General features: G+C 73.9%; 51 protein-coding genes (2 of these 51 only partly in view). 20 read left to right on the top strand and 31 right to left on the bottom strand.

What is annotated here, in order from left to right:
* Window positions 1–768, bottom strand: the beginning of a protein-coding gene (locus ABEB06_RS10145; RefSeq protein ID WP_345701795.1) for an MMPL family transporter. It extends 1,440 nt beyond the left edge of the window; 768 of the gene's 2,208 nt are visible here — the first part of the coding sequence; the start codon lies at window positions 766–768; the stop codon falls past the left edge of the window.
* A gap of 440 nt (window positions 769–1,208) precedes the next feature.
* On the opposite strand from ABEB06_RS10145, the gene ABEB06_RS10140 reads away from it, so the two are divergent.
* The 3 genes from ABEB06_RS10140 to ABEB06_RS10130 all read left to right on the top strand — a co-directional run bounded on the left by ABEB06_RS10140 (window position 1,209) and on the right by ABEB06_RS10130 (window position 5,825).
* Complete coding sequence (locus ABEB06_RS10140; RefSeq protein ID WP_345696491.1) at window positions 1,209–3,377, top strand: MMPL family transporter; 2,169 nt, start codon at window positions 1,209–1,211, stop codon at window positions 3,375–3,377.
* Window positions 3,378–3,671: 294 nt separating this feature from the next.
* Window positions 3,672–3,875, top strand: a complete 204-nt coding sequence (locus ABEB06_RS10135; protein WP_345696490.1) for a cold-shock protein — start codon at window positions 3,672–3,674, stop codon at window positions 3,873–3,875.
* A gap of 213 nt (window positions 3,876–4,088) precedes the next feature.
* Window positions 4,089–5,825 (top strand): DEAD/DEAH box helicase, encoded by a 1,737-nt coding sequence (locus ABEB06_RS10130; RefSeq protein WP_345696489.1) that lies wholly within the window; start codon window positions 4,089–4,091, stop codon window positions 5,823–5,825.
* A gap of 64 nt (window positions 5,826–5,889) precedes the next feature.
* On the opposite strand, the gene ABEB06_RS10125 is transcribed toward ABEB06_RS10130, so the two are convergent.
* Window positions 5,890–6,780, bottom strand: a complete 891-nt coding sequence (locus ABEB06_RS10125) for a helix-turn-helix domain-containing protein (protein ID WP_345696488.1) — start codon at window positions 6,778–6,780, stop codon at window positions 5,890–5,892.
* A gap of 143 nt (window positions 6,781–6,923) precedes the next feature.
* Between ABEB06_RS10125 and ABEB06_RS10120 the strand changes: the two genes are divergently transcribed.
* Window positions 6,924–7,976 carry a hypothetical protein gene (locus ABEB06_RS10120; protein WP_345696487.1) on the top strand — a complete coding sequence of 351 codons (1,053 nt, stop codon included), beginning with the start codon at window positions 6,924–6,926 and terminating at the stop codon, window positions 7,974–7,976.
* Window positions 7,977–8,037: 61 nt separating this feature from the next.
* Here ABEB06_RS10120 and ABEB06_RS10115 read toward each other — a convergent pair whose 3' ends face one another.
* Window positions 8,038–8,859 (bottom strand): aldo/keto reductase, encoded by an 822-nt coding sequence (locus ABEB06_RS10115; protein ID WP_345696486.1) that lies wholly within the window; start codon window positions 8,857–8,859, stop codon window positions 8,038–8,040.
* Window positions 8,860–9,041: 182 nt separating this feature from the next.
* Window positions 9,042–10,235, bottom strand: coding sequence for an MFS transporter (locus ABEB06_RS10110; RefSeq protein ID WP_345696485.1), 1,194 nt, complete (start codon window positions 10,233–10,235; stop codon window positions 9,042–9,044).
* 147 nt (window positions 10,236–10,382) lie between these two features.
* Here ABEB06_RS10110 and ABEB06_RS10105 point away from each other — a divergent pair, with 147 nt between their 5' ends.
* The 3 genes from ABEB06_RS10105 to ABEB06_RS10095 all read left to right on the top strand — a co-directional run bounded on the left by ABEB06_RS10105 (window position 10,383) and on the right by ABEB06_RS10095 (window position 11,923).
* Entirely contained in the window at window positions 10,383–10,835 is a 453-nt protein-coding gene (locus ABEB06_RS10105) for a MarR family winged helix-turn-helix transcriptional regulator (protein WP_345696484.1), read from the top strand.
* Window position 10,836: 1 nt separating this feature from the next.
* Window positions 10,837–11,238, top strand: coding sequence for a hypothetical protein (locus ABEB06_RS10100; protein WP_345696483.1), 402 nt, complete (start codon window positions 10,837–10,839; stop codon window positions 11,236–11,238).
* 103 nt (window positions 11,239–11,341) lie between these two features.
* Window positions 11,342–11,923: a Uma2 family endonuclease gene (locus tag ABEB06_RS10095; protein WP_345696482.1), complete on the top strand. Its 582-nt coding sequence runs from the start codon at window positions 11,342–11,344 to the stop codon at window positions 11,921–11,923.
* A gap of 7 nt (window positions 11,924–11,930) precedes the next feature.
* On the opposite strand, the gene ABEB06_RS10090 is transcribed toward ABEB06_RS10095, so the two are convergent.
* The 11 genes from ABEB06_RS10090 to ABEB06_RS10040 form a co-directional block, all read right to left on the bottom strand.
* Window positions 11,931–12,683 (bottom strand): sirohydrochlorin chelatase, encoded by a 753-nt coding sequence (locus tag ABEB06_RS10090; protein WP_345696481.1) that lies wholly within the window; start codon window positions 12,681–12,683, stop codon window positions 11,931–11,933.
* Window positions 12,680–13,594 (bottom strand): ABC transporter permease, encoded by a 915-nt coding sequence (locus tag ABEB06_RS10085; RefSeq protein ID WP_345696480.1) that lies wholly within the window; start codon window positions 13,592–13,594, stop codon window positions 12,680–12,682. The genes ABEB06_RS10090 and ABEB06_RS10085 overlap by 4 nt, the downstream gene beginning before the upstream one ends.
* Window positions 13,578–14,384 carry an ABC transporter ATP-binding protein gene (locus ABEB06_RS10080; RefSeq protein ID WP_345696479.1) on the bottom strand — a complete coding sequence of 269 codons (807 nt, stop codon included), beginning with the start codon at window positions 14,382–14,384 and terminating at the stop codon, window positions 13,578–13,580. The genes ABEB06_RS10085 and ABEB06_RS10080 overlap by 17 nt, the downstream gene beginning before the upstream one ends.
* A gap of 129 nt (window positions 14,385–14,513) precedes the next feature.
* Window positions 14,514–15,662, bottom strand: a complete 1,149-nt coding sequence (locus ABEB06_RS10075; protein WP_345696478.1) for an aliphatic sulfonate ABC transporter substrate-binding protein — start codon at window positions 15,660–15,662, stop codon at window positions 14,514–14,516.
* Window positions 15,663–15,878: 216 nt separating this feature from the next.
* Window positions 15,879–17,198, bottom strand: coding sequence for a sulfate adenylyltransferase subunit 1 (locus ABEB06_RS10070; protein ID WP_345696477.1), 1,320 nt, complete (start codon window positions 17,196–17,198; stop codon window positions 15,879–15,881).
* 2 nt (window positions 17,199–17,200) lie between these two features.
* Window positions 17,201–18,139: a sulfate adenylyltransferase subunit CysD gene (gene cysD, locus ABEB06_RS10065; protein ID WP_345696476.1), complete on the bottom strand. Its 939-nt coding sequence runs from the start codon at window positions 18,137–18,139 to the stop codon at window positions 17,201–17,203.
* Complete coding sequence (gene cysC, locus ABEB06_RS10060) at window positions 18,136–18,735, bottom strand: adenylyl-sulfate kinase (protein ID WP_345696475.1); 600 nt, start codon at window positions 18,733–18,735, stop codon at window positions 18,136–18,138. The genes cysD and cysC overlap by 4 nt, the downstream gene beginning before the upstream one ends.
* A 32-nt stretch (window positions 18,736–18,767) precedes the next feature.
* A complete protein-coding gene (locus tag ABEB06_RS10055; RefSeq protein ID WP_345696474.1) occupies window positions 18,768–19,457 on the bottom strand; it encodes a phosphoadenylyl-sulfate reductase in 690 nt (229 codons plus the stop codon).
* Window positions 19,450–19,617, bottom strand: coding sequence for a hypothetical protein (locus ABEB06_RS10050; RefSeq protein WP_345696473.1), 168 nt, complete (start codon window positions 19,615–19,617; stop codon window positions 19,450–19,452). The genes ABEB06_RS10055 and ABEB06_RS10050 overlap by 8 nt, the downstream gene beginning before the upstream one ends.
* Window positions 19,618–19,690: 73 nt before the next feature.
* Window positions 19,691–21,412, bottom strand: a complete 1,722-nt coding sequence (locus ABEB06_RS10045) for a nitrite/sulfite reductase (protein WP_345696472.1) — start codon at window positions 21,410–21,412, stop codon at window positions 19,691–19,693.
* Window positions 21,413–21,598: 186 nt separating this feature from the next.
* Entirely contained in the window at window positions 21,599–21,682 is an 84-nt protein-coding gene (locus ABEB06_RS10040) for a putative leader peptide (RefSeq protein WP_310593185.1), read from the bottom strand.
* A 172-nt stretch (window positions 21,683–21,854) separates the two neighbouring features.
* Between ABEB06_RS10040 and ABEB06_RS10035 the strand changes: the two genes are divergently transcribed.
* Both ABEB06_RS10035 and rsgA read left to right on the top strand, forming a co-directional pair.
* A complete protein-coding gene (locus tag ABEB06_RS10035) occupies window positions 21,855–23,087 on the top strand; it encodes a YihY/virulence factor BrkB family protein (protein WP_345696471.1) in 1,233 nt (410 codons plus the stop codon).
* Window positions 23,088–23,369: 282 nt separating this feature from the next.
* Window positions 23,370–24,452, top strand: coding sequence for a ribosome small subunit-dependent GTPase A (rsgA, locus tag ABEB06_RS10030; protein ID WP_345696470.1), 1,083 nt, complete (start codon window positions 23,370–23,372; stop codon window positions 24,450–24,452).
* 67 nt (window positions 24,453–24,519) lie between these two features.
* Here rsgA and ABEB06_RS10025 read toward each other — a convergent pair whose 3' ends face one another.
* The 4 genes from ABEB06_RS10025 to ABEB06_RS10010 form a co-directional block, all read right to left on the bottom strand.
* Window positions 24,520–25,938: a GH1 family beta-glucosidase gene (locus tag ABEB06_RS10025; RefSeq protein WP_345696469.1), complete on the bottom strand. Its 1,419-nt coding sequence runs from the start codon at window positions 25,936–25,938 to the stop codon at window positions 24,520–24,522.
* A 38-nt stretch (window positions 25,939–25,976) separates the two neighbouring features.
* Window positions 25,977–26,813, bottom strand: coding sequence for a carbohydrate ABC transporter permease (locus ABEB06_RS10020; RefSeq protein ID WP_345701794.1), 837 nt, complete (start codon window positions 26,811–26,813; stop codon window positions 25,977–25,979).
* Between the two features lie 5 nt (window positions 26,814–26,818).
* Entirely contained in the window at window positions 26,819–27,760 is a 942-nt protein-coding gene (locus tag ABEB06_RS10015; RefSeq protein ID WP_345696468.1) for a carbohydrate ABC transporter permease, read from the bottom strand.
* A 66-nt stretch (window positions 27,761–27,826) separates the two neighbouring features.
* On the bottom strand, window positions 27,827–29,128 hold the full coding sequence (locus ABEB06_RS10010) for an ABC transporter substrate-binding protein (protein WP_345696467.1): 1,302 nt from the start codon (window positions 29,126–29,128) through the stop codon (window positions 27,827–27,829).
* A 265-nt stretch (window positions 29,129–29,393) separates the two neighbouring features.
* Here ABEB06_RS10010 and ABEB06_RS10005 point away from each other — a divergent pair, with 265 nt between their 5' ends.
* Complete coding sequence (locus ABEB06_RS10005; protein ID WP_345696466.1) at window positions 29,394–32,279, top strand: glycosyl hydrolase; 2,886 nt, start codon at window positions 29,394–29,396, stop codon at window positions 32,277–32,279.
* A 61-nt stretch (window positions 32,280–32,340) separates the two neighbouring features.
* Here the strand turns inward: ABEB06_RS10005 and ABEB06_RS10000 are convergent, their stop codons facing one another.
* Both ABEB06_RS10000 and ABEB06_RS09995 read right to left on the bottom strand, forming a co-directional pair.
* Window positions 32,341–33,714: an outer membrane protein assembly factor BamB family protein gene (locus ABEB06_RS10000; RefSeq protein WP_345696465.1), complete on the bottom strand. Its 1,374-nt coding sequence runs from the start codon at window positions 33,712–33,714 to the stop codon at window positions 32,341–32,343.
* Between the two features lie 18 nt (window positions 33,715–33,732).
* Complete coding sequence (locus ABEB06_RS09995) at window positions 33,733–33,897, bottom strand: hypothetical protein (RefSeq protein WP_345696464.1); 165 nt, start codon at window positions 33,895–33,897, stop codon at window positions 33,733–33,735.
* 619 nt (window positions 33,898–34,516) lie between these two features.
* Here ABEB06_RS09995 and ABEB06_RS09990 point away from each other — a divergent pair.
* A complete protein-coding gene (locus tag ABEB06_RS09990) occupies window positions 34,517–36,691 on the top strand; it encodes a TerD family protein (protein WP_345696463.1) in 2,175 nt (724 codons plus the stop codon).
* Window positions 36,692–36,824: 133 nt separating this feature from the next.
* Here ABEB06_RS09990 and ABEB06_RS09985 read toward each other — a convergent pair whose 3' ends face one another.
* Window positions 36,825–37,868, bottom strand: coding sequence for a LacI family DNA-binding transcriptional regulator (locus tag ABEB06_RS09985; RefSeq protein ID WP_345696462.1), 1,044 nt, complete (start codon window positions 37,866–37,868; stop codon window positions 36,825–36,827).
* 146 nt (window positions 37,869–38,014) lie between these two features.
* Here ABEB06_RS09985 and ABEB06_RS09980 point away from each other — a divergent pair, with 146 nt between their 5' ends.
* Window positions 38,015–39,592, top strand: a complete 1,578-nt coding sequence (locus ABEB06_RS09980; protein ID WP_425559601.1) for an AlkA N-terminal domain-containing protein — start codon at window positions 38,015–38,017, stop codon at window positions 39,590–39,592.
* The gene (locus tag ABEB06_RS09975; RefSeq protein ID WP_345696460.1) at window positions 39,589–40,092 is read left to right on the top strand and encodes a methylated-DNA--[protein]-cysteine S-methyltransferase; all 504 of its coding nucleotides are present in this window, start codon (window positions 39,589–39,591) and stop codon (window positions 40,090–40,092) included. The genes ABEB06_RS09980 and ABEB06_RS09975 overlap by 4 nt, the downstream gene beginning before the upstream one ends.
* A 4-nt stretch (window positions 40,093–40,096) precedes the next feature.
* On the opposite strand, the gene ABEB06_RS09970 is transcribed toward ABEB06_RS09975, so the two are convergent.
* Together ABEB06_RS09970 and ABEB06_RS09965 are read right to left on the bottom strand one after the other, a co-directional pair.
* Window positions 40,097–41,410 carry a cytochrome P450 gene (locus tag ABEB06_RS09970; RefSeq protein ID WP_345696459.1) on the bottom strand — a complete coding sequence of 438 codons (1,314 nt, stop codon included), beginning with the start codon at window positions 41,408–41,410 and terminating at the stop codon, window positions 40,097–40,099.
* Window positions 41,411–41,496: 86 nt separating this feature from the next.
* Complete coding sequence (locus ABEB06_RS09965) at window positions 41,497–41,994, bottom strand: MarR family winged helix-turn-helix transcriptional regulator (RefSeq protein ID WP_345696458.1); 498 nt, start codon at window positions 41,992–41,994, stop codon at window positions 41,497–41,499.
* A gap of 121 nt (window positions 41,995–42,115) precedes the next feature.
* On the opposite strand from ABEB06_RS09965, the gene ABEB06_RS09960 reads away from it, so the two are divergent.
* Window positions 42,116–43,579, top strand: a complete 1,464-nt coding sequence (locus ABEB06_RS09960) for an MFS transporter (protein WP_345696457.1) — start codon at window positions 42,116–42,118, stop codon at window positions 43,577–43,579.
* 105 nt (window positions 43,580–43,684) lie between these two features.
* Here the strand turns inward: ABEB06_RS09960 and ABEB06_RS09955 are convergent, their stop codons facing one another.
* The 3 genes from ABEB06_RS09955 to ABEB06_RS09945 all read right to left on the bottom strand — a co-directional run bounded on the left by ABEB06_RS09955 (window position 43,685) and on the right by ABEB06_RS09945 (window position 45,636).
* Window positions 43,685–44,374 carry a DUF305 domain-containing protein gene (locus ABEB06_RS09955; protein ID WP_345696456.1) on the bottom strand — a complete coding sequence of 230 codons (690 nt, stop codon included), beginning with the start codon at window positions 44,372–44,374 and terminating at the stop codon, window positions 43,685–43,687.
* Window positions 44,356–45,054, bottom strand: coding sequence for a thioredoxin-like domain-containing protein (locus ABEB06_RS09950; RefSeq protein ID WP_345696455.1), 699 nt, complete (start codon window positions 45,052–45,054; stop codon window positions 44,356–44,358). The genes ABEB06_RS09955 and ABEB06_RS09950 overlap by 19 nt, the downstream gene beginning before the upstream one ends.
* A gap of 105 nt (window positions 45,055–45,159) precedes the next feature.
* On the bottom strand, window positions 45,160–45,636 hold the full coding sequence (locus ABEB06_RS09945; protein WP_345696454.1) for a hypothetical protein: 477 nt from the start codon (window positions 45,634–45,636) through the stop codon (window positions 45,160–45,162).
* Between the two features lie 298 nt (window positions 45,637–45,934).
* Between ABEB06_RS09945 and ABEB06_RS09940 the strand changes: the two genes are divergently transcribed.
* The gene (locus tag ABEB06_RS09940) at window positions 45,935–47,536 is read left to right on the top strand and encodes a hypothetical protein (protein ID WP_345696453.1); all 1,602 of its coding nucleotides are present in this window, start codon (window positions 45,935–45,937) and stop codon (window positions 47,534–47,536) included.
* A gap of 27 nt (window positions 47,537–47,563) precedes the next feature.
* Here ABEB06_RS09940 and ABEB06_RS09935 read toward each other — a convergent pair whose 3' ends face one another.
* From ABEB06_RS09935 to ABEB06_RS09920, 4 genes are all read right to left on the bottom strand, one after another.
* A complete protein-coding gene (locus ABEB06_RS09935) occupies window positions 47,564–48,178 on the bottom strand; it encodes a TetR family transcriptional regulator C-terminal domain-containing protein (protein ID WP_345696452.1) in 615 nt (204 codons plus the stop codon).
* 101 nt (window positions 48,179–48,279) lie between these two features.
* Window positions 48,280–48,441 carry a hypothetical protein gene (locus ABEB06_RS09930; RefSeq protein WP_345696451.1) on the bottom strand — a complete coding sequence of 54 codons (162 nt, stop codon included), beginning with the start codon at window positions 48,439–48,441 and terminating at the stop codon, window positions 48,280–48,282.
* Window positions 48,442–48,480: 39 nt separating this feature from the next.
* Window positions 48,481–49,290 (bottom strand): ABC transporter permease, encoded by an 810-nt coding sequence (locus tag ABEB06_RS09925; RefSeq protein ID WP_345696450.1) that lies wholly within the window; start codon window positions 49,288–49,290, stop codon window positions 48,481–48,483.
* The gene (locus tag ABEB06_RS09920) at window positions 49,287–50,276 is read right to left on the bottom strand and encodes an ABC transporter ATP-binding protein (protein WP_345696449.1); all 990 of its coding nucleotides are present in this window, start codon (window positions 50,274–50,276) and stop codon (window positions 49,287–49,289) included. The genes ABEB06_RS09925 and ABEB06_RS09920 overlap by 4 nt, the downstream gene beginning before the upstream one ends.
* A 261-nt stretch (window positions 50,277–50,537) precedes the next feature.
* Between ABEB06_RS09920 and ABEB06_RS09915 the strand changes: the two genes are divergently transcribed.
* The 5 genes from ABEB06_RS09915 to ABEB06_RS09895 form a co-directional block, all read left to right on the top strand.
* The gene (locus tag ABEB06_RS09915) at window positions 50,538–50,702 is read left to right on the top strand and encodes a hypothetical protein (protein ID WP_345696448.1); all 165 of its coding nucleotides are present in this window, start codon (window positions 50,538–50,540) and stop codon (window positions 50,700–50,702) included.
* Between the two features lie 117 nt (window positions 50,703–50,819).
* A complete protein-coding gene (locus ABEB06_RS09910) occupies window positions 50,820–52,058 on the top strand; it encodes a cytochrome P450 (RefSeq protein WP_345696447.1) in 1,239 nt (412 codons plus the stop codon).
* A complete protein-coding gene (locus ABEB06_RS09905) occupies window positions 52,055–53,029 on the top strand; it encodes a hypothetical protein (protein ID WP_345696446.1) in 975 nt (324 codons plus the stop codon). Before ABEB06_RS09910 ends, ABEB06_RS09905 begins: the two co-directional genes overlap by 4 nt.
* On the top strand, window positions 53,026–55,590 hold the full coding sequence (locus tag ABEB06_RS09900) for an ATP-binding cassette domain-containing protein (RefSeq protein WP_345696445.1): 2,565 nt from the start codon (window positions 53,026–53,028) through the stop codon (window positions 55,588–55,590). Before ABEB06_RS09905 ends, ABEB06_RS09900 begins: the two co-directional genes overlap by 4 nt.
* Window positions 55,587–55,653, top strand: partial view of an ATP-binding cassette domain-containing protein gene (locus ABEB06_RS09895; protein WP_345696444.1) — the start only. Its footprint extends 2,162 nt past the window's final position; the window shows 67 of its 2,229 coding nt (coding positions 1–67); it begins with the start codon at window positions 55,587–55,589; its stop codon lies beyond the right edge, outside the window. The genes ABEB06_RS09900 and ABEB06_RS09895 overlap by 4 nt, the downstream gene beginning before the upstream one ends.

Raw genomic sequence — 55,653 nt, 5'->3', positions numbered from 1 at the left:
GGCCCGCTCCTCCCGCTCGCGGCGCAGGTAGAACAGGCAGTAGTCGACGCCGACCGCGAGGCCGACCAGCAGCATCACCGAGCTGGCGTCGTCACTGGTGTGCAGGAAGGTGCTGGACAGGGCGACCAGGCCGCCGGCCGCGACGAACGCGGTGACCGCGAGGACCACCGGCAGCACCGCTGCGACCAGCGCGCCGAAGGCGATCAGCAGGATGCCGAGGGCGAGCGGCACGGCCGTCCACTCGGCGCGGGCGAAGTCGTCCTGGAACTGGTCCTGGAACCACTTGCCGGCACTGGCCTCGCCGAACTCCTCGACCACCAGGTCCTTGTGCGCGGCCTGCACGCCGGCCACCGCGTCGACCACGGCGGGCACGTTGGCGACGGCCTTCTCCCGGTCCTCCCCGGTGATGGTGAACTGGAGCAGCGCGGAGTGCCGGTCGGCGGAGATCGCCTGCGTGTCGTACGGGCTGCGCAGGTCGGCCGTCCGCCCGGTGGCGCCGACGGCGGCGGCGACCTGGTCGACCACGGCGCGGAACGCCTGGTCGTCGGCGGTCAGGGTGGAGCTCTGGACGAGCACGGTCTCGGCGGCCGGGGACTTGATCCCGGCCTCGTCGAGGATCTTGGCGGCCCGGGCGACCTCGCCGGGCATCGACTCGGAGTCGGTCACCTTGTTGCTGCCGTGCACACCGCCGAGGTAGGCGGCGAGGACGACGAAGAGCAGCCAGCCGAAGACCGCTGTCTTGCGGTGGCGGGCGCTCCACGCGCCCATGGTGGCGGCGAGTCCTGCTTTCACGGAAGTTGTCCCCACGGAGAAGCGGCGGCCACCCCCGGCCGCCGGAGCCTTGCGCCGGCTGCGGTCCGGCTGCGCAACAGACGCTACGGAAGCGCGAGCTGACGGAACATCCGGCTGGGCACCGAGTTGTCCCTGGGCTTTCCCCCACCTCCGATGGTGGGGTTACCCCTAGGTGCCGAGCCTGCCCTCTCCTCCTTGAGGGCGGCCAGAAGTCCACCTTGAGGGGGAGAGGACTCCACCCGGAGCACGAGGTGGGCGGGGGTGGGCCCGGGTGACGATGGTGCGGGGCCCGGTTCGCCGTCCCCGGGGGGCGCCCCGTCGCGGAGTCAACAACTTGCCGGGCGGCAGGTAAATGACCGTACGATACGCACGCACATACTTACCTGCCGACCGGCTAAGGGGTTAGGGACTCGACCATGTTCCACCGAATCGGACAATTCGTCGTCAAGAGGGCCTGGTGGGTGATCGCCGCCTGGGTGGTCGGCATGATCGCCATCGCCGTCTCCGCGCCGAAGATCACCGCACAGACGGACGAGGCCGCGTTCCTCCCGAAGCACTACGAATCGATCCAGGCCGCGACCCTCCAGGAGAAGGCCTTCCCGTCCAGCTTCACGCCCTCCGCGCTCGCCCTGTTCGAGCGCAACGACGGCGCACCGCTGACCGCGGCGGACAAGGCCGACCTGGCCAAGATCGTCCAGGGCCTCACCGACAAGAAGATCGAGGCCGTCCAGCAGATCATCCCGGTCGGCGAGCAGACCACGTCCAAGGACGGCAAGTACGCGCTCGCCCCGATCGCCATCGACAAGGCCAAGCAGCAGGACCCGGCCGCTTACGGCGAGGTCGCCAAGCACCTGCGCGAGGAGGGCAAGGCCCTCACCGCCGGTACCGACGTCAAGTTCCAGCTCGGCGGTGCCGCCGCGCAGTCGCTGGACCAGCAGGAGGCCTCCGGCTCGGCCGACGCGCTGATCGCGCTGAGCACCGTCCTCCTGGTCGCCGTCATCGTCGGCATCATCTTCCGGTCGGTCCTGGCCGGCGTGCTGCCGCTGCTGGTCTCGCTGGTGTTCGCGATGCCGACCGCCAACGGCCTGATCGCGTTCGCCACCAAGGCCTTCGACCTGGAGTCCACCCCGGTCCTGTCGGCGATCCTGATCGTCGTCGTGCTCGGCGTCGGCACCGACTACTTCCTCTTCCTCGCCTTCCGCTACCGCGAGCGGCTGCGAGCGGGCGACGACCGCAAAGAGGCCGTGGTCAACGCGGTCGGCCGGGTCGGTGAGGCGATCGCCTCCGCCGCCGGCGCGGTCACCGTGGCCTTCGCGGTGCTGATCCTCTCCAGCCTCGGCATGTTCAAGGCGCTCGGTCCGGGCCTGGCCATCGCCGTCGTCGTCACCGCGTTCGCCTCGCTCACCCTGGCCCCGGCGCTGCTCGCCGTCATTCCGGCGCGCGGCGTGTTCTGGCCCGGCAAGAAGTGGATGAACGAGCCCGGCAACGCCCGGTTCACCGCGCTCGGCCGGATCCTGGAGAAGCGCCCTGCCGCAGTCGCCCTGGCTTCCGGCGGTGTGCTGCTGGCCCTGTCGGCCGGCATGCTCAACTACAACGGCATCTTCGACCTTGCGGGCAGCTCCATGCCCAAGGAGAAGGAGTCGATGGTCGTCCAGGACAAGATGGCGCGCGGCTTCTCCGCGGGCGCCGCCGACCCGACCCACGTCTACCTCGCCGGTCTGAACGGCGCCAAGCTCGACCCGGCGTCCTTCGACAGCTACGCCGCCAAGCTCGGCGCCGTCCCCGGGGTGGCCCAGGCCGCGCCGAAGCCGCAGGTCAGCGAGGACGGCACGACCGCCGACTTCACCGTCATGCTGAAGGACAAGCCCGACAGCAACGCGGCGATCGACACCGTCACCGAGCTGCGGGACGTCGCGCACGGCCAGGCCCCGTCCGGCACCGAGGCGAAGGTCGGCGGCCTCAGCGCGATCTACAAGGACATCAACCTGGCGATGACCCACGACTACCAGCTGGTCTTCCCGATCGCGGGTCTGCTGATCCTGCTGATCCTGGGCCTGCAGCTGCGCAGCGTGGTCGCCCCCTGGTACCTGATGGCCTCGGTCGGCCTGGGCTTCACCGCCACCCTCGGTGCGGCGACCCTGCTCTTCCAGAACCTCAAGGGCGAGCCGGGCATGATGTTCATGCTGCCGATCCTGATCTACCTCTTCGTGGTGGCGATCGGCACCGACTACAACATCCTGATCATCGCCCGGCTGCGCGAGGAGGCCCGTGAGGGCCGCAGCCCGCGGGAGGCGGCCCGCGAGGCGCTGCGCCACGCCGGCCCGACCGTGGCGGCGGCCGGCTTCATCCTGGCCGCGTCCTTCGCGACCTTCATGCTGGCGGGCAACGTCTTCATGCTGGAGTTCGGCTTCGCGATGGCCTTCGGCATCTTCCTGGCGGCCTTCGTGATGGCGATGTTCTTCACGCCGTCGCTGACCGCCCTGGTGGGCAAGGCCGCGTGGTGGCCCGGGCACGGCGCGATGCCGAGCCACGAGGCGTCCGTTCGGCTCGACGAGCGCGAGCCGGAGGCGGCCGGCCGGCACTGACGGCCGGGGCGGGCTCCCGAGCGGAGGGGGCAGGCGGTGGATCCCACTGCCTGCCCCCCTTCCGTGCCCGGCAAACGCGGTGTGACCAGGGGAACTTTTCCCGTCGCATCCACCGGTCGTCGTGCTAGAGTCGAAGCAGTTGCAGTATTGGTTCCCATGAACGTATGTGTGCGCCTGCTGGTTCCAACCAACAGGCGCATTTGTTTTGTCCGGTGTTCTCTCCGGATGGGGATCGCGGCTACTTGGGGTCCACGAAGTGTGGGCCCTGACGCCCCAGTGAAAGTGGAGACGGTTATGGCTACCGGCACCGTGAAGTGGTTCAACAGCGAAAAGGGCTACGGCTTCATCGAGCAGGATGGTGGCGGCGCCGACGTGTTCGCCCACTACTCGAACATCCAGGCCAACGGCTTCCGTGAGCTCGTCGAGGGCCAGAAGGTCGAGTTCGACGTCACGCAGGGCCAGAAGGGCCCGCAGGCCGAGAACATCCGCGCCATCTGAGACTCGCTCTTCGAGCAGACTCAACAGTCGCGCAGCGAGGGCCCGCAACCTGCAGGGTGCGGGCCCTCGCCCATGCCGCCGGACGGCCGGGGCGGCGCCCGCGCGACTTTCCACTCCTGATACGGCCGACTTCATCGCCACCGGTACCGCACCGTGCATCCCGCACCGTCCGTGCCGCACCGTGGCCCACGGCCCACCAGGACTTGGAGCAGCATGACCGACCAGGCACGCCCGCCGCGCAACCGATCCGCCCGCCCGCCCCGCAACGGCTCCGCGCCGCGCGGCGCCTCGGGGGCCCGTCCGGCGAACCGGACGCGTGGCCCGCGTACCGTCCAGGTCCGACCGGCCGAGGACTTCACGCCCGTCGAGGGCACTCCGGCGCGTCCGCCGGCGGCGTCGTTCGCCGAGCTCGAGCTGCCGAAGGGCCTGCTCTCCGCGCTCGCCGCGCAGGGCGTCACCGAGCCCTTCCCGATCCAGGCCGCCACCCTGCCGGACTCGCTGGCCGGCCGGGACGTCCTCGGCCGCGGGCGCACCGGCTCGGGCAAGACCCTCGCCTTCGGCATTCCGCTGCTGGTCCGCACCGCGGGCCGCCGCGCCGACGCGCGCCGCCCGCTGGCCCTGGTGCTGGTGCCCACCCGCGAGCTGGCGCAGCAGGTGACCGAGGCGCTCACCCCGTTCGCGACCGCGCTCAACCTGCGGATCGCCACCGTGGTCGGCGGCATGTCGATCACCCGGCAGGCCAACCAGGTCCGGCGCGGCACCGAGGTGCTGGTCGCCACCCCCGGCCGGCTGGACGACCTGATCGGCCGCGGCGACGTGTACCTCGACGACGTCGCCATCACGGTGCTCGACGAGGCCGACCAGATGGCCGACATGGGCTTCCTGCCGCAGGTCGTCAAGCTGCTGGAGCAGGTCGCCGAGGGCGGGCAGCGGATGCTGTTCTCCGCCACCCTGGACCGCAACGTCGACCGGCTGGTCAACCGCTTCCTGGCCGACCCGGTCACCCACTCGGTCGACCCGTCGGCGGGCGCGGTCACCACCATGGACCACCACGTGCTCCAGCTGGAGCCGGCCGACAAGGCCGAGGCGACCGCCCGGATCGCCGCCCGCGAGGGCCGGGTGATCATGTTCGTCCACACCAAGCACGGTGCCGACCGGCTCGCCAAGCAGCTGCGGGCGAACGGCGTGATGGCCGCGGCGCTGCACGGCGGCAAGTCGCAGCCGCAGCGCAACCGGGTCCTCGACCAGTTCCGCGACGGTCACGTCACCGCGCTGATCGCGACCAACGTCGCCGCGCGCGGCATCCACATCGACGGCCTGGACCTGGTCGTCAACGTGGACCCGCCGATCGACCACAAGGACTACCTGCACCGCGGCGGCCGCACCGCGCGCGCCGGCGAGTCCGGCACCGTGGTCACCCTGGTGCTGCCCGAGCAGCGCCGCGAGGTCAACCGGCTGATGACGGTCGCCGGGATCCGGCCGACGGTCACCAAGGTGCGCCCGGCCGACACCGAGCTGAACCGGATCACCGGCGCGCGCACCCCCACTGGCGTCCCGGTCGCGCTGCCCGTCCCGGGGGCGAACCAGCCGGCGGCGGCACCGGCGGCGCAGGCCGCCCCGGCCGGCGAGCAGGGCGGTCGTGGTCGCGGCCGCGGCGAGCGGGCCCGGCGGGTCGAGCGCGCGGAGCAGACCGAGCGCACCGAGCAGACCGCGCGCACCGAGGGCCAGGCGCGGCGCCGTCCGCCGGCGAAGCGCTCCGGGCTGCCCAAGGACGTGGACGCCAGCGGCAACCCGCGCCGTCCCCGCCCCAAGCAGCGTCCTGGCGCCGGCTCCGGCGGGCACATGGCGGCCGGCTTCATCGGCAAGTCCTCGGGCCGGGCGAAGCCGGGCTCGGGGTCGAAGAGCGGCTCCAACTACGGCACGGGTCGTCAGCGCCGCAAGGCCGACTGACCGCCGCCGCTCAGCAGCGCCGACGGGCCGTCGGGACGTTCGCGTCCCGGCGGCCCGCCGCCGTTCAGCGGACCGGCCCGGCGGTGGTTCCGGTCCGGGCCGCAGCCCCGGTGTCGGCGGTGGCCGGGACGAGGGCGCGCAGCCGCTCGGCGGTCTCCCGGTCGCGCGGGGAGACCACCACCAGCTGGAGGCCGTCCGCGGCGCGCAGCACCACCTGGTCCAGGTTCAGCCGGCCGACCGTCTCGTGGTCCAACTCCTTCTCGGTGCCCGCGCGTTCGCTCACCCGGTGCTCGTCCAGCCAGCGGTCCGCCTCCGGGAAGGCGGCCCGCAGGCGGCGGATCAGCGCCGCCAGCGGCTCCGCCTCCGGGGCGCCGTCGCCGCCGCGCTCGCCGTACGCCGCCCGCAGCTCGGCCAGGGTGCGGCGGGCGTGGCGCTCCCAGTCGACGGTCCGGGCGCGGCTGCGCTCGTTGGCGAAGATCACCCAGGCCAGGTTCCGGTCGGCGGGGGCGAAGCGGGAGAACTCCAGCAGTGCCTCGGCGGCCGGGTTCCACGCCCGCACGTCCCAGTCGGCGTCCATCACGAACGCCGGGGCCGGCGCCTGCGCCTGCACCATCCGCAGCAGCGCGGCCGGCACCTGCGGGATCCGGTCCGGCGGGGCCGGACGCGGTGCGCTGCCGGCCAGCCGGAACAGGTAGTCGGTCTCGGCGCGGTCCAGCCGCAACGTCCGCGCCAGTGAACTCAGCACCTCCGGCGAGGGGTTGATCTCCCGGCCCTGCTCCAGCCAGGTGTACCAGGTCACCCCGACCCCGGCCAGCAGCGCCAGTTCCTCCCGGCGCAGCCCCGGCGTCCGCCGCCGCACCCCGGGTGCCAGGCCCACCTGTTCCGGCGTCACCGCCGCGCGCCGCGCCCGCAGGAAGCTCGACAGCGCCTGCCGCCGGAACTCCTCGTCACTCATGCGACCCCCCTCTCGGTCCGACCACCAGTATCCGCCCGGTGCCTGTCACTCCGACTACCAGCATCGACACGCACTGCCGCCCGTCGCGGCCCGCCGGAAGAGTGGTGGACGTCAGCGAGGAACGCACGGAGGAGCAGGGGCGGATGACGACGAGGACGTGGACGGTTCGGGCGGCACTGGTCGCGGCGGCGGTGGCGGTCGTGCTGGGCACGGGCGCGGCGCCGGCCGGGGCGGCGGGGCAGCCGGCGTCACCGGCAGTGGCACAGACAGCGGCGCAGACCGGGCGCTACCCGGCGGTGCTGGTGGGACACGGGGACTCGCTGCACCCCGAGGGGGCGGGCTGGGACCCGGTGCACCGCCGGTTCCTGGTCGGCTCGATGCGGCACGGAACGGTGGCCGCCGTCCGGCCGGACGGGTCGACGGCGGTGCTGGTGGACGACCCGGCGCTGGTCACCGTGGTCGGGGTGCACGTGGACGCCGAGCGCGGCCGGATCCTGGTCGCCAACGGCGACACCGGGGCGGGCCTGCGGTCGACCGCGGCCACCACCCGCCGGGTGGCCGGGATCGGCGCGTACGACCTGGCGACCGGGCGCCGGCTGTTCTACACCGACCTGGCCGCGGTGGCCGCCGACGGCGGCGAGCACCTGGCCAACGACCTGGTGGTCGGCCCGGACGGGACGGTGTACGTCACCGACTCCTTCGCGCCGGTCGTCTACCGGGTGGCGCCCGGCGGGACGGCGTCCGTCCTGGTCCGGGACGACCGGCTGGCCCCGCAGCCGGGTGCCTTCGGGCTGAACGGCATCGTCCGCAGCGGCGGGACGCTGGTGATCGGCAAGTACGACGACGGCACGCTCTGGCGGGTGCCGATCGCCCGCCCCGAGCGGCTGTCGCGGATCCCCGTGGCCGGGGACGGCGACCGGCTGCTCGGCCTGGACGGGCTGCTCTCCCGGCCGGACGGCACGCTGCTGGGCATCACCAACCACCTGGGCGGCAGCGGCGCCGAGTCCCGGGTCGAGCTGCGCTCCGCCGACGGCTGGCGGACCGCCAGGCTGACCGCCGTCCGGCCGACGCCGGACGCGGCGACCACCGTGCTCACCCCCGGCCCCGGCGGCAGCGTGTACCAGCTGTCCGGGCGGCTCGACCTGCTGTTCGCGGGCACCCCGGTGGACGAGTTCACGCTCCGCCGGGTGGGCTGAGACAAGTGCTGAAGGGGCCGCACCCGGTGGGTGCGGCCCCTTCACCGGCTCGGAGCGGGGGTCAGTCGAACAGGTCCGGGTGCGGGCCGGTGCGCAGCTCGCGGTCGTCGGCGGCGATCGCCGCCAGGTCCTGTTCGGTCAGCCGGAAGTCGAAGACGTCCAGGTTCTGCCGGATCCGGGCCGGGGTGACGGACTTCGGGATCACGACGGTGCCGAGCTCCAGGTGCCAGCGCAGGACCACCTGGGCGGGCGACTTGCCGGTGCGGGCGGCGATCGCGGTGATCGCCGGGTCGGCGAGGACGGCGCCCTGGGCGAGCGGGCTCCACGCCTCGGTGGCGATCCCGTGCCGGGCGTGGAACGCGCGCAGTTCGGACTGCTGCAGGCCCGGGTGGAGCTCGACCTGGTTGACGGCCGGGACGAGGCCGCTGCTGTCCAGCACCCGCTGCAGGTGCGCGGGCTGGAAGTTGGAGACGCCGGCGGCGCGGATCCGCCCGTCGGCGGCGAGCTTCTCCAGGGCCCGCCAGGTGTCCAGGTACAGGTCCCGGGCGGGGGCGGGCCAGTGGATCAGGTACAGGTCGACGTGGTCGAGGCCGAGCCTGTCGAGGCTGGCGTCGAAGGCCCGCAGGGTGGCGTCGTACCCCTGGTCGGCGTTCCACACCTTGGTGGTGACGAACAGCTCCTCGCGGGCCAGGCCGGAGTCGGCGAGGGCCCGGCCGACACCGGCCTCGTTGCCGTAGACGGCGGCGGTGTCGATGCTGCGGTAGCCGGCCTCCAGGGCGGCGGCGACGGCGGCGGTGGTCTCCTCGTCGGGGACCTGGAAGACGCCGAAGCCGAGCTGGGGGATCTCGACGCCGTTGTTGAGCTTCACGGTGGGGACGGTCATGGCGGTTTTCCTTACGCGGTGCGGTCGGTGCGGTCGGTGAGGTGGCGGCGGCCCACCGGAGGAACAGCAGGTCGTCGGCGGACTGCGGGGTCAGCTGCCACTCGGCGTCCGGGAGGTCGGCGAAGACGTCCTGCGGGGTCCTGGTGGTCGTGGCGGGTCCTCGGGCGGGCCGGATCGGCGGGTCAGTGGTGGACGGGGACGGCGGTGGGGGCGGCGAGCGGTGCGCGGGCCGGGGTGCGGCGCTCCAGGGCGGCCGACCAGAGCGCGAGGACCAGCGCGGAGGCGGCGAGCAGGGCGCCGACCCAGTTCGGGGCGGTGTAGCCGAGACCCGCGGTGATCACCAGGCCGCCGAGCCAGGCGGCCAGCGCGTTGCCGAGGTTGAAGGCGCCGATGTTGACGGCGGACGCCAGGGTGGGGGCGCCGTGCGCCTGGTCCAGGACGCGCTTCTGCAGCGGCGGGACGGTGGCGAAGCCCAGTGCGCCGACCAGCAGGATCGTGACGGCGGCCAGCACCTTGCTGTGCGCGGTGAAGGTGAACACGGCGAGCACCACGGACAGGCCGCCGAGCGTCACGTACAGCATCGGCATCAGGCGGCGGTCGGCGAAGCGGCCGCCCAGCAGGTTGCCGAGGAACATGCCGGCGCCGAACAGCACCAGCAGCCAGGTCACCGCGCCCTCCGAGTAGCCCGCCACAGTGGTCATCATCGGGGCGATGTAGGTGATCGCGGCGAACACCCCGCCGAAGCCGAGCACCGTCATCGCCATCGCCAGGACCACCTGGACGTTGCGGAACGCGGCCAGCTCGCGGCGCAGCCGGGTGCCCTCGGGGCGCGGCAGCTGGGGGACCAGCCGGGCGATGCCCAGCAGCCCGACCACGCCCAGCGCGGCGACCGCGGCGAAGGTGGCCCGCCAGCCGAGCGCCTGGCCGATGAAGGTGCCGAGCGGGACGCCGACGATGTTGGCGACGGTCAGGCCGGTGAACATGGTGGCGATCGCGCCGGCCTTCCGGTCCGGCGCCACCAGGTCGGCGGCGACCACCGCGCCGATGCCGAAGAACGCGCCGTGCGCCAGCGAGGCGACGACCCGGCCCGCCAGCATCAGGCCGAAGCCCGGCGCCACCGCGGACAGCAGGTTGCCGGCCGTGAACAGGCCCATCAGCAGCATCAGCATGGTCCGGCGGTTCATCCGGGTGCCGAGCGCCGTCATCAGCGGCGCGCCGAGCACGACGCCGATCGCGTACCCGGTGACCAGCAGGCCGGCGGTGGGGATCGACACCCCGAAGTCGCCGGCGATCTGCGGCAGCAGGCCCATCACCACGAACTCGGTGGTTCCGATCCCGAAGGCCCCGATGGCCAGGGCGAGGAGCGCGAGAGGCATGACGCCACCCTCCATGCGATTGCTTGTGCGTCTTACGTGCTTCGACAATAGTTGCAGACGCTCGGTATATGCAAACGCTGGCAATCTTCGGATGCGGGTATCCTGGGAATCGTCGTCCTCGCAAGCCCTCGGAAGGAGACCGGGCCCGTGACCGCCACCGATCCCGCGCTGACCGCCCTCGCCAGCGGCTGGGCCGCGCTCTACGTGCTGCACGGACGGATCGACGCGCACATCGAACGCGCCCTGCAGGCCGAGCACGACCTCAGCGTCCGGGAGTACTCGCTGCTCGACGTGCTCAGCCGCCAGCACGACGGCGAGGGCGGCCACCTCCAGATGAAGCAGGTCGCCGACGCGGTCGTGCTCAGCCAGAGCGCCACCACCCGCCTGGTCACCCGCCTGGAGGACCGCGGCCTGCTCGCCCGCTACCTCTGCCCCACCGACCGCCGCGGCATCTACACCGACGTCAGCGAAGCCGGCCTCACCCTCCTAGCGGCCGCCCGTCCCACCAACGACAGCGCGCTGCGCGAGGCCCTCGACGAAGCCGCCAAGAACCCCGAACTCGCCCCGCTGGTCAGCGCCGTGGAGTCGGTGAACCGCTGACATGGAACGCGACGAACGGCTGTCGGCCCAGGAGGCGGCGCTGGACGCGCTGCTCGGCGCGCTCGGCCTCCGCTACGAGGAGCAGCCGGACGAACGGGTCGCCCGACTCGACGCGCGTGCACCCGGCTACGCCCAGTACCACCGCATCGGGCACAAGCGGCAGACCGCGTACCGGGCCCTCGAAGCGGACCGGCGGCTGACCGCGGACCACGCCGACCTGGTCGTCCGGGCCCTGCTCGCCGACGACGACCCCACCTCGCCGAGCTGGCTCACCCGCGCGCTGCTCGACGCGCTCGGCCGCCGCCGCACGGTGGACGCGCTGACCACCGCCGCCGCGCACGGCACGCCCTACCAGCAGAGCTGCGCCGCCCGGGCCCTGCACTGGGCCGCGCCCAGGGCGTGACACCGCGCGCCGGTGGCGTGCGCTCGCTCGTCGGGGTGAGTGATCGGCGGATCGCTCTGGGTACGCTGGAGAAGCTGTGAGACTCCGGCCCATGGGAGCACCGATGACCGTCGCACCTGAGCCCACCTGGCCCGTTCCCCCCGAGGGCGGCTGGACCGCCGACGACCTCGACCGGCTTCCGAACCTGCCTCCGCACACGGAGCTGCTCGACGGGAGTCTGGTTTTTGTGAGTCCGCAGTCCCTCTTCCACCTCTGTGCGATCAACCTGCTGTACTACGGCTTGCTCCAGGCCAAACCGGCGGAGCTGGCGGCGATCCGCGAGATGACGGTGACCCTCGGCAGGCGGGACCGCCCCGAGCCGGACATCATCGTGGTGCCACGCGAGGCGGCCACGGACGCCCGGCAGACCACCTTCCAGCCGGGTGACGTGATGCTGGCGGTCGAGGTGGTGTCGCCGGACTCGGTGGCGCGTGACCGCGAGGTGAAGCCGCGCAAGTACGCCGGGGCCGGGTTCCCGCACTTCTGGCGGGTGGAGAACGAGAGCGGAGAGCTCGCGGTGCACGTCTTCGAGCGGGACGGGGCGACCGGGGCGTACGCGCCGGTGGGGATCCACCGGAAGCGGCTGGCCCTCGATCTGCCGTTCCCGATCGACATTGATCTGACGGACCCGCAGCGGTGGCTGTGACGTCGGGTCAGGCGGCGAGGGCGGCGGTGAGGGCGGCGGCGTCGTAGCGGGCCAGGAGGAGGTGGGCGAGCTCCGGGGAGGCGCCGAGGACGTCGGCGACCAGGTCGGCGTCGGTGGCGGCGGCGGTGATGCGGTCGGGGAGCAGGCCCGGGGCGAGCAGGTACGGGGCGACGGCGGTGCGGGCCGCGCCGCGGGCCCGCAGGGCGGCGATCGCGTCCTGGACGGTGGGGCCGCCGGTGGAGGCGTGGGCGAGTTCGACGGCGGCCCAGCCGCGGGTGGCCTGCCAGGTGGCGGCGACGGCGCGGGTGGCGGCGTTCGCGGCGGGGTCGGAGGACCCGGCGGAGGCGAGGACCACGCCGGTGCGGGCGCGGACGGCGGGGGAGCGGACGTCCAGGCCGGCTTCGGCGAGGCGGCGGTCGAGGGCGTCGAGCAGCAGGGGCGAGGGGCCGAGCACGTCGGCGACCGGGAGGGCGGCACCGGCGGCGCGCAGCGCGGCGGGGATGTCGTGCTTGGCGTGGTACGCGCGGCTCAGCAGCAGCGGGACGGCGACGGCGTCGGTGAGCCGGCCGAGGACCTGGGGGATGCGCGGGGCGCAGTGGTCCAGGTAGGCGGTGGCGACGTCGAGGCCGGGGCGCAGGGCGCGGACGGCGCCGACGAGTCGGTCGACGGTGGCGGCGTGCCGGGGGTCGCGGCTGCCGTGGGCGATGAGGAGGAGGGTGGGCCCCGAGGGGGCGGCGGCCCCCTCGGGGCGGCGGGTCATCGGGTGTTCACCAGCAGTCCGCGGCTGCGCAGGACGCGCCGCTCGATCGGGGAGAAGAACAGCAGGTCGATGGCGACGCCGACGACGAGGATCAGGACGATGCCGAGCAGCACGCCGGACATGTCGTTGAACTCGCGCTGGTTCTCCAGGTACCGGCCGAGGCCGAGGCCCAGGTCGGGGGAGGAGGCGATGAGTTCGGCGGCCATCAGGGAGCGCCAGGAGAAGGCCCAGCCCTGCTTGAGGCCGGCCAGGTAGCCGGGGAGGGCGGCGGGCAGCAGGATGTGGCGGGCACCGCGCAGGCCGGTGGCGCCGAGGGTCTTGCCGGCCCGCAGGTAGAGCGGCGGGACCTGGTCGATGCCGGAGATCAGGCCGTTGGCGATGGACGGGACGGCGCCGAGCAGGATGACGGCGTACATCGCGGAGTCGTTGATGCCGAGCCAGATGACCGCGGCCGGCACCCAGGCGACCGAGGGCAGCGACTGGAGGCCGGCGAGCACCGGGCCGACGGCGGCGCGGACCGGCTTGACCTGGGCGACCAGCAGGCCGAGCGGGGTGCCGATGACGACGGACAGCGCGAAGCCGGACAGGCCGCGCCAGACGCTGGTCCAGATGATCGAGAACAGCGTGCCCTGGTACCAGAGGTCCTGGAACGCGACGAACACGTCCGCGGGGCTGGGCAGCTTGTAGGAGCTCGTCAGGTGGAGGCTGTAGGCGAGCTGCCAGAGGGCGAGCACCAGGGCGATGCCGAGGATCGGCGGCAGCACCTTCTGGCGGAGCACCTGGCCGATCGGGGTGCGCTGGGCCTGGTAGGTCTCCAGGGCGTCGAGGCCGGCCTCGACGCTCGCGGAGTCGGAGGTCTCCGGCTGCTGGTCCTGGTCCTTGACCAGGGTGGTGTCAGGGCTGCTGGACATGGCGGCGGATCTCCCCACGCAGGTGCTCGGTGATCTCGATGGACAGATCCGCGACGCCCGCGGACTCGATGCGGCGCGGCTGCGGCAGGTCGATCCGCCACTCCTTGGCGATCCGGCCGGGCCGGGAGGAGAGCAGGACGACCCGCTGGGCGAGCCGGACGGCCTCGCGCACGTTGTGGGTGACGAACAGGACGCTGAGCCGCTGCTCGGCCCAGATCCGGGTGATCTCGTCGTGCAGCACGTCGCGGGTGATGGCGTCGAGTGCGGCGAACGGCTCGTCCATCAGCAGCACGTTGGAGCCCTGGGCGAGCGAGCGGGCCAGCGCGACGCGCTGGCGCATGCCGCCGGACAGCTCGTGCACCCGCTTCTTGAACGAGCCGCCGAGCCGGACCAGCTCCAGCAGGCGCTCGGCCTCGGACTGGCGCTCGGCCTTGGGCACGCCGGCCAGGCGCAGGGCGAGTTCGATGTTCTTGCCGGCGCTGAGCCAGGGGAACAGCGCGTGGTCCTGGAACATCAGGGCGGGGCGGGCGCCGGGCACCTCGATGGTGCCGGCGGTCGGCCGGTCGAGGCCGGCCACCAGGTTGAGCAGGGTGGACTTGCCGCAGCCCGAGGCGCCGAGCAGCGTGACGAACTCGCCGGGCGCGACGTCGAGGCTGATGTCGTCCAGCACCGGGGCTGCGGTGCCGGGACGGCCGAAGGTCTTGTGCACGTGCGAGAGCCGGACGGCGTACTCGCCGTCCGGGGTGTCGACGGCGGGGGCGGCTGCCGAGGTGGTCAGTGCCGTGGTCATGGGCACCTCCTGCGTGGAGTCTGGCGGTGGGCGGCTGGGAGCCGGGGTCCGGCCCCGCCCCGGCCCGGTGGGTGGGCATCGAGGGGGCAGGGGCGGGGCGCGGACCGCGGAGCTACGGGAGGGGTCGGGTCACTTGGCGCCGAGACCGGCGTCGGCGACGGCCGGCTGACCCTTCTCCTTGAGCACCTTGTTGAGCGGGTTCAGGTCGTAGATCCCGGCCAGGGTGGGCTTCTTGAGCAGCCCGGCGGTCACCGCGTGGTCGGCCTCGGCCTGCAGGGTGCCGGCCAGCGGGTCGTCCAGGAAGTCGATGTCGGCCCAGGCCGGGTCGAGCACCGCGGCGTCCAGGGCGTTGCCCGCGTCGGCCTTGATCTGGGCGTTGGCGGCGGCCTTGGCCTGGTCGGGGTTGGCCTTGATGAAGGCGTTGGTGTTCACCGAGCCGCGCAGCACGGCCTCGACCACGTCCGGGTGCTCCGTGAGGAACTTCTGCGAGACGATGATGTTGGTGATCACGAACTTCTTGTCGGGCCAGACGTCCTTCTCGTTCAGCAGGACCTTGGCGCCGAGGGTGACCAGCTTGGAGGCGGTCGGCTCGGGCACCCAGGCGCCGTCGATCGAGCCGGACTTGTACGCGTCCGGGGTCACCTTGTTGTCGGTGCGGACCACGCTGACGTCGCCGGCGCCGGACTGGGCGTCGACCTTCCAGCCCTTGCCCGCCAGGTAGTTGAGCAGCGCCACGTCCTGGGTGTTGCCCAGCTGCGGGGTGGCGATCTTCTTGCCCTTGAGGTCGTCGACCGTCTTGATCTTGTCGGGGTTGACCACCAGCTTGACGCCGCCGGAGGCCGAACCACCGATGATCTTCAGGGACTTGCCCTCGGACTTGGTGTAGCCGTTGATCGCCGGGGAGGGGCCGATCCAGCCGATGTCGATCGAGCCGGCGTTCAGCGCCTCGATCTCGGCCGGGCCGGCGTTGAAGACCTGGGTCTTGATCTGGGTGGCGCCGAGCTCCTTCTGGAACAGGCCCTGCTGCAGGCCGACCAGGGCGGTGCCGTGGGTCAGGTTGGCGAAGTAACCGATCTTGACCGTGTCGGCGGAGAGCTTGGCGCCGCCGGCGGACGCGGCCGGGGCGGCGGAGGCCTTGTCGGTGCTCTTCGAGCCGTAGCTGCAGGCCGAGAGCAGACCGGCGGCGGTGATCACGGCCGCGGTGACGGCGGCGGCCCGTCTGATCCGACCGGCGTTGGGGCGGTTCGGGGTATGGGTGGACTCGGTGCTCGGTGCCATGGGAGGTGTCCCGTTCATGAACGTAGGGATGGGTGGCCTGTCGTGCGTGGGTCGCGCCGGGCCGGCGCCTGCTGTGGGAAGGTCCGGGCCCGGTGCCAGGGGATCAGTGCCCCTGGCAGGACCCACATCGGGACAGGCCGCCCTCGCCACTGCCGAGGGCGCCGCTGCCGACGCGGCCGCCTTCCTTGTTCATGCCCGAGAACGCCTCGCTGGGCATCAGACCCAGTCCTCCTCGTCGGGAGCGTCGTTGGTGCTGACGGTGTCGAACGCCTCGCCCGCCATGCCGGCGGTGAGGGTGGTGCCGTCGGCCGGATCGATCAGCAGGAACGATCCGGTCCGGCGGTTGTCGGTGTAGTCGTCCAGCGCCAGCGGCTCGGCGGTGCGCAGCACCACGTGGCCGATGTCGTTGACCTTCAACCCCTCGGCGCCGGAACGCTGTTCCAGGGAGTCGATGTCGATCCGGTACGAGATCTCCTTGACCAGCGCGCGCACCGTGCGGGTGGTGTGCTTGAGCAGCACCTTCGCCCCGACGGTCAGCGGACGCTCGTTCAGGTGGCAGACGGTGGCCTCGATGTCCTTGGTGGGGACGGGGGCCGGGCCGGCCGCGATCAGGTCGCCGCGGGAGATGTCGATGTCGTCGGCGAGCCGGACGGTGACCGACTGGGGGGCCCAGGCGATGTCCGTCTCCGCGCCGAGCGCGTCGATCCCGGCGACCGTGCTGGTGTGGCCGGAGGGCAGCACCGTGACGGTGTCGCCGACCCGCAGCACGCCGGAGGCCAACTGGCCCGCGTAGCCGCGGTAGTCGGGGTTCTCCTCGGTCTGCGGACGGATCACGTACTGGACCGGGAAGCGGGCCGGCTCGATGCTCGGGTCGCTGCCGACCGGGACGGTCTCCAGGTGCTCCAGCAGGGTCGGGCCGCCGTACCAGTCCATGTGGGCGGACGGCTCGACCACGTTGTCGCCGGCCAGCGCGGAGATCGGGACGGCCACCACGTCCTTGACGCCCAGCGAGGCGGCGTACGCGGTGAACTCCTCGGCGATGGCGGCGAAGACCGGCTCCGCGTACTCCACCAGGTCCATCTTGTTGACCGCGAGGACCACGTGCGGGACGCGCAGCAGCGCGGCGACGGCCGCGTGCCGGCGGGTCTGCTCGACCACGCCGTTGCGGGCGTCGACCAGGACGACGGCCAGCTCGGCGGTGGACGCGCCGGTCACCATGTTCCGGGTGTACTGCACGTGCCCGGGGGTGTCGGCGAGGATGAACCGGCGCCGCGCGGTGGCGAAGTAGCGGTACGCCACGTCGATGGTGATGCCCTGCTCGCGCTCGGCCCGCAGGCCGTCGGTCAGCAGCGCCAGGTCGGGCGCCTCCTGGCCGCGGCGGCGGGAGGCGTGCTCGACGGCCTCCAGCTGGTCCGCCAGGACCGACTTGGAGTCGTGCAGCAGCCGGCCGACCAGGGTGGACTTGCCGTCGTCGACGGAGCCGGCGGTGGCGAAGCGGAGCAGCGAGGTGGCGCTGGTCTCGATGGTGGTGCTCATGCTTAGAAGTACCCCTCGCGCTTGCGGTCTTCCATGGCGGCCTCGGACATCTTGTCGTCCGCGCGGGTGGCGCCACGTTCGGTGAGGCGGCTGGCGGCGATCTCGGCGATGACGTCCGCGATGGTGGCGGCGTCCGAGTCGACGGCGCCGGTGCAGGACATGTCGCCGACGGTGCGGTAGCGGATCAGCCGCTTCTCGACCGTCTCGTGCTCCTTGGGGCCGCCCCACTCGCCGGCGGTCAGCCACATCCCGTCGCGCTTGAACACGTCGCGCTCGTGGGCGTAGTAGATCTCCGGGAGCTCGATGTCCTCGCGCTCGATGTACTGCCAGACGTCCAGCTCGGTCCAGTTGGAGAGCGGGAAGACGCGCACGTGCTCGCCCGGCGCGTGCCGGCCGTTGTACAGCGACCACAGCTCGGGCCGCTGGCGCCGCGGGTCCCAGGCGCCGAACTCGTCGCGCAGGGAGAAGACGCGCTCCTTGGCGCGGGCCTTCTCCTCGTCGCGGCGGCCGCCGCCGAAGACCGCGTCGAACTTGTTGGACTCGATGGCGTCCAGCAGCGGCACGGTCTGCAGCGGGTTGCGGGTGCCGTCCGGGCGCTCGCGCAGCAGGCCGCGGTCGATGAAGTCCTGCACCGAGGCGACGTGCAGCCGCAGGTTGTGCTGCGCGGCCGTGCGGTCGCGGTACTCGATGACCTCGGGGAAGTTGTGGCCGGTGTCCACGTGCAGCAGCGAGAAGGGGATCGCCGCCGGGGCGAAGGCCTTCAGCGCCAGGTGCAGCATGACGATGGAGTCCTTGCCGCCGGAGAACAGGATCACCGGCCGCTCGAACTCGCCCGCCACCTCGCGGAAGATGTGCACCGACTCGGCCTCGAGGGCGTCCAGGTGCGACAGCGCGTAAGGGTTCCCGTCGGTGGCGACGAGGCTCCGGGTGGCGGTGGTCATGCGAGGCCCCTCTCGGTCAGGAAGGCGTGCAGATCGGCTGCGGACTCGGCAACCGTTCGGCCCTGCGTCTGGATGCGGAGCTCCGGGTCCTCCGGGGCCTCGTACGGGTCGTCCACCCCGGTGAGACCCGAGATCTCACCGGCGGCCTGCTTGGCGTACAGGCCCTTGACGTCGCGCTCCGAGCACAGCTCGACCGGGGTCGCGACGTGGATCTCCAGGAAGTCGGTGCCGTTCGCCAGGTGCCGCTCGCGCACCGCGGCGCGGGAGTCGGCGAACGGGGCGATCACCGGGGCCAGCACCTTCACACCGTTGGCCGCCAGCTTCTCGGCGACGAAGCCGATCCGGGTGACGTTGGTGTGCCGGTCCTCGCGGGTGAAGCCGAGGCCCTTGGAGAGGAACTCGCGGATCTCGTCACCGTCGAGCACCTCGACCTTGTGGCCCTCGGCGCGCAGGCGCTCGGCGAGGGCGAAGGCCAGGGTGGTCTTGCCCGCGGAGGGCAGCCCGGTCAGCCACACGGTGGCGCCGCGCTCGCAGGCGGCGGCCGGGACGGCCGCCTCTGCGGCTTCTCCGGTCGCCGGGGTGGTGGCTGTGCTCACGGTGACTTCTCCTAGGTGGTCGTGAAGGGGGATCAGAGGTGGATGCCGCACTCGGTCTTGCCCGAGCCGGCCCAGCGGCCGGCGCGGCCGTCCTCGCCCTCGCCGGGCTTGGCGGTGCAGGACAGCGGCGAGCAGCCGATCGAGGTGTAGCCCTCCCACAGCAGCGGGTTGAGCAGCACGCCGTTGGCCTGGACGTAGGCGTCCACGTCGTCCTGGGTCCAGCGGGCGATCGGGGCCAGCTTCACCTTGCGGCGCTTCGGGTCCCACGCCACCACCGGGGTGTTGGCGCGGGACGGCGACTCGTCGCGGCGCAGCCCGGTGGCCCAGGCGTCGTAGCCGCCGAGACCGCGGTTCAGCGGCTCGACCTTGCGCAGCGCGCAGCACTGGTCCGGGTCGCGGTCGTGCAGGTTCGGCCCGTACTGGGCGTCCTGCTCGGCCACGGTGAGCTTCGGGGTGAGCGTGATGACGTTGACCTTCATGGTCGCCGCCACCGCGTCCCGGGTGCCGATGGTCTCCGCGAAGTGGTAGCCGGTGTCCAGGAACACCACGTCCACGCCGGGCAGCACCGTGGAGGCCAGGTGGGCGACCACCGCGTCCTCCATCGAGGAGGTGACGCAGAAGCGCTTGCCGAAGTGGTCGGCCGCCCACTGCAGGATCTCCTGCGCTGAGGCGTCCTCCAGGTCGCGGCCGGCCGCGGTGGCCAGTGCCTCGTAGTCAGTCATCCGTGTTCCCCCCGTTGGCGGTCGACAGCAGGCCGAGGAACTTCAGCTGGAAGGCCCGGCGGCAGGAGTGGCACTCCCAGGCGCCGTGCCCGGCCTCGGAGGGCCGCAGGTCCTCGTCCCCGCAGTACGGGCAGTGGAACGGCGCAGCACGCTCGCTCATGCGGCCACCTCGCTTCGCTCGGCGGTCGCTTCGCGAGACACGCACCTCTTGATGGTTCGCTCGCTTCGCTCGCTCACGACAACTGCTCCTCGCTGGCCCGGGCCGCCCACTGGGCGAACCGCTCGCCGTCCTTGCGGTCGTCCTGGTAGCGGGTCAGCACGCGCTCGACGTAGTCCGGCAGGCCGGCGCTGGTGACCTTGAGGCCGCGGACCTTGCGGCCGAAGCCGGCCTCCAGGCCGAGCGCGCCGCCGAGGTGCACCTGGTACCCCTCGACCTGCTCGCCGTTCTCGTCGGTGACCAGCTGGCCCTTGAGGCCGATGTCGGCGACCTGGATGCGGGCGCAGGCGTTCGGGCAGCCGTTGATGTTGATGGTCAGCGGCTCGGAGAACTCCGGCAGGCGGCGCTCCAGCTCGTCGATCAGGGTGCGGCCGCGCTCCTTGGTCTCGACGATCGCCAGCTTGCAGTACTCGATGCCGGTGCAGGCCATCGTGCCGCGGCGGAACGGCGACGGGGTGACCCGCAGGTCCAGCGCCTCCAGGCCGGCCACCAGCGACTCGACCTGGTCCTCGGCGATGTCGAGGACGAGCATCTTCTGCTCGGCGGTGGTGCGCAGGCGGTCCGAGCCGTGGGCGGCGGCGAGCTCGGCGATCTGGCCGAGGACCTTGCCGGAGACCCGGCCGACCCGCGGCGCGAACCCGACGTAGAACCTGCCGTCCTTCTGCCGGTGCACGCCGACGTGGTCGCGCCACTGGCCGGTGGGCTGCTCGGGCGCCGGGCCGTCGACCAGCTTGCGCTGCAGGTACTCGTCCTCCAGCACCTGGCGGAACTTCTCGGTGCCCCAGTCGGCGACCAGGAACTTCAACCGGGCGCGGTTGCGCAGGCGGCGGTAGCCGTAGTCGCGGAAGATGCCGATCACGCCGCCGTAGACGTCCGCGACGTCCTCCAGCGGGACCCAGGCGCCCAGGCGCACACCCAGCTTGGGGTTGGTGGACAGGCCGCCGCCGACCCAGAGGTCGAAGCCGGGGCCGTGCTCCGGGTGGTCCACGCCGACGAAGGCGACGTCGTTGATCTCGTGCGCCACGTCCAGCAGCGGCGAACCGGAGACCGCCGACTTGAACTTGCGCGGCAGGTTGGAGAAGTCCTTGTTGCCGATGAAGCGGCGCTGGATCTCCTCGATGGCGGGCGTGCCGTCGATGATCTCGTCCTCGGCGATGCCGGCCACCGGCGAGCCGAGGATGACGCGCGGGGTGTCGCCGCAGGCCTCGGTGGTGGACAGGCCGACGGCCTCCAGCTTCTGCCAGATCGCCGGGACGTCCTCGATCCGGATCCAGTGGTACTGGACGTTCTGCCGGTCGGTCAGGTCGGCGGTGCCGCGGGCGTACTCCTCGGAGACCTCGGAGATCGCCTTCAGCTGGGCCACCGTCAGGCGGCCGCCGTCGATGCGCACCCGGAGCATGAAGAACTCGGCGTCCAGCTCGTGCGGTTCGAGGATCGCGGTCTTGCCGCCGTCGATGCCCTCCTTGCGCTGGGTGTAGAGACCCCACCAGCGCATCCGGCCGCGCAGGTCCGCCGGGTCGATCGAGTCGAAGCCGCGGTGCGCGTAGATCGTCTCAATGCGTGTCCGCACATTGAGACCGTCGTCGTCCTTCTTGAACTGCTCGTTGGCGTTCAGCGGAGTGAAGTGGCCCATGCCCCACTGGCCCTCGCCGCGGTGGCGGGTCACCTTGCGGGCGGCGGGGCGGGGCGCGGGAGCGCCGCCGTCCTGGGGCTCGACCGTTTCGGGAGTGGTGGCCATGGTGTCGTCCTTAGAGCAGCTTGGCTGGTGCGGGGTGCTGGCATCCCCGGGCAAGGACTGCTCTGATCTGCGGGTTTCGGCAGATCCGGTGAACAGTGACCGAGGCCGGAGGGCGCCCGCGCATCCGCGTCGGCGGGGATGGGCGAGAAGGTGGCGCCGGGTGCGGTGGTGGCGGCGGGGTGGGGCTCAGGTCACCGGACAGATGGCGCTGGACACGCGAAGGAGATCGACGTGCAGTCGACCTACTAGGGTGGTTCCGGCGCTAGGCATGGCAAGAGATTCGCACGGGGAGCGACTCGCGGTCCACTAACGTCCGCATTCTGGACCCGTAAGTTTCGAAATGCGAGACGCGAATCGGAACCGGCACGCCGGCGTGCTCCCCGGTGGCAGCGCGCGCGTGCGTGCGCGCGGTACGGACACCCCGGGCCAGTACCGTAGGGGCGTGCAAGCAGCAGGCGGTACCCCGCACCCCCAGGACACCCCGGTCCGCGCCGGCCGCCGCCGGGGCGGCCGCCGCCGTGCCGCGAAGCGGAACACCTGGTACCGGACGGTCTGGTCGCTGGTCAAGGACACCACCAACACCTGCGTCGAGTACCGGGTGACCGGCCTCGCCGCCGAGGCCGCGTTCTTCACGCTGCTGTCCATCCCGCCGCTGCTGCTCTGCCTCGCCGGCACCCTCGGCTACCTCGACGACATCCTCGGCGCCGGCACCATCGACAAGCTCGAACAGGACATCATCTCGGCATCCGGGACGGTCCTCTCACCGAGCTCCATCGAGCAGGTGGTCAAACCGCTGCTGCACAGCGTCTTCAACGGCGGCCGGCCCGACCTGATCTCGATCGGTTTCCTGCTCTCCCTCTGGTCCGGCTCCCGGGCGCTCTACATCTTCATCGACACCATCACCGTGATGTACGGCCTCGACGGCAAGCGCGGGATCGTCAAGACCCGGATGATGTCGCTGGGCCTCTACCTCGGCGCCCTGGTGATCGGCTCGCTGGTGCTGCCGCTGCTGCTGGCCGGCCCCGGCCTGGTCGTCCACACCCTGCCCGACTCCGCCGGGCTGGTCAGCGCCCTCTACTGGCCGACCGCCATCCTGCTGCTGATCGTCTTCCTCACCACCCTCTACCACGTGGCCGTCCCGGTCTCGACGCCCTGGCGCGAGGACATCCCCGGCGCCATGGTCGCCCTGGTGGTGCTGGTGGTGTGCAGCGTGCTGCTCCGCCTCTACCTGGTCAGCTCGATCGAGGGCAAGAGCGTGTACGGCCAGCTCGCCGCGCCGGTCGCGGTCCTGCTGTGGATCGGCGTGGTCGCGCTCGCGGTCCTGATCGGCGCCGCGATGAACGCCGCCATAGACCGCCGCTGGCCGACCGTGGAGACCGCCGACGCCCGGGCCGAGAACGAGCGCGCCGAGGAGGAGGCCGCCGAGTACCTGGTCCGCGAGGCCGCCGCCCGGCGCGCCGTCGAACGCGCCCGGCGCACCCGCGAGCTCGGGCTCGCCGAGGGCGTCGAGGAGGAGTACTACGGGGAGGACGACGAGGACGACGGCGTGCCGCCCTCCGAGTACCCCGAGCGCTGGGCCGACTTCCTGCCGCACCGCGACCTGCGCGGCCGCCTCGGCGGCCGCGGCACCGAGCGCCGCCAGCCCCCGCCGCCGGACTCCGACCGGCCGCACTGACCCGGCCGCCGCCCGCGGGCCCGGCCCCGCCGGTCGCCACCGGGAAAACCGGTGGCGACCGGCGGGGCCGGTTCGCTACGGTGCCGTGGAAGGCCTGTGCAGGCCCCGTCGAGCCGGGAGGTGAGGACTGTGATGACCGTCGTTGCGACGGGCGCGGTTCGCGTCCACAAGTCCGTACGCCCCACTTCCGTGGTCTCCGGCTGACCTCACACGCTCTTCTTCCGGCGGGTCCGTAGCGGCACCGCCCGGCCGGGGCCACCCTCCTCGAAGGGTCCCACCCCGTTGCTTCCGCACACCTCCGCCCACCCGCTGTCCGGCCTCGGCTGGAACGGCGAGCGGGACGAGCAGTTCGCCCACCTCGCCGAGGCGGGCCTCACCCCGGGCCGGATCGCCCGGATCGACCGCGGGCAGTGCGACGTCGTGCTGCTCGACCCCGACACCGGCGAGCTCCGCACGGTGCGCGCCGACACCCGTCCGGTGACCACCGCCGAGACGGTGGAGAACCCCTGCACCGGCGACTGGGCGGCCGTCGACCTGGCCGCGCAGCCGATGCCGGCGCTGGCGGCGCTGCTGCCCCGCACCACCGCGATCATCCGCAAGTCGGCCGCCAAGCGGTCCGACGGCCAGGTGCTGGCGGCCAACATCGACACCGTGCTGATCGCGGTCTCGCTGGCGGCCGAGCCGGACCTGGGCCGGGTCGAGCGCTTCCTGGCGCTGGCCTGGGAGTCCGGCGCCCACCCGGTGGTGGCGCTGACCAAGGCCGACCTGGTCAACGACGCCGAATTCATCCGCGAGGACGTGGCGGGGGTCGCCCCCGGCGCGACCGTGCTGGTGGTCAGCGCCGAGACCGGCGAGGGCCTGGACGTGCTGCGCGCCTGCGTCGGCGGCTCCACCGCCCTGATCGGCCAGTCCGGCGCGGGCAAGTCCACGCTCACCAACGCGCTCGCGGGCACCGAGGCGATGGTGGTCCAGCAGACCCGCTCGGTCGACGAGAAGGGCCGGCACACCACCACCACCCGCGAGCTGATCCCGCTGCCCGGCGGCGGCGTGGTGATCGACACCCCGGGCCTGCGCGGGGTCGGCCTCTACGGCGGCGATGGCCTCGGCCAGGCGTTCGCCGAGATCGACGAGCTGGCGGGGGAGTGCCGGTTCGACGACTGCTCGCACCGCACCGAGCCGGGCTGCGCGGTCCGGGCCGCGCTGGCCGACGGCACGCTGCCCGAGCGCCGCTGGGAGAGCTTCCTGAAGCTCCAGCGGGAGAACGAGTGGATCGCCTCGCGCACCGACGCGCGGCTGGCCGCGGAGCGGGCGAAGAAGTGGAAGGCGCTCACCAGGTCGGTGCGCGGGCTGCCGGTCAGGAAGTGAGTGCGGGACGGCGCGGTCGCCCCGGGGTCAGGTCCCGGGGCGGCCGCGCCGTCGTCCTGGGGACGCCTCAGTCGGGCAGTTCGCCGGTCCGCATCACCTGGGCGTACCAGCGGGCGCTGTCCTTCGGGGTGCGCCGCTGGCTGGCGAAGTCCACGTGCACGATGCCGAAGCGCTTGCTGTAGCCGTACGCCCATTCGAAGTTGTCCAGCAGCGACCACAGGAAGTACCCCTTCACCGGGGCGCCCTCCTCGATCGCCCGGCGGACCGCGCCGAGGTGCCCGCGCAGGTACGCCACCCGCTCCGGGTCGTGCACGTCGCCGCTGGGGTCGCAGTAGTCCTCGTACGCGGCGCCGTTCTCGGTGACCAGCAGCGGCAGGCCGGGCAGGTCGTCGCGCAGCCGGACCAGCAGCTCGTACAGGCCGTCGGCGTCCACCGGCCAGTCCATGGCGGTGCGGCTGCCCTCGGCCGGCAGGAAGCGGATGCCCCGGTCGGCGGGCCACGGGGAGTCGCCCTGGTGGCCGTCCTGGCGCGGCGCGGTGCCGGTCGGGTCGGCGGCGACCACGGTCGGCGTGTAGTAGTTGATGCCGAGCGAGTCGATCGGGCGGGAGATCTCGGCCAGGTCGCCGTCGTGGACGAAGGACCAGTCGGTCAGGTGCGCGGTGTCGGCGAGCACGTCCGCGGGGTAGCGGCCGTGGAAGACCGGGTCGAGGAAGATCCGGTTGGCCAGGCCGTCGATCCGGCGGGCCGCGTCCAGGTCGCCGGGGGCGTCGGTGAGCGGGCGGACGGCGGCCAGGTTGAGGGTGAGCGAGACCTGGGCGGCGGCCGGCAGCTCGGCGCGCAGCGCGGCGGTGCCGAGGCCGTGCGCGAGCAGCAGGTGGTGGTGGGCGGTGAGCGCGTCGACCGGGTCCTTGCGGCCGGGGGCGTGCACGCCGTTGCCGTAGCCGAGGAAGGCGCTGCACCACGGCTCGTTGAAGGTGGTCCAGGTGGAGATCCGGTCGCCGAGCCGGCGGGCGGCGATCGCGGCGTACTCGGCGAAGCGGTACGCGGTGTCGCGCTCGGGCCAGCCGCCGGCGTCCTCCAGCTCCTGCGGCAGGTCCCAGTGGTAGAGGGTGGCGACCGGTGTGATGCCGTGCTCCAACAGGCCGTCCACCAGCCGGTCGTAGAACTCCAGACCGGCCTCGTTGGCCGGGCCGCGCCCGCCGGGCCGGATCCGCGGCCAGGCGAGCGAGAACCGGTAGGCGCCGAGGCCGAGGTCGGCCATCAGCGCGAGGTCGTCGCGCCAGCGGTGGTAGTGGTCGACCGCGATGTCACCGGTGTCGCCGTTGCGCACGGCGCCCGGGACGCGGCTGAAGGTGTCCCAGATGGACGGGGTCCGGCCGCCCTCGGCGGCGGCGCCCTCGATCTGGTACGCGGCGGTGGCCGCGCCCCAGACGAATCCGGGCGGGAATCCGGTGCGGACCGGTGCGGGCAGTGCTTCGACGCTCATGTCGCCTTCCATGGATGTAGGTTGCCAGGGCGGAGGGCTCAACCCTTGACGGCGCCCTGCATGATGCCGCCGACGATCTGGCGGCCGAGCAGGGCGAAGACCAGCAGCACCGGCAGGGTGCCGAGCAGGGTGCCGGCCATGATGATCGACTGGTCCGGGACGTAGCCCTGGCCGAGGGACTTCAGGGCGACCTGGACGGTCGGGTTCTGCGAACTGAGGGCCACGATCGGCCAGAAGAAGTCGTTCCAGGTGGCCATGAAGGTCAGCATGCCGAGCACGGCCATGCCGGGCCGGGCGACCGGCAGCACGATCGAGCGGAAGATCCGCAGCAGTGAGGCGCCGTCCACCCGGCCGGCCTCGATCAGCTCGTCCGGCAGGGCCTGCACCAGGTACTGGCGCATGAAGAACACGCCGAACGCGGAGACCAGCGAGGGCAGGATCACCGCGGGCAGCTTGTTCTGCAGGTCGAGCTTGACGATCACCATGAACAGCGGGATCACGCCCAGCTGCGGCGGGATCATCATGGTGCCGACGGTCACCGCGAGCAGCAGGCCCCGGCCGCGGAAGCGCAGCTTGGCGAAGGCGAAGCCGGCCAGCGTGGAGGAGAGCACCACACCGGCGGTGACGGTGGCGGAGACCACCAGCGAGTTGAGCAGCGCGGTGCCGATCGCGGCCTGCTGCAGCGCCTCGCCCAGGTTGTGGAAGAGGTTGGGGCCGGGGGTGAGCGCCGGGGTCGGCGAGCTCAGCTCGGCGTTGGAGCGGCTGGCGGCGACCAGGGTCCAGTAGAAGGGGAAGGCCGAGATCAGCGTCGCGGCGGCGAGGACCGCGTAGGCGAGCGGGCCGCCCTGGAGGGGGGAGCGCTTGGCGAGTCGCATGGGGGTCACCGGTCCGTACGGTTGCGCCGGGCGGCGATGGCCGCGTTGAGCAGGGCGAGCAGCACGATCAGCAGGAACATCACCCAGGCGACGGCGGCGGCCCGGCCGAGGTGGAAGAAGCTCCAGCCCTGCTCGTAGAGGTAGAGGCCGAGGGTCTGGTACTGGTGCGAGATGCCGCCGCCCGCGTTGCCCTCGTAGAGCAGCGGTTCGCCGAAGAGCTGGGTGGCGCCGATGGTGGAGACGACCACGGTGAAGACGATGGTCGGCCGCAGCCCGGGGATCGTGACGTGGCGGAACTGCTGCCAGCGGGAGGCGCCGTCGACGGCCGCCGACTCGTACAGCTCGCCGGGGATGGCCTGCATGCCGGCCAGGTAGATCAGCGCGTTGTAGCCGGTCCAGCGCCAGGTGACGACGGTGGAGACGCCGATCTGGGAGGCCCAGGTGTCGGCCTGCCAGTCCACCGGGTTGAGCCCGACGGTGCTCAGCACCCAGTTGATCAGGCCGTAGTCGCGGCCGAACAGCTGGGCGAAGACCAGGGTCGCGGCGGCGACCGAGGTGGCGTAGGGCAGCAGCATGGCGACCCGGAAGAAGCTCCGGCCGCGCAGCTTGTAGTTGAGCAGGTGGGCCAGGCCGAGGGCCATCAGCAGCTGCGGCACGGTGGAGAGCACGCCGATGGTGAAGGTGTTGCGCAGCGCGTTCCAGAAGAACGGGTCGTCCAGCAGCCGGGTGTAGTTCTGCAGGCCCAGCCAGTCCATCCGGTCGGAGGTCTGCAGCTCGACCCGGTGCAGCGAGACGTACGCGGTGTACAGCAGCGGGAAGAGGCCGAAGGCGGCGAACAGGACGAAGAACGGCGCGACGAAGCCGTACGGGGCGATCCGCCCGGTGCGGCCGCGCCGGGCCGGGGCGGTGCCGGCGGCCGGCAGCCGGGCGGCGGAGGTGGTGGCCATGAGAGGGATCCTTCGACGGGCGGGGTGCCCGGCCGGCTGCCACCGGCCGGGCACACCGACGGGCGATCAGCTGCCGTTGGCCTTCTTGATGTTGTCCATCGCGTGCTTCCACGCGGCGTCGGGCGCGGTGTTGGTGCGCTCGACCTCGCCGAGGGCGTCGGTGAACGCCTTGCCGACCACGCCGTCGTCGGTGCCCAGCACCTGGGCGGGCATGTTGGCCGCGGACTCGCTGAAGATCTCGCCGATCGGCGCGTCGTTGAAGTAGGGGTCCTTCACGGCCTTGATCGAGGCCTGCGCGCCGGTCGAGGACGGGAAGGAGCCCTGCTTGGTGAAGAGGGTGGCCTGCTGCTCCTTGGCGGTGAGCCACTTGATCAGCTCGGCGGCCTCCTTCTGGTGCTTGGAGGTCTTCGGGACGGCCAGGTACGAGCCGCCCCAGTTGCCGGTCTTGCCGGGGCCGGCGGCGATGTCCCACTTGCCCTTGGCGGCGTCGCCGGCCTGGCCCTTGATGTAGCCGATCATCCAGGCGGGGCAGGAGAGGGTGGCGAACTTGCCGGTGGAGAAGGCCTTGTTCCACTCCGGGGTCCACTGCGGCAGCTTGGCGGAGAGCCCGTCGGCGACCAGCTTGGTGGCGTCCGCCCAGGCGGTCTTCACACCGGGGTTGGAGTCGTAGACGGCCTTGCCGCTCTCGTCGGCGTAGCGGACCTTCTGCTGGCCGACCTCGGCGGTGAACATGCCGGCCGCGCTGTCGGTCCAGGCGTTGCCGGCCTCGGCCTTGGCCGCGTACTGCTTGCCGAGGTCGAGGTAGCCCTGCCAGGTGGACCACTTGGCGGCCAGCTCGGTGCGGTCGGTGGGCAGTCCGGCGGCCTTGAAGAGGTCGGTGCGGTAGCAGATCGCCTCCGGGCCGATGTCGGTGCCGGCGCCGAGCACCTTGCCGTCCGCGGTCTTCACCGCGGCGCCCTTCCAGGCGACCAGGTCCTCGTTGGTGATGCCGAGGGTCTTGAGGTCGACGAACTTGTCCGCCTGCTTCTGCAGGACGCCGGCCACCCGGCCGACCTCCAGGCCCTGGATGTCGGCGAGGCCGCCGCCGCCCGCGAGCTTGGTCTGCAGTGCTTGCCAGTACTGGCCCTCGTCCTGGGTGTCGGTCTGCTTGACGGTGACCTCGGGGTGGAGCTTCATGTACTCGTCGTAGAGGCCGGACTCCTTGAACCCGAAGGTGCCGAAGAGGTCCACCGTGATGGTCACCTTGCCGTCGGCGGCGTCCTTGGACCCGGCGGAGCCGGAGCTCCCGCAGGCGGTGAGCAGCAGGGCGGCGGCGAGAGCGCCGGCCCCGAGGGCGGCGGTGGAGCGGTGGGCTCTGAACGGGCGCATGGGGGTGCCTCCTGGCAGGGCGGGTTGGAGCTGCGAGTGCTTGAGAGCGCTCTCAGCGATGTCAGGAGACTGCCGTCCGCGGTCCGAGTGCGTCAAGTAGCCGAAACCTGAACGTAATCTTGGAACTTGCCCGACCTGGGCTTTCGAGGATTGAACGCGACAGGGCTTGTTTCAGGCGTTGACACCCTTCCGGCGCTGCCTCTACGGTCCGAGCGCTGAGAGCGCTTTCACACCACCGCCGTCCCCCACCCGAGGTGGATACCCCATGAAGCACCGAGCTCTACGCAGCCCGGCCGCCGCGGTCACCGCGCTGGCCCTCGCCGCGGCTGCCGCCCTGACCGCGACCGTCGGCGCCGGCAGCGCGTCCGCCGCGACCGTCCCGGTCGGCCTCGGCGGCTACACCGACAGCCGTCCCGCCGGCACCGTCGGCCCCACCAACTCCGACGGCGCGCCCGTGACCCCCAAGGTCACCGCGCGGATGGCCGGCCAGGCCGCGCCCACCAACGACTGGTGGTCCTCGCTGATCTACCAGCGCTACGCGGGCAACCCGTACTCGGAGAACCTGTACGCCCACCCGTTCACCTTCAAGGCGCAGGCCGCGGGCCTGGAGGTCGGCTACCCGACCACGCCGACCATCACCGGTGACGGACGCCAGTACGACTACACCCACACCCGTGACCTGACGCTGGGCGTCGCCGGGCTGAACTCCCCGGACACCAAGGTCGACGGCTGGTCCGACTGGACCGTCACCCCGTACTGGTCCGACGGCGCGCACACCTTCAGCGCCACCGTCGGCCACGGCCTGCCGTACGTCTACGCGCACGCCACCGGCGGTGCCGCCCAGGTCACCGCGGCCGGCACCCCGACCGTCTTCGCCAACCAGGGCAACGTCCTCGGCATCACCGTCGGCGGCCACAACTACGGCCTGTTCGCCCCCACCGGCACCAGCTGGACGGTCAACGGCACGACGATCTCCGCGGCCCTCGGCACCAAGGACTACTACTCGGTCGCCGTCCTGCCCTCGCAGGCGGACCTGGCCACCTACAGGACCTACGCGTACAGCTTCGTCACCGACACCAAGGTCTCCTGGAACTACCAGGCCGCCGCCGGCGCGCTGAGCACCACGTACACCGCCACCACCGTGGCCCAGGAGGGCACCCAGACCGGCACCCTGCTGGCGCTCTACCCGCACCAGTGGCAGGCGACCGCCGACGCGCTGACCGGCCTGACCTACACCTCGCCGCGCGGCCAGATGAAGGTCCGGCAGGGCAACGGCTTCACCACCAGCCAGAGCGTCAACGGCGTGCTGCCCTCGCTGCCCGACCTCGGCGGCTACGACCGCACCGCGCTGGACGCCCAGATCCACCAGGTCGCCGACGCCCCCGACCCGTTCAACGCCGCCAGTGACACCTACTGGACCGGCAAGGCGCTCGGCCGGCTCGCCCAGCTCGTCCCGGTCGCCGACCAGCTCGGCGACACCGCGGTCCGCGACAAGATGCTCGGCCAGATCAAGGGCAAGCTGCAGACCTGGTTCAAGGGCACCGGCTCACCGGTCTTCGCGTACGACAGCACCTGGAAGACGCTGACCGGCTACCCGGCCTCCTACGGCACCGACGCCGAGCTCAACGACCACCACTTCCACTACGGCTACTACATCCAGGCCGCCGCCACCGTCGCCCGCTACGACTCCGCGTGGGCCGCCGACTCCGCCTGGGGCGGCATGGTCAAGCTGCTCGCCAAGGACGGCGCCAACGCCGACCGCGCCGACGGCCGCTTCCCGCTGCTGCGCAACTTCGACCCGTACGCGGGCCACGGCTGGGCCTCCGGCCACGCCGGCTTCGCCGCCGGCAACAACGAGGAGTCCTCCTCGGAGTCGCTCAACTTCAGCTCCGCGCTCGTCCTCTACGGCTCCGCCACCGGCGACACCGCCCTGCGCGACCTGGGCGTCTACCTGTACACCACCGAGGCCAACGCGGTGCAGCAGTACTGGTTCGACGCCGACCACCGGGCCTTCCCGGCCAACTTCCAGCACGGCACGGTCGGCATGGTCTGGGGCAGCGGCGCCGCGTACTCCACCTGGTGGACCGCCAGCCCGGGCATGATCCACGGCATCAACTTCCTGCCCGTCACCTCCGGCTCGCTCTACCTCGCGCGCCGCAAGGACGACCTCGCCGCCAACCTCGCCGAGCTCAAGGCCAACAACGGCGGCGCCTTCACCGACTGGCGCGACCTGCTCTGGGAGGCCGAGGCGCTCACCGACCCGGCCGCGGCCAAGGCCGACTGGGACGCCGGCAACGCCGGCTACACCCCGGAGGAGGGCGAGTCCAAGGCGCACACCAACCACTGGATCAACAACCTCGCGGCGCTCGGTGCCCCCGACACCACCGTCACCGCGGACAGCCCGACCGCGGCCGTCTTCAGCAAGTCCGGAACCCGCACCCACGTCGCGCACAACTACACCACCGCGGCGCGCTCCGTCCGCTTCTCCGACGGCTTCACGCTGACCGTCCCGGCCCGCTCCACCGCCAGCGAGCGCGGCTCCTTCCCCGACGGCGGCACCGGCGGCGTCAGCCCCTCGCCGACCCCGTCCGCCTCGGCCTCCACCTCCCCGTCCCCGTCGCCCTCCCCGTCGACCAGCACCCCGCCGCAGTCCACCGGCAACACCTTCTACCTGCAGAGCGGCGGCGCCCTGACCACCGCGTACGGCACCGGCGCCGGCGTCGACACCGTCCCGTCGGCCGGCGGCACCAACCACGACGGCACGCCGTACCAGGCCAAGGTCTACGAGATCCGCAACGTCACCGGCACCCTGCGGGCCGGCGGCAGCACCGACTTCGACCTGTACCTCGACGCGGGCGCCTCGGTCGGCCTGGGCCAGCAGGCCCGGATCTCCTACGACCTGAGCGGCGACGGCACCTTCGACCGGGTGGAGACCTACCGCTACTTCGCCACCGACCCGGTCACCGGCTGGGAGAAGTACACCGGGGCCGCGGCCGGCCTGCAGTCCGCCACCGGCACCCTCGGCAACCTGAGCAACGGCACGGTCCGGATCGAGGTCTGGTCCGCGATCGGCAACGCCGCCGCGCAGCTGCGGGTCGGCGCCACCCAGGCGCAGGGCAGCGCGTCCGTGGTGCGGATCCCGTTCAACTGATCCTCGCCCACCCGGGCCCCCGGCCGGTCCCGCACGGACCGGCCGGGGGCCGCGGCGTGCCTCACCAGCGCTCGTAGACCGAGACCGGGCGGCCGTCCTTGCTCCACCGGACCGCGATCACCAGTCCCCGGTAGGTGAGCAGGCCGTCCAGGGAGCCCTCGTAGTCCCCCACCTCGTCGCGGAAGCTCCTGTTGTCGTCCTCGTCGCCGCTGCGGGCGTCGAGGACGTACAGCTCGTCCTCGTACTTGGTGGAGACGGTGATCGCCGTCACCCACTTCCCTCCGGCGTGCACGGCGGCGATGTCCTCCCAGGTGCCCGTGAGGTCCGCCCGCCACAGTTCGCCGCCGCCGGCCAGATCGAAGGCGACCACCCGCTGCCGGTTGCCCTGACGGCCCTTGTACTCGGCGACCGCGAACAGCCGGCCGTCGGCGACCGCGACCTGTGCCGGACGGTCCTCCGGGATCCGGCCGTAGTCGCCGACCAGGTCGATCCGGGCCCGGGGCCGGCCGGTCGGTCCGAAGGCGAGAAAGCCGTTCAGGCCGCTCCGGCCCGTCTCCGCGACCTGCAGCACCGGCGGGTCCGCCGCCAGGAAGTGCACCTGTGCGGCGCCGGACACGCCCCGGCGAGCCTCCAGCGGCCCGTCCCACCGCGGCTTCCCGTCCGCCGGGTCGAACGCGGCCAAGTGCTGCTCCGAGCCCGCGCAGACCAGTACGGCCAGCACCTGCGTGGGAGCGGACGCCACGTCGGTCGCCGAACAGCCGGACGGCAGGGCGGCCGACCAGCGCGGGGTGCCGGTGCGCAGGTCGAAGGACCGGACCCCGCCGCGGTCGGCCGCCCCGTCGGCGGACCCGGAGGCGCCGCCGAGGACGACGCCGAGCCCGCCGCCGGTGGCGACCAGGCCCGCGCTGCGCTGCAGGTCGGTGCTCGAAGCGGTCCGGGCCATGTGCCACAGCTCCCGGCCGTCGGCCAGGTCGATCGCGGCGACCGTTGCGCATCCCGGACCTGCCGACCGGGACCCGCTCCCCAGCTCGCCGTGGACGACCAGCGCGACGCCGCCGTCCGCGGCCGTGCTCACCGCGCAGACGTCGGACCGGCCCGGCGGCACGTACTGCCAGCGCTGCGTGCCGTGCCGTACGTCGTAGCCCGTGACGGCGTCGAACCGGCTGCGCACCAGGGTGTCCCCGGCCAGCCAGGCGCCGTTGCCGTACTCGGCGGCGGGCCGTTCGGCCTTCGCCTCCCACGCGGTGGTCATCGAGAACCACGGAATCCAGCCGCTGCCGGACGCGAAGAGCAGCACCACCCCGCAGAGCGGCACCGCCACGACGCAGAGCAGCACCACCCCGGCCAACAGCTGTCGAACCCACCCGTGCCGCTCCCCGACCCCGTCCGCCCGCGTCGCCATCCGGCCCCCTCCGTGCAGCAGTTCGAACGCCACAGCGTAGGTGATCGTCCGTCACCAGCGCTCGTACACCGAGAACGGCCGCACGCCCTCGCCCCGGCGCACGCCGATCACCGGGCCCCGGTGGACGAAGAGGTCGGCGAAGTCGTTCCGGTGGCCGCCCAGGTCGTCGCGGAACCAGCGGTCGTCCTGCTCCTCCCCGGTGCGGGCGTCGAGCACGTGGAGCTCGTCCCGGTACTTCCAGTTGGTGGGCCACGGCGGTCACCCGGCCGTCCCCCGCGTGCAGCCCGGTGATGTCCTCCCGGGAGCCCGCGACGTCCGCCCGCCACAGCCCGCCGCCGGTCGCCAGGTCGAAGCCGACGTCCGCGGCCGTGCTCACCGCGCAGACGTCGGACCGCCCCGGCGGGACGTACTCCCACCGCCGGGTGCCCTTGCGCACGTCGTAGCCCGTGACGGCGTCGAACCGGCTGCGCACCGGGGTGTCCCCGGCCGGCCAGGCGCCGTTGCGGTGCTCGGCGGCGGGCCGGTCGTTCTCCGCCTCCCGGACGGTGGTCACCGAGAAGCCGGGGAGGTACCCCGTGTGGCCGTCATCCCGGCGACGAGGCCCCCGGTGACCAGCAGCGCGGTGCCGCCGGGACCAGCCACCTGAGCCGCCCGCGCCACCGTCCGGGCACGGCACCCCCGGTCCCGGCCCCCGTCGCGTCCGTCCGCTCCGCCGTGCGAGCCCCCTCCCATGATCGTTCGAAGGGCTCGGCGCAGGCGAGGCGCCGGCCGTCCGGTCGGGCGCCCGCCGGAAACCCGTGTGCGGAGGCCGCGGCGGGTCTGGGACCATGCCCGGATGCTTCCCGAGCTCGAAACCATGGTCGTCCGGCACACCCTCCGCCTCCCGGCTCCGGCCGGCCCCGGCGGCGAAGGCGCCGCCGCCGCGCGGCAGTTTGATGCCGTGCTGCTGTCGGTGGGCTTCCAGCTGTCGGCCGAGGCGCTGCGGCACCTGTCCGGGCTGTCGCGGCAGGCCGTGCTCGACACCGCCGAGCGGACGCTGGCCGCCGTCCGGGAGCTGGTGGGCGCCCACGTGCGGCACAACGCGTACTTCGTCGACTTCCCGGCCGGCGTGCCGGACACCGTGGAGTTCTGGACGAGCTGCCTCGCGAAGGCGCTCGCCCGCCCGGCCTCCCGCGAGGGCGCACCGGTGGCCCTGCCGGCGGGGGTGCTCGACCTGCTCGCCCTGCCCGGCTACGGCACCTACCAGCACGGGTACGAGGAGGTGCTCGCCCGGCACGCCGAGCTGGTCGAGGCGGGCGGCGACCGGATCACCGTGCTGCACCTCGGCGGCCCCCCGCAGGACGAGGTCACCGCGCTCTACCTGGCGCTGGCGGGCAGCACCACCCCGCTCGGCGAGGAGCACCTGCGCGACCTGGGCGTGCTCGCCGGGCACTGCGTCCACGGCCCGCAGCCCGACGCGATCCCGGTGCGGGAGAGCCGGGCGCAGATCAACCGGGCCCGGCTGGCGGCCGGCGCGGACCTCCTGCTGGACACCGTCACCGACGTGCTGCGGCTGGCCTGTGCGCTCGGCGGCGGCGACGTGACGCTGGCGCAGCCGACCCGGTTCGGCCGGTTCTCCCGGCCGGTCCGGCGGGCGCTGCTGGCCGGCCTGGACGCGGTGGTCGCCGCCGCGCCCGCGAAGCTCACCGACGTCCACGCGCACCGCGAGGCGTTCAAGCGGCTCGGTGAGCGCCTCCACCCGCACGAGTACCCGCGCTGGCCGCACGCGGCGCAGGTCTTCGCGGTCGCCCGCGGCGAGCTGCCGGCCCGCACGCTGGAGAGCCGTGTCGAGGACCTGCTCGCCGCGGGCGGGACCGCCGAGGCGGCGCGGCTGCTGGCCACCGCACCCGGCAAGCTGTTCCGCGCCCTGGACCGGCTGCTGCGCGAGTGCGCCGACGAGGCCGGGACGGACGCCGTGCTGGCCGCGGCCGAGCAGGTCGCCGATCGGGTCTCGGGGCGCGTCCTGCTGTCGGTCCGTGAGCACTTCGGCAACCGCGCCCGGGAGTCCGGCCGGCGCCGGGTCTTCGTCAACCGCCTCGGCCGGGCCCACGTCACCGACGACACCCGTTGCGCCGTCTCCGACACCGCGTCCGCGCGCCTGCTCGACCTGCTGGACGCCGAGCTGCGCCGCCGGCTCCCGGACCCCGGGCACCTGCTGGTCGACCCCGCCGTGCTGGACGTCGCGCTGCCGCTCAGCGGCCGGGCGGCCGCCGCCGGCTTCGGCGTGCTGCCGCGCGGTTCGCTCTCCGCGGTCGAGGGGGGCGAGCTGCTGCGCTTCTTCGTGTACTGGAAGGAGGCCGCCCGCACCACCGACTTCGACCTGACGGCGCTGCTGCTGGACGCCGGCTACGGCACGGTCTCCTGGCTGTCGTTCACCGCGCTCACCGAGGTCGAGGGCGAGCACTCCGGCGACGTCACCGGGGCACCGGACGGCGCCTCGGAGTTCATCAACCTGCGCCTCGGCGCGGTGCGCGGCGACTTCATCGTGCCGCAGGTCAACATCTACTCGGGCGAGGGCTTCGACGAGGTCGAGGAGTCCTTCTTCGGCTTCATGCTGCGCGAGGCCGAGCAGGCGGGCCGGCCGTTCGAGCCGCGCACGGTGCGGATGAAGTCCGACCTGCGCGGGCCGGGCCGGGTCGCGCTGCCGCTGGTGTTCCTGCGCGGCGAGGACGGCGGCTGGCAGGCGAAGTGGCTGCACCTGTACCTCAAGGGCCGCCCGCACGCCAACCAGGTCGAGGGCAACAGGGCCTCCGTGGCCACCCTGGTGCGCGGCGTGGTGGAGCGGGAGTTCCTCACCGTCCGGTACCTGACCGGGCTGCTGTCCGACCGGGCCGCCGGTGTCACGGCGTGGGACGGCGGCGCGCTCCCGGACGGCCCGGTCACCTTCGTCGGCCTGGAGCGCCCGGACGGCCTCCACCCGGACTCCCGGGTGGTCACCCCGGAAAACCTGCGCGACCTGATCCCGGCCTGACTGCTAGCGTGGGCCCCGGCGAGGCCATGAACGGGCTTCCTTCTCACCTTCCTCCAAAGAATCAGCCCGTTCGCTCTCCTCGCCGCCGACTCCCGGAGCCGGGGCGCCTCACGGCGCCCCGGCTCCGTCGCTCTCACGCGGAGGAGCGGACCACCAGCTGGGTGGGGGTGATGACGGAGGTGGGGCTGGCCAGGCGGGGGTCGGCGGGGGCCGGGTCGGCGAGCCGGCGGAGCAGCAGCCGGGCCATCAGGCGGCCCATCTCCTCGATGTCCTGGCGGACGGTGGTGAGCGGCGGGTCGGTCCAGGCGGCGATCGACTGGACGTCGTCGAAACCCACCACGGCGACGTCCTCGGGGACGCGGCGCCCGGCCTCGCGGAGGACCTTGAGCGCGCCGGAGGCCATCGCGTCGGAGGCGGCGAACACCGCGTCGAGGTCGGGGCAGCGGGCGAGCAGCTCGGCCATCGCGCGGCCCCCGCCGTCGGCGGTGAAGTCGCCCTCGGCGATCAGGTCGGGGTCGCCGTCGGGCAGCAGGTCCCGGTAGCCGTCGAGGCGGTCCAGCGAGGAGGTCTGGTCGAGCGGGCCGGTGATGGTGGCGACCCGGCGGCGGCCGAGCGACTTGAGGTGCTGGACGGCGAGCCGGGCGCCGCCGCGGTTGTCGCTGTCGACGTAGACCAGCTCGCGGTCGGACTCGGCGCCCGGCCAGCCGGGGCGGCCGCCGACGACGAAGGGGAGCCCGACCCGGCGGGCGGTGGCCGGCATCGGGTCGGAGTGGTGGAGCGAGAAGAGCAGGACGCCGTCCACGTGGCCGCCGGCGAGGTAGCGGCCGACCCGCTCGTAGTCGCGTTCGTCCTCGATCAGCAGCAGCACCATCTGGTTGTCGGCGGCGGACAGCTCGCGGCTGATGCCGCGCAGGTGCTGGGCGAAGAACGGGTCGGAGAAGATCCGGCTCTCCGGCTCGGCGACCACGACCGCGACGGCGCGGTTGCGGCGGGTGACCAGGGTGCGGGCGGCGAGGTTGGGGGTGTACCCCAGCTCGTCCACGGCCCGCTGGACCTTCTCCCGCAGGGCCTCGCGGACGCCCGCGCCGCCGTTGACCACGCGCGAGGCTGTGGCCCGGGAGACGCCGGCCCGTTCGGCGACGGACTCCAGCGTCGGGCGTGTGCTGTGATCGGGCACCGGGTCTCCTCTCCTCGGATTCGCTCGGACCGCGCGGACGGCGCGGATTCGCGGGGCAGCTCGTACAGAGCTTATCCGGTGCGGCCGGTGTCTTGAGAGCGCTCCCAAGAATATTCCCGGCGGAGCTTCACGGGCCCTGGAGGGCCATGTCCGATTCCCGCCAGTCGAGGCCCGCGCGATGGCGCAGACTGGAGGACGTGATCGACGACGAGACCAGGTACCGCGCGGTGCACAGCCGGGACGCCCGCTTCGACGGGGTGTTCTTCACGGCTGTCCGCACCACCGGGATCTACTGCCGGCCGAGCTGCCCCGCGGTGACCCCGAAGCGGGTCAACTGCACCTTCTACCCGACGGCCGCCGCCGCCCAGGGCGCCGGCTTCCGCGCCTGCCGCCGCTGCCGGCCGGACTCGGTGCCCGGCTCCCCGGAGTGGAACCACCGCGCCGACCTGGTCGGCCGCGCGATGCGGCTGATCGGCGACGGCATCGTGGACCGCGAGGGCGTCGCGGGCCTGGCCGACCGGCTCGGCTACAGCTCCCGGCAGCTGCAGCGCCAGCTGACCGCCGAGCTCGGCGCCGGACCGCTGGCGCTGGCCCGCGCGCAACGCGCCCAGACCGCCCGGCTGCTCCTGCAGACCACCGAACTCCCGGTCACGGAAGTGGCGTTCGCGGCGGGCTTCGCCTCCGTGCGGCAGTTCAACGACACCGTCCGCGAGGTGTACGACCGCACCCCGAGCGGGTTGCGCGGCGAACGCGTCCCGCGGGCCGCCGCCCCCGCCGCGGCCGGCACGCTGAGCCTGCGCCTCGCCTACCGGGGCGCGCTGGACAGCGAGCACCTGATCGACTTCCTCGCGCTGCGCGCCGTGCCGGGCGTGGAGGAGGTCGTCCCCGGCAACCGGCCCGGCGTCCGGACCTACCGGCGCACCCTGGCGCTCCCGTACGGCCACGGCGTCGCCGAGGTGGACGGCCTCGGCCCCGGCGACGAGCCGCAGCGCGGCTGGCTGGACTGCCGGCTCACCCTCGCCGACCTGCGCGACCTCACCACGGCCGTGCACCGGCTGCGGGCCCTGTTCGACCTGGACGCCGACCCGGACGCGGTCGACGCCCGGCTCGGCGCCCATCCGGCGCTCGCCGCCCAGGTCGCGGCGCGGCCCGGGCTGCGCTCGCCCGGCCACGTCGACCCGCACGAGCTCGCCGTCCGCGCGGTGCTCGGCCAGCAGATCACCGTGACCGCCGCCCGCACCCTGGCCGGCCGGCTCGCCGCGAAGTACGGCGCCGCGCTGCCCGCGCCCAGCGGCGGGCTGCGGCTGCTCTTCCCCAGCTCCGCCGCCCTGGCCGCCGCCGACCCGGAGGACCTGGCGATGCCGGGGGCCCGCCGCCGGGCGCTGCTCGGCCTGTGCGCGGCGCTCGCCGAGGGCGCCGTCCGGCTGGACGGCGGGGTGGACCGCGAGGCGGCCGCCGCCGACCTGCTCGCCCTGCCCGGCATCGGCCCCTGGACGGTCGGCTACCTGCGGATGCGCGGGCTCGGCGACCCCGACGTCTTCCTCCCCTCCGACATCGGCGTCCGGGACGGCCTGCGCCGGCTCGGACTGCCCGGCGACGCCAAGTCGGCGGCCGAGGCCGCGAACGGCTGGGCGCCCTGGCGCTCGTACGCGGTGCACCGCCTGTGGACCGCCGCCGGCACCCCCGTACCCACCCCCGCCCCCGCTCCCGAGGAGACGGCATGACCACCGTGTTCACCCACCTGGAGAGCCCGCTGGGCCTCCTGCTGCTCAGCGGCGTCGACGCGGAGGACGGCTTCGCGCTGAGCGCCGTCACCGCGCCCCGGCAGAAGGGCGCGCTCACCGAGCCCGCCGACGGCTGGACCCACGACCCGCAGCCGCTCGCCCCGGCGGTCGAGCAGCTCACCGCGTACTTCGCGGGCGAGCTCACCGAGTTCGACCTGCGGCTGGCGCCGGTCGGCACCGGCTTCCGGCAGCGGATCTGGTCGGCGCTCGACGACATCCCGTACGGGAAGACCGTCACCTACGGCGAGCTCGGCGCGGCCGCCGGGCAGTCGCCGCGGGCCGTGCGCGCGGTCGGCGGCGCGGTCGGGGCCAACCCGCTGCTGATCGTCCGGCCCTGCCACCGGGTGATGGGCGCCAACGGCGCGCTCACCGGCTTCGCGGCGGGCATGGACGCCAAGCGCTGGCTGCTCGCCCACGAGGGCGGCACCACGCTGTTCTGAACCCTCATCCGGGCACGGGGGTCCAGCGGACCGGCAGGTGCTTGAGGCCGTTCTGGAAGTTGGACACCAGGCGGACGGGGGCGGCGTCCGGGTCGGGCTCCAGGCCGGGCAGTCCGGCGAGGGTGTGGCGGAGCAGCGCCCGCATCTGCAGCCGGGCCAGCTGGGCGCCGACGCAGAAGTGCGGGCCGTGGCCGAAGCTGACGTGGTCGTTCGGCGTCCGGGTGATGTCGAAGCGGTCCGGGTCGGCGAAGACCGACTCGTCCCGGTTGGCGGAGGCGTGCTGCACCACCACCTTGTCGCCGCGCCGGATCCGCTGCCCGCCCAGCTCCGCGTCCCGGGTGGCGGTGCGGCGGAAGTGCACCACGGGCGGCCAGAAGCGGAGCATCTCCTCGACCGCCGAGGGCAGCAGCTCGGGCCGCTCCAGCAGCAGCCGGTACTGGTCGGGGTGGGCGAGCAGGGTGTGCAGGCCGCCCGGCAGGCCGTTGCGGACCGTCTCGTTCCCGGCGACCGCGAAGAGGAAGAACATCGTCTCGAACTCGGCGGCGTCCAGGCCGCCTTCGCGCATCCGGGCCAGCAGGCTGCCCGGCCGGGGGCGGGCGGCGAGCGCGTGGGCGTAGCCGAACATGTCGGCGAGCGCGGCGCGCGAGCGCGGGTTGACCGGGCGGCCGTCGGCGGTGGTCCGGGCGGTGGGACGCAGTGCGAGGGCGGCCCGCCCCTGCTCGGTGAGGCGGTCCGGGTCGGCGGTGCGGGCGTCGGCGTAGTCGGCGTCCTGGTAGCCGATCACCCGGTTCGCCCAGTCCAGCAGCAGCACCCGGTCCTGCTCCGGGACGCCCATGACCGCGGCCAGGGTGCGGACCGGCAGGTCGGCGGCGAGCGGGACGAAGTCCGCCCGGCCCGCGTCGCGGACCCGCCGGACGGCGTCGGACGCCTGCCCGTCGACGGCGGCGGCCAGCTCGGCGAGGGCGCGCGGGGTGAAGGCGGCGGCGACGATGCGGCGCAGCCGGGAGTGGTCCGGCGGGTCCTGGTTGAGCATCATCGTCCGGGCGAAGTCCAGGTCGGCGGCCGAGTCGGGGTCGCGGATCTGGGTGGCGCCCAGGTGCGAGGAGTACGTGCCGGGGTCGCGCAGCACCGCCTTCACGTCGGCGTGCCGCAGCACCGCCCAGTAGCCGGGCCCGGCGGGCCACGGGCCGACCGCGGGCTCCTCCACCCAGCAGACCGGCGCCTGCGCGCGCAGCTCGCCGAACAGTCCGTACGGCACGCCTTCGGCGTAGGTCGACGGGAGGAAGATCCGGTTGACGCGCGCCTGGTCGAGGGTCACCCACCGACCGTACGGCCCCGCCGTCCCGCCGCACCAGGGATCCGACCCGCCCGGTCGGCCGCCGCCCGCGGGGCTTGCGCGGGGGCCTACGCGGGGGAGGAGAGGGCGCGGGCGAGCTGTTCGAGGGCGGGGAGGGCGTGGGCGACCGCGTCGCGGTCGGTGGGGCTGAGGCTCTCCAGGGCGTCGGCGAGGCGGCGCTCGTGGGCGCGCTGCCAGTCGAGGAGCTGCCGGCGGCCGGCGGCGGTGAGGGCGATCCGGGCGGTGCGGCGGTCCCCGGGGTCGGGCTGGCGGTCGACGAAGCCGGCGTCGAGGAGCTTGCCGATCAGGCCGCTGACGGTGTTGGGTGCGAGGCGTTGGCGGGCGGCGAGCTCGCCGACCCGCAGGGGCTCGGCGGCGAGCGTCTGGAGCAGTTCGACCTGGGCCATCGGCAGCGACTCCCAGGGGTAGTCGGTGCGGATGCTGCTGCGCAGGGCCCGCCGCAGACGGGTGATGACGTCGGTGAGCTGCTGGGCTCGGGCGACGGCGGTGGACCCCGGCTCGTCGGGTGCGGGCGGGGTCGGTCCGGCGTGGGACTGCGGCGGCATGGCGGACAGCGTATCGGTCGGCTCGGACGCGGCGGCGCTGACCAGGGAGTTGCGAGTTTCCCGGTCTGTTGCCGAACTGTTCCTTGGGCGATTATCTCGGGAGCAGATATATTGCTGAGCCGTGACCGCCACCGCCGAACCGCCGCCCCGTTCCCGCACCGACGTCCTGCTGGACAGCCGGCTGCTCGCGGAGCGCCCCCGCCCCCGCGCGGTGGCACGCTGGCGCCACGCGCACTGGCTCGCCGTCGGCACGGTCTGCCTGGGCGCCTTCCTCGGCCAGCTGACGGCCAGCGTCACCTCGCTGGTCTTCCCGGCGCTGCAGGAGCGCTTCGCGACCAACTTCGCGGCCGTCGAGTGGGTCTCGCTCGCCTACCTGCTGGTGCTGGTCGCGCTGCTGGCCCCGGTCGGCCGGCTCTCCGACCTGGTCGGCCGCAAGACCGTGTACCTGGGCGGCTTCGCGGTCTTCGCGCTCGCCTCGCTCGGCGCCGGGCTGTCGAACAGCCTGGCGCTGCTGGTGGTGTGGCGGGCGGTGCAGGCGGTCGGCGGCGCGATGATGCAGGCCAACAGCGTGGCCCTGGTGGCGCGCGGCGTGCCCGAGCACGCGATGCGCACCGCGCTCGGCATCCAGGCGGCGGCCCAGGCGCTCGGCCTGGCGCTGGGCCCGACGCTGGGCGGCCTGCTGGTGGCGCACGCGTCCTGGCGCTGGGCGTTCTGGATCAACGTGCCGATCGGCGTGCTCGGCCTGCTGGCCGGCTGGTACCTGCTGCCGCGCACCTACCCGGACGGCCGCCCGACCCGGCCCCCGGCGGACGGCGAGTCCCGCTTCGACCTGCCAGGCCTGCTGCTGCTCGCCGGCACCTCGACCGCGCTGCTGCTGGCCCTGTCGGCCGCCTCCGGTCTGCCGCTGCCGTGGTGGGCCGTGCTGGTCCTGCTGGCGGCGGCGGGCGTCCTCGGGGTGCTGCTGGCCCGTCAGGAGCAGCGCGCCGACCGGCCGGTCGTCCCGCCCGGCCTGGTCAACACCCCGGGCATCCGGGCGGGCCTGGTGATCGCCCTGATCGGCTACCTGCTGCTGTTCTGCCCGCTGGTGCTGGGCCCGGTGATGCTGGCCGGTGCCGGAGTGGACTCCGCCGCCGCGGGCCTGGTCATCACCGCCCTGCCGGCCGCGTTCGCGGTCGCCGCCACGGTCGGCGGCGGCCTGCTGCCGAACGGCTGCGCCGACGCCACCCGCTGCCGCTGGGGAGCCCTCGCCGCCGCCGGCGGACTGCTCGCCCTCGCCGTCCTGCCCGCCGGCCGACTGACCACCGCGCTCCCGCTGCTCGCCCTCGGCTACGGCCTCGGCCTGCTGCTGCCCGCCAACAACGCGCTGGTGATGCGCGCCATCCCGGCCGAGAGCTCGGCGGTCGGCGGCGGCCTGGTGAACATGGTCCGCAGCCTCGGTACGGCGCTCGGCACCGCCCTGCCGGTGCTCGCCGTCCACCTGGCGGGCCCGTCCGGCGGCGGCCGGGGCGTCCTGCTGCTGCTGGCCGCCACCGCCGCCGTCGCGGCGGCCCTGACGGCGGTCGGCCGGGCCGCCCGCCCCTGCTGAGGCCCGGCGGGCCGGGGGACGCCGCGGGCCGGGGGATCCGGAAGACGCCGCGGGGCGCCGCCGGACCGGGGAGGTCCGGCAGCGCCCCGGCACGGCACCGCGCGCTCAGGAGAGCGGCTTGGCGCCCCGCTCGGCGAGCATGCCGGTGATCAGGTCGATCTCCGACTTCTGCCCGTTCACCATGGTCTGCGCCAGGCGCTTCTCCACGTCGTTGCGGCCGGCGTCGACGTACGCCTGCGCCATCGCCACGCCGCCCTTGTGGTGCTCGACCATCAGCTGCAGGTAGAACACCTCGGCCTCGCGGTCGCTCAGCCCGCGCAGCTTCGCCAGGTCGGTGTTGGTCGCCATGCCGGGCATCAGCGAGCCGTCGTGGGCCTCGTACGTGTGGCCCATCCACGCCATCGGCTTGGCCGGGGAGGCCTGGGTCAGCCCCCACTGGTCGAGCCAGCCCATCAGCATGCCGCGCTGGTTGGCCTGGGTGTTGATGATGTCGAACGCCAGGGTGCGGACCGCCGCGTCCTGGGTGCGGTCGCGCACGATGAACGACATGTCGATGGCCTGCTGGTGGTGCGCGGCCATGTCGCGGGCGAACCCGGCCTCCGCCGAGTCGGTCGCCGGGGCGGCCGCCGCCGGGGCGGTGCCCGAGGCACTGCCGCCGCCGGCGACCAGCGCGGGCACGCCGAGCGCCAGGGCCACGGCGGCGGCCAGCGCGGCCGGCCACCACAGCGCCCGCCGCCGGCGGGCCGGGGCCTCGGCGGTCGGGTCCGGCTCGCCGGTCACTGGCCGGTGCTGCACGACGCACCCGGCTCCTGGGTCTGCGGACCCTGGACGTACTTGGTGAAGAACTGCTCGACCCGCGGGTCGGACGCCTTGTCGACGATCAGCTGGGTGCCCCACGCGCTCAGCGTGATGGTGCCCTGCTCGTCGTTGTACGGGCTCATGAAGGAGTACGGGGTCGCCTTGACCTTGTCCGACAGGGTCTTGAGGTCGTCCGGGGTCGCCTTCGCGTTGTAGGTGACCCACACCGCGCCGTGCTCCAGCGAGTGGACGGCGTTCTCGTTCTTCACCGGCTGGTCGTAGACGTTGCCCATGCAGTTGAGCCAGACCGGGTTGTGGTCGCCGCCGACCGGCGGGGTCTGCGGGTACGTGACCGGGGTGGTGACGTGGTTGCGGCCCAGGTTGTCGAAGGTCTTCACCCCGTCGATCGGCACGTTCGCCGCGTCCTTCTTCGCCTGGGCGGCGGCCTTCGCGGCGGCGTCCTTCTGGTCCTGGTCGTGCTTGGCGCTCAGGGTGATCCAGGCGACACCGGCGATCATCGCGGCGACCACGACGGACGAGATGCCGATGGTGACGGCCTTGTTGCGCTTCTCGCGGCGCTCCTCGGCGGCGCGCAGCTCGGCTATCCGCGCGCGGCGCTCGGCCTGCGTGGCCTTGCCGGACGCCTTGTTGTTCGACTGCTTCGAGGCGGAACCCATGGGAGTCATTCCTTGTCCCCGCCGCGCGACGTGCACGGCGGTGTGAGGGGGGTGGCTGGCAGCGGAGCCGCCGGCGCCCGGGACGGGGCCGGCGGTGGGTTCCGCTCAGGACCGGTGGACCTGCAGGACGTGGAGGTCCGGCGCGTGGTCCGGGCCGGACGGCGGGGCCGGCGGCGGGCCGCAGGACAGCCCGGCCGGAGCGACCAGCCGGGGCAGCGTCACGGCGGCCGGCTGGGGCGGGGCGTTCGGAAGCTGCGCCTCCGGACCGCAGAACGCGTGGCTGGAGCAGCCGCTGCCCGGCAGCGGGTGCTCGCCGTCGGCGGCGCACCACACCAGCGGGTTGCCGTCCGCGTCCACCACCGCGACCGCGGCGTGGTGCAACGCGTGCTGCGCCGGACCGGCCGGACGGTCGGCCCGGGCGGAGCTCGCCGGGTGGTGCGCGGACAGCGCGCGGGCGTTGCCGGCGCACGGCAGCAGGGCGAGCAGGCCGACCAGCAGCAGGGACCACAGCACCACGGCCGGGCGGCGGTCCGCGACGGCGGACCTTCCCGGGGCGGGTGCGAGGGAGCCTGGCGCGGTCATGCGCACATATTAATCAGCCGAACGGGTGAAGCGGTGCCCCCCTGGGGACTTCATTTTCCGGCCGGACCCGGGTCGTTCGAGGGCGGGAAGGGCCTGTTCGGGGCGGTTTCGGACGCTGCCGGCACCCGTCCCTCCGACGTGGCCGGAACCGCCACCCGGGGGGTCTCGCGATGTGCCCGAATCCCGGACACCGCCCTCGTCGTTGAGGAGAATGACGTCGAGCCCGGGAAACCCCGAACCCGCTCGGTGGACGGCACGCCCGGCACACGGACGGCACACAGGGACGAGGAGCGGCCAGTTGAGCGACCACGGCGGCGCACCCCCACACCATCACCGGCCCGAGGACGGCTGGTGGCACGCGGTCTACGCGGGCCCCGCCGGCACCCTCCCCGACACCCCGGACACCGCGGCCGACACCGCCACCGTCGACGACTGGTTCGACTCCGCCGCCGGCCTGATCGGCCCCCCGCGCACCGAGACCCCACCCGCGAAGCCCGCCTGGGCCGACCCCCGCTTCGCCCTCGCCCAGCCCGCACCGGCACCGGCACCGGCGCCCGCCCCGCTCCCGCCACCGGCGGTACCCGAGCAGGCCGCGCCGCGTGCAGCCGCACCGGCGGCGCCCGCGCACCCGCACCGGTCGCCGGCACCGCCCCCGGCCGGGCCCGAGCCCACGGTGGCCGGTGCCGCGGAGCCGCCGACCTCCGAGCGCGAGCCCGCGGGCACGCCCGTGGGACCCGGCGGACGGGCGGACGGAGCGGTGCCCGCCGGGCCCGCGCTCGCTGCGCCCGGTTTCGCGAAGCTGCCGGCTCCGGCGGAGCCGGTGGCCGCCGAGCGGGAACCCGTCGTACCGGTGGACGGGCCGCTGCCCGCCGATACCGCTGATCCGGCCGATCCGGCCGATCCGGCTGATCCGGCCGATCCCGTCGCTCCGGCGGTGGAGCCGCTGCCCGCCGGGGTTCCGGCTGTCGGTCGGCGGGCGCGGGTGGAGGGGGCGTTGCCGCACGTGGGGGAGCGGCCGCCGACGTACGCGCCGGAGCCGACCGCGCTGCCCGCCGCCGATCCCGACGTCCTGGCGGCGGTCGTGCCCGACACCGTGGTGGACGGCGCGCAGTACGGCGGTACGGTGCTGCGCGCGGCGTCCGTCCGGGGCGATTCGGCGCGGTTCCGGGGTGAGCCGCGGCGCGATGCGCTGTTGACGGTCCGGTTCGGCAGCGGGGAGGACGGCCTGCTGCTGTGCGTGCTGGCGTCGCCCTCCCGGGAGGCGGACGCGCAGTGGGGTGCGGGCGCCGCCGCGGAGGCGGCCCGCCGGCTCGCGGGGGCGGTCGGCCGTTCCCGCGCCGAGCTCGCCGCGGACCTGCGGACGGGCGCCCGCGACCGGCTGCGGTACGGCCTGCAGCGGCTGGCGGTCCGGGCGGCGCTCCCGCTGCGCCGCGGGGACGTGCCGGACGACCGGCCGGAGGAGCAGCCGGACGTGCCCGGTGGCGAGCACGGTTCGCTGCACTGCGTCCTGGTCTCGCTGGACCCGGCGGCCTCGCACCGGGCCGCGTTCGGCACCGGCCCGGGCGGCCTGTACCTGCTGCGTTCCGGCCACTGGATCGACGCGTACGGGGCGCGCCTGCTGCACCACCCGGACGGCGAGCCGGTGCTGGCCGCGCAGGCGGTGCCGGGGCCGAGGCCGTTCCGGTTCCGGCTGGTGCCGGCGACCCCGGGCGACATCCTGCTGCTCTGCACGCCGGGGCTGGCCGCGCCGATCGCGGACGAGCCGGCGGTCGCGCACTTCCTGTCCAGTCACTGGGCGCATCCGCACCCGCCGGGCACGGTGGACTTCCTCCGCCAGGTCCAGGTGCGGGCCAAGGGCTACGCGGACGACCGGACCGCGGTCGCGCTCTGGACGGAGTGACCGCAGCCCCGCGCGTCGGCCCGGCGGTCAGCCGCCGAGCAGGGCGGCGGTGACGGCGGAGACCTGGGCGGTGGCGCGTTCGCGGTCGGCGCCGGGCAGGCCGATGGCGATCGGGACGGCGAAGCCGTCCAGCGCGGCCCGCAGCTGTACGGCCCGGTCCTGGGCGGAGCGGGCACCGTCGCCGGCGGCGGTGAAGACCCCGGCGGCGACGCCGGCGGTGATCAGCGCGACCAGGTCGGCCTGCCAGGGCGCCTCGATGTCCAGCTGTCCCTGCCGGATCTCGGCGCTGGCGGGGGAGCGCCCCCACACCTCCAGCCAGAGGATCCAGCGCGGGTCGCCGGGCCCCTCGGGCAGGTACAGGTCGACGTAGGCGGCGAGCCGCTCGTGGACGTCGCTGTCGGCGCGGGCGAGGGCGGCGCGGCGGCGTTCGCCGAGCTGCTCCTCGCTCCAGCGCAGGGTCTCCAGCAGCAGCTGGTCCTTGCTGCCGAAGTAGTAGAGCAGGTGGCCGGCGCTCATCTGGAGCTGTTTGCCGAGGCCGGCCATGGTCAGCTTGGCGAGCCCGTGCTCCGCGATCGCCGCTCGGGCCGCCGCGAAGACCTCTTCGCGCGGCCGGGCCGGACGTCGCGCCCGCACCTCGCCCATCTGCACTTCCTCCCGGATTCTCCGGGGTGTTCCCGGCTGCTCGGCCCGACCTCCCCACGATACGGCGCCCGCTCCGCGCGTCGTCGGCGCGGGCCGTCGGTTCACCAGCCGCTGTGCTCCTGGCCGGACGCCTCCTCCTCGCGTCCGGCCTTCCGTCCCGCCTCGTACACCTTGCGGACGAAGTCGGCGGCCCGCTGCCGGTCGAGGCCGTCGGTGAGCCGCATCAGTTCGTCGGTGAACTCGGTCAGCCAGTTCGTGGTCATGACCCCATGACACCCCGTCCGCCGCCGGCCTGCACGCCGTCAGCCCCGCCGGGGTTCCCAGCGGAGCAGGCGGCGGGCGAGGACCACGACGGCGGCGAGCCAGGCGGCGATCATCAGCAGGGAGGGGCCGGCGGAGGTCCAGCCGTGCAGCAGGTCGAGGTGGGGGAGCGGTCCGCCCTCCCAGCTCTCCGCGCCGAAGTCGCGGCCGAACCAGGCCGTCCGCAGGCTCTCCACGACCGGGGCCAGCGGCAGCGCGTGGGCCGGGCCGCGCAGCCACTCGGGCAGCGAGGCGACCGGGCTGAACACGCCCGCGCCGAACATGCACAGCACCAGGACGGGGGTGGCCACCAGCGGGGCGACCTCGCTGCTCGGCGTGACCCCGGACAGGGCGATCGCCAGCACGGCGAACAGCAGGTAGCCGCCGACCAGGGTGAGCAGCAGCAGGGCCGGGTCGGCGGGCAGCGGCGCGCCGAACCAGCCGACCGCCACCCCGCCGAGCACCAGCGCCTGCAGCAGGACCACCACGCCGCCGGCGCCGAGCTGACCGGCGAAGATCGCGGTCGGCGGGACCTCGGTGCCGCGCAGCCGCTTGAGAACCAGGTCCTCGCGGCGGGCGACCACGCCGTTCAGCAGGTTGATGAACGAGGTGACCAGCGCCAGCCCGAGCAGGCCGACCGCGACGTACCCGGCGGCATTGACCCCGCCGATCTGCCGGCCGCGCAGCGGGGCGGCGATCACCAGGTTGAGCAGCACGGGCAGCAGGAAGCCGATGAAGGTGGAGCGCCGGTTGCGCCAGAACACCTTCCAGGAGAGGCCGAACTGCCCCTTGGCGTACGAGGTCCAGGTCATCGCGGCAGCCCTGCCTTCGGACGGGAGCGGTCGGTGCGGTCGGTGCGGTCAGTGCGGTCGTTGCGGTCGGCGAGGTCGAGGAAGAGGTCCTCCAGGGAGCCGCCCCGGACCTCCAGGCCGTCCAGCTCCACGCCGCGGCCGGCGGCCCAGGTGTGCAGGGCGGCCAGCGCGGGGGCGCCGCGCGGCACGGTGTACACCGCGCGGCCGTCCGCGAGCGCGGGCAACGCGCCTTCCAGGGAGGGGAGTTCGCCGATCGTGCAGCCGCGCGGGACGGGCAGCGCGATCCGGTCGCCGCGGCCGGCGAGGACCTCGCCGACGGTGCCGGTGGCGGCGATCGCGCCGCGGTCCATGATGGCCACCCGGTCGGCCAACTGCTGGGCCTCCTCCAGGTAGTGGGTGGTCAGCACGACGGTGGTACCGGCCGCCTTGAGCTCCTGGACGAGCCGCCAGGTGGTGCGCCGCGCCTCCGGGTCCATGCCGGTGGTGGGCTCGTCCAGGAAGAGCAGTTCGGGGCGGTTGAGCACGGCGAGCGCCAGGTCGAGCCGGCGGCGTTCACCGCCCGACAGCTGACCGATCCGGGTGGACGCCTTGGCCTCCAGGCCGACCAGGCCGAGGACCTCGGCCGTCGCGCGGGCCCCGCTGATGAAGGAGCGCCAGCTGTCGACCGTCTCCCTGACCGTCAACTCCTTGAAGAATCCGCCCTCCTGGAGCATCACGCCGGTCCGGCGGCGGACCTTCGCACCGTCCGCGTACGGGTCGAGGCCGAACACCCGCACCGTGCCGGCGGTCGGCGGGTGGTAGCCCTCCAGGACCTCCAGGGTGGTGGTCTTGCCGGCGCCGTTGGTGCCGAGCAGGGCGAAGAGTTCACCGCGCGCGATGGTGAAGGACACCCCGCGCACGGCCTCGTATTCGCCGTAGCTGCGCCGCAGGCCGTCCACTTCGACGACCGGCGGCCGGGAATTCTGTGAGCTTCTTTCAGGTGTCATGGAATACAGCGTGACCGGAGTCCCTGCTTTCATGCAAGAGGGTCTGTTTCCGCAGTTCAAAGCCTATTCAAAATGTCATGGTGGAGGTTGTGACATTTTCTCTGCGGCAATTCTGACATCCCGTACTGTTCCCGCCGCGGCGGGCGGGCCATATTTGAGTCATCGCCGGGAGCGAAACGGAGAAATCCGAAAAGCGACCGGGAGGGAGAGCGGTGACCGACCCCCTGAGCGGGCCGGCGCCACAACCGGAGGGAGACCCCCATGGCCGAGAACCTGAACACCGAGAACGAGCAGTTCGACATCGAGGTCGAGGAGCTGGACACCGTCAACGGCGGCGTCAGCGTCTCCTCGCTCCTCTCCGCCGCCTGCCCGGTCTCCAGCTTCAGCTCCATCTCGAACTCCGCGGCCGAGACCACCGCCGAGTAAGGGTCCCGTGCGCTGGGGTGGGACCGTCCGCGGTCCCGCCCCAGCACCCCGCCCGGCCCCGAGCATCGGGCAGAGCAAGCGAATCGGAAGACATCGGAAGAAGGAGAGCCGGGCGACATGGACAGCCTCCGGCACGAGCTGACGCGGTTCATCCAGCAGCCCGCCGCGCAGCAGGACCCACCCGCGCTCTACCGCAGGCTGCTGGCCGAGGCACCCGTCCTGGACCTCGGCCCGCTGTACGTGGTCTCCGGGCACCAGGAGATCCTCAGCGTCCTGATGAACCCCGGCACCGCCGTCGACCCCACCACCGTCGGCCTCCCGCGAGCGGGCGGCACGGCGCTGGTCCAGATCGTCAACCGGATGCTGCCGATGCGCGACGGCGCCGACCACACCCGGCTGAAGCGGCTCGCCACCACGGCGTTCAGCGCCCGGCGGCTGGGACAGATGCGACAGCGCATCGAGTCCACCACCGAGCGGATGCTCGCGCCGCTGCTCGCCTCCGGCTGCTTCGACCTGGTCGCCGACCTCGCCGTACCGCTGCCGGTCGCCGTCTCCTGCGCCATCCTCGACGTCCCCGACTCCGACCACGACCGGATCACCGGCTGGGCCGGCCTGGTCGCCCGCGCCCTGCTCGACCCCTTCCCCGACGAGGCCCAGGCCGCCGAGCTGGACGCCGAGTTCGCCGAGTTCCACGTGTACGTCGAAGAACTCTGCGCCGCCCGCGCCGCCGACCCCGGGGACGACCTGATCAGCCGGCTCACCGTCGCGCGGGCCGAAGGGCGGCTCGACACCGAGGAGTTGCTCGCCTTCGTGGTGATGCTCTTCGCGAACGGCCTGGAGACGCTCACCTCCGGCCTCGCCGTCGCCGCCTTCCAACTGCTCACCACGCCCGGCCTGTCCGAGCGGCTGCGGGCCGAACCCGCCGCCGCCGAGGCCGTCTTCGACGAGGCGCAGCGGCTCGGCAGCCCGGTCCGGGCCAGCGCGCGGGCGCTCACCCGCGACGTCCGGGCCGGCGACACCCTCATCCCGGGCGGCAGCGTCGCCATGCTGCTGTACGCCGCCGCCAACCGCGACCCGCGGCGCTACCCCGACCCCGACCGCTTCGACCCGGACCGGGCAGACCGGCACCACCTCGCGTTCGGCCACGGTCCGCACCACTGCCTCGGCGCGCCGCTGTCGCTGATGGCCGGCGCCGCGGTCCTGCGCGGCCTCGCCGCCGCCGACGCCGAGCGGCGGCTCGGCACACCGCTCACCGAGGAGACGGTCCGGCGCAGCGAGCAGTTCGCGTTCGGCGGGATGCGCGAGCTGCCGGTGTTCTGCCCGCCCCGCGACGAACTGATCGGAGCGACGGCATGACCACCGCGACCACCCCGCCGGAGGCGAAGACCCCCGCCGGAACGACCCCGCCGGCCGAGTCCGGCCCGGCACCCGCACCCGCGGCCACGGCCGAGGGCCCGCGCCCTGCGGGCGGATCCGCCCCGGCGGAGCCGGGTGCCGGTGGCGAGGGGACGCACACGTCTGCGGTCACGCAGGTCGCGCGCCCCTCCGCCGCCGAGCCGGCGGAGTCGCGGAGCCGGGCGGCGGTGGCCGCCGCCCGGGCGGCCGCGGTGCTCGAACCCGGGCTGGACCAGCCGGTGCGGCTGATCGGCGCGCGGCTGTGGGTGGCGGGCGTCGCCCTGCTGCTCGCGGTCGGCGCGGGCGCGGGCTGGGCGGCGTTCGGTTCGCTGCCGCACACGCTGACGGTGAACGCCGTGGTCGCGCACGGCCCGGCCCCCGTGCAGGTCGCCGCGGACCGGGCGGGTGCCCTGTTCGAGACCCGGGTCCGTCCCGGGGACCGGGTGGCGGCCGGCCAGACCGTCGCGGTGGTCCGGACGGCGGGGGAGGGCGATGTCGAGGTACGCGCCGCGGCCCCCGGCACGGTCACCGCCCTGCTCGCCGCACCCGGTGCGCAACTCGCGCCCGGCAGCCCGGTGGTGGCGCTCGATCCGAGCGACGCCCCGGCGGTGGTGCGACTGGTCGCGACCAGTGCGAAGGACGCGGCGCGGCTGGCGCCGGGCCGGGCGGTGCTGGTGCCCCTGCCGGGCGGCGGCGTGGTCCGGGCGGTCGTCACGGCCGCGGACCCGCTGCCGGTGGCGGCCGGTTCGCTGGCCGGCACGCTGCCGGTCGCCCCGCCCGGGCTGCCCGCCGGGGACACCCCGGTGTGGCTGGCGTACGCCCGGCTCCCGGACGGCACCACGGTCTCCGCGCCGTTCACGCTCCCGGTGAAGGTCGACCTCGGCGCCCGCCACCCGTACCAGGCGGTCCTGAACAAGGAGCCCCGCCGATGAGCATCGACATCCGCCCGGCCGGCCCCGACGCGAACGCGTCCGCGGCCGGCGGGCCCGACACCTCCGCCACCGCCGGCGGAGCCGCCACCCGGCCCACGACGGCCACCACCACCGGCGCAGCCGGTTCGCGGTCGGCGTCGACAGGGCCGGCCGCGGGCGCGGTGCCGGCGGCAGCCGGAACGCTCGGCGACGCCGCTGCGCACGCTGCCGGCCCGGCCACCGCCACCGGCGCAGCCGGTCCGCGGAAGGTCTCGGCCGAGCCCGCCGCAGGCGCAGGGCCGGCTGCCGCCGCCCCGTCCGGCGGAGCCGGTCCGGCGAAGGCGTCGACCGGGCGCGCCGCGGGCGGGAAGCGGGGGCGGCGGTACCTGCGGACGCCGACCGTGCCGCAGATGGAGGAGCAGGACTGCGGGGCGGCGTGCCTGGCCGTGGTGCTGGGGGCGTTCGGACGGCGGGTGACGCTGCAGGAGGCGTCCCGCGCGTGCGGGGTGAGCCGGGACGGCGTGAGTGCCGCGGCGGTCGCCCGCGCGGCCGGGCGGTACGGGCTGGTGGCCCGGGGCCGTCGGGTGGTGCGCGGCGAGGGCCGGTCGGCCGGTCTGGACGCGGTGCCGGTGCCGTCGATGGTGCTGGTGACCGGTCCGCACTTCGCGGTCTTCGAGGGCATCCGGCGGGGCCGGGTGCACGTCAACGACCCTTCGCTGGGCAGCTATTCGGCGACTCCGGCGGAGTTCTGGGACTCGTTCGCGGGGATCGCGGTGGGTTTCGAGCCGGGTCCGGACTTCGAGCGCGGCGGCCGCCGCTTCCCGCTGCTGCGGTCGCTGACCGCGCGCCTCCGCCCGTATCTGGCCCCGCTGCTGGTGGCCGTCCTGGTGGCGGTGCTGGTCGCCGTGCCGGGTGTGGCGGCGGCGTTCCTGCTGCGCGCGTACCTGTCGGCGGTGGTGACCGGTGGCGCGTCGGACTGGGCGGTGCCGTTGACGCTGGCGGCGGTCGGGGTGACCGGTCTGGTGCTGCTGGGGACGTGGCTGCGGCAGGCGCTGGTGAACCGGGTGCTGGAGGCGATGGCCGCGCACTCCTCGGCGGGTTTCCTGTGGCGGATGCTGCGGCTGCCGGGCGCGTTCTTCCACCGCCGGCAGCTGGGCGGCCTGGTGACCCGGGTGCAGTTGAACGACGGTCTGGCGAACCTGCTGTCGCACCGGGTGGCGTCCGCCGCCGCGTCGGCGGCGTCGGCCGCGGTGCACCTGGTGGCGCTGGTCCGGCTGGTGCCGGAGCTGGCCGCGGTGCCGGTCGCGGTGGCGGTGCTGGACGCGGTCGCGCTGCGGGTCGCGGACCGGCGGCGCGGCGGGATGATCCACCGCCTGCACGCGGAGCAGTACAAGCGCGACGGTGTGGCGTTCGCCGGGGTGTCGGCGATCGAGACGGTGAAGGCGGAGGGCGCGGAGGACTCGCTGTTCCGCTCGTGGGCGGGCTGGCAGGCGCGGGCCGCGCACACGGGTCAGCGGGTGGCGCAGGCGGTCCTGGTGCCGCTGTCGCTGCCGGGGGCGCTGAACTCGGCGGCGAGCGCGGCGGTGGTGGTGGCCGGCACGGCGCTGCTGATCGGCGGTTCGCTGTCGGTCGGGACGCTGCTGGCGTTCCTGCTGCTGCTCAACGGCTTCCTCCTGCCGGTGTCTCAACTGGTGGGAACGGGTGCGGAGTTCACGGTGGCGCGAGCGCAGAACGCGCTGCTGGAGGACGTCGAGACGTCCGAGCCGGACCCGTACCTGGCGCCGGTGCTGGACGCCCCGGCGGAGCCGGTCGCGCTGCGCGGTGAACTGGAGCTGCGGGACCTGGCGTTCGGCTACGACCCGAACCGCCCGGCCACGGTGGACGGCGTCTCGCTGACCGTGGCCCCGGGGGAGTGGGTGGCGGTGGTCGGATCCAGCGGCAGCGGCAAGTCGACGCTGGCCCGGCTGGCGGCGGGGGTGCTGCGGCCGTGGAGCGGCGAGGTGCTGCTGGACGGCCGGCCCCGCGAGTCCTGGCACCGGGCCGTGGTGACCGGCCAGGTCGCCTACGTGGAGCAGCAGTTGCGGTTCTTCGAGGGCACCGTCCGGGACAACCTGACGCTGTGGAACCCGGCCGCCGACGAGGGCGCCCTGCACCGGGCGCTGGCGGACGCGGAGGCGACGGAACTGGTGCGCCGGCGCGGTGGGTTGGACGCCGGGCTGGTGGAGGAGGACGCCCGCAACCTGTCCGGTGGCGAGCGGCAGCGGCTGGAGCTGGCCCGTGCGCTGGCGCTGGACCCGGCCCTGCTGGTGCTGGACGAGGCGACCTCCGCGCTGGACGCCCACACCGAGGCGGCGGTCAACGCCAATCTGCGCCGCCGGGGCGTGACCTGCCTGGTGCTGGCGCACCGGGCGAGCACCATCCGGGCGGCCGACCGGGTGGTGGTGCTGGCCGGCGGCCGGGTCGTCCAGCAGGGCACTCCGGCCGAGCTCGCCGACCAGGACGGCCCGTACCGGGACCTGCTCGGCGAGGGCGGTCGCGGCGTCGGCGACGACGCCCCCAACGGAACCGAGGAGTCGGCATGAGCACCGCGACGATCGACCCCGCAGCGCGCACGGCGGCGGAGGCCGCCACGAGCACTGCGGAGG

Source organism: Kitasatospora terrestris (assembly GCF_039542905.1).
GTDB lineage: Bacteria > Actinomycetota > Actinomycetes > Streptomycetales > Streptomycetaceae > Kitasatospora > Kitasatospora terrestris.
Note: the sequence above shows the minus strand (reverse complement) of the source record. Positions and strands in the feature narration are given on the sequence as shown.

Excerpts from the sequence above, each read along its gene's own strand:
- ABEB06_RS10140 (WP_345696491.1), top strand. The coding sequence starts at position 1,209 with ATGTTCCACCGAATCGGACAATTCGTCGTCAAGAGGGCCTGGTGGGTG.
- ABEB06_RS10135 (WP_345696490.1), top strand. The coding sequence starts at position 3,672 with ATGGCTACCGGCACCGTGAAGTGGTTCAACAGCGAAAAGGGCTACGGC.
- ABEB06_RS10130 (WP_345696489.1), top strand. The coding sequence starts at position 4,089 with ATGACCGACCAGGCACGCCCGCCGCGCAACCGATCCGCCCGCCCGCCC.
- ABEB06_RS10125 (WP_345696488.1), bottom strand. The coding sequence starts at position 6,780 with ATGAGTGACGAGGAGTTCCGGCGGCAGGCGCTGTCGAGCTTCCTGCGG.
- ABEB06_RS10120 (WP_345696487.1), top strand. The coding sequence starts at position 6,924 with ATGACGACGAGGACGTGGACGGTTCGGGCGGCACTGGTCGCGGCGGCG.
- ABEB06_RS10115 (WP_345696486.1), bottom strand. The coding sequence starts at position 8,859 with ATGACCGTCCCCACCGTGAAGCTCAACAACGGCGTCGAGATCCCCCAG.
- ABEB06_RS10110 (WP_345696485.1), bottom strand. The coding sequence starts at position 10,235 with ATGCCTCTCGCGCTCCTCGCCCTGGCCATCGGGGCCTTCGGGATCGGA.
- ABEB06_RS10100 (WP_345696483.1), top strand. The coding sequence starts at position 10,837 with ATGGAACGCGACGAACGGCTGTCGGCCCAGGAGGCGGCGCTGGACGCG.
- ABEB06_RS10095 (WP_345696482.1), top strand. The coding sequence starts at position 11,342 with ATGACCGTCGCACCTGAGCCCACCTGGCCCGTTCCCCCCGAGGGCGGC.
- ABEB06_RS10090 (WP_345696481.1), bottom strand. The coding sequence starts at position 12,683 with ATGACCCGCCGCCCCGAGGGGGCCGCCGCCCCCTCGGGGCCCACCCTC.
- ABEB06_RS10085 (WP_345696480.1), bottom strand. The coding sequence starts at position 13,594 with ATGTCCAGCAGCCCTGACACCACCCTGGTCAAGGACCAGGACCAGCAG.
- ABEB06_RS10080 (WP_345696479.1), bottom strand. The coding sequence starts at position 14,384 with ATGACCACGGCACTGACCACCTCGGCAGCCGCCCCCGCCGTCGACACC.
- ABEB06_RS10075 (WP_345696478.1), bottom strand. The coding sequence starts at position 15,662 with ATGGCACCGAGCACCGAGTCCACCCATACCCCGAACCGCCCCAACGCC.
- ABEB06_RS10070 (WP_345696477.1), bottom strand. The coding sequence starts at position 17,198 with ATGAGCACCACCATCGAGACCAGCGCCACCTCGCTGCTCCGCTTCGCC.
- cysD (WP_345696476.1), bottom strand. The coding sequence starts at position 18,139 with ATGACCACCGCCACCCGGAGCCTCGTCGCCACCGACGGGAACCCTTAC.
- ABEB06_RS10055 (WP_345696474.1), bottom strand. The coding sequence starts at position 19,457 with ATGACTGACTACGAGGCACTGGCCACCGCGGCCGGCCGCGACCTGGAG.
- ABEB06_RS10050 (WP_345696473.1), bottom strand. The coding sequence starts at position 19,617 with ATGAGCGAGCGTGCTGCGCCGTTCCACTGCCCGTACTGCGGGGACGAG.
- ABEB06_RS10045 (WP_345696472.1), bottom strand. The coding sequence starts at position 21,412 with ATGGCCACCACTCCCGAAACGGTCGAGCCCCAGGACGGCGGCGCTCCC.
- ABEB06_RS10040 (WP_310593185.1), bottom strand. The coding sequence starts at position 21,682 with ATGCCTAGCGCCGGAACCACCCTAGTAGGTCGACTGCACGTCGATCTC.
- ABEB06_RS10025 (WP_345696469.1), bottom strand. The coding sequence starts at position 25,938 with ATGAGCGTCGAAGCACTGCCCGCACCGGTCCGCACCGGATTCCCGCCC.
- ABEB06_RS10020 (WP_345701794.1), bottom strand. The coding sequence starts at position 26,813 with ATGCGACTCGCCAAGCGCTCCCCCCTCCAGGGCGGCCCGCTCGCCTAC.
- ABEB06_RS10015 (WP_345696468.1), bottom strand. The coding sequence starts at position 27,760 with ATGGCCACCACCTCCGCCGCCCGGCTGCCGGCCGCCGGCACCGCCCCG.
- ABEB06_RS10010 (WP_345696467.1), bottom strand. The coding sequence starts at position 29,128 with ATGCGCCCGTTCAGAGCCCACCGCTCCACCGCCGCCCTCGGGGCCGGC.
- ABEB06_RS10005 (WP_345696466.1), top strand. The coding sequence starts at position 29,394 with ATGAAGCACCGAGCTCTACGCAGCCCGGCCGCCGCGGTCACCGCGCTG.
- ABEB06_RS09990 (WP_345696463.1), top strand. The coding sequence starts at position 34,517 with ATGCTTCCCGAGCTCGAAACCATGGTCGTCCGGCACACCCTCCGCCTC.
- ABEB06_RS09980 (WP_425559601.1), top strand. The coding sequence starts at position 38,015 with ATGTCCGATTCCCGCCAGTCGAGGCCCGCGCGATGGCGCAGACTGGAG.
- ABEB06_RS09975 (WP_345696460.1), top strand. The coding sequence starts at position 39,589 with ATGACCACCGTGTTCACCCACCTGGAGAGCCCGCTGGGCCTCCTGCTG.
- ABEB06_RS09965 (WP_345696458.1), bottom strand. The coding sequence starts at position 41,994 with ATGCCGCCGCAGTCCCACGCCGGACCGACCCCGCCCGCACCCGACGAG.
- ABEB06_RS09950 (WP_345696455.1), bottom strand. The coding sequence starts at position 45,054 with ATGGGTTCCGCCTCGAAGCAGTCGAACAACAAGGCGTCCGGCAAGGCC.
- ABEB06_RS09945 (WP_345696454.1), bottom strand. The coding sequence starts at position 45,636 with ATGACCGCGCCAGGCTCCCTCGCACCCGCCCCGGGAAGGTCCGCCGTC.
- ABEB06_RS09935 (WP_345696452.1), bottom strand. The coding sequence starts at position 48,178 with ATGGGCGAGGTGCGGGCGCGACGTCCGGCCCGGCCGCGCGAAGAGGTC.
- ABEB06_RS09930 (WP_345696451.1), bottom strand. The coding sequence starts at position 48,441 with ATGACCACGAACTGGCTGACCGAGTTCACCGACGAACTGATGCGGCTC.
- ABEB06_RS09925 (WP_345696450.1), bottom strand. The coding sequence starts at position 49,290 with ATGACCTGGACCTCGTACGCCAAGGGGCAGTTCGGCCTCTCCTGGAAG.
- ABEB06_RS09920 (WP_345696449.1), bottom strand. The coding sequence starts at position 50,276 with ATGACACCTGAAAGAAGCTCACAGAATTCCCGGCCGCCGGTCGTCGAA.
- ABEB06_RS09915 (WP_345696448.1), top strand. The coding sequence starts at position 50,538 with ATGGCCGAGAACCTGAACACCGAGAACGAGCAGTTCGACATCGAGGTC.
- ABEB06_RS09910 (WP_345696447.1), top strand. The coding sequence starts at position 50,820 with ATGGACAGCCTCCGGCACGAGCTGACGCGGTTCATCCAGCAGCCCGCC.
- ABEB06_RS09905 (WP_345696446.1), top strand. The coding sequence starts at position 52,055 with ATGACCACCGCGACCACCCCGCCGGAGGCGAAGACCCCCGCCGGAACG.
- ABEB06_RS09900 (WP_345696445.1), top strand. The coding sequence starts at position 53,026 with ATGAGCATCGACATCCGCCCGGCCGGCCCCGACGCGAACGCGTCCGCG.